The 55,917-nt window shown below is 62.7% G+C and carries 53 protein-coding genes and 1 pseudogene (1 of these 54 running past the window's edge); 33 read left to right on the top strand and 21 right to left on the bottom strand.

Features of this window, described 5'->3' with window-relative positions; genetic code table 11:
- Both ACSSVC_RS31550 and ACSSVC_RS31545 read right to left on the bottom strand, forming a co-directional pair.
- A protein-coding gene (locus ACSSVC_RS31550; protein ID WP_346635691.1) for a discoidin domain-containing protein crosses the window boundary here: on the bottom strand, positions 1-1,987 show its 5' portion. 1,160 nt of this gene lie to the left of the window's left edge; the window shows 1,987 of its 3,147 coding nt (coding positions 1-1,987); the start codon lies at positions 1,985-1,987; its stop codon lies beyond the left edge, outside the window.
- 411 nt (positions 1,988-2,398) lie between these two features.
- Positions 2,399-2,857, bottom strand: coding sequence for a hypothetical protein (locus ACSSVC_RS31545; RefSeq protein ID WP_404937727.1), 459 nt, complete (start codon positions 2,855-2,857; stop codon positions 2,399-2,401).
- A 218-nt stretch (positions 2,858-3,075) separates the two neighbouring features.
- Between ACSSVC_RS31545 and rhlE1 the strand changes: the two genes are divergently transcribed.
- Positions 3,076-4,404 (top strand): RNA helicase RhlE1, encoded by a 1,329-nt coding sequence (gene rhlE1, locus ACSSVC_RS31540; protein ID WP_492611860.1) that lies wholly within the window; start codon positions 3,076-3,078, stop codon positions 4,402-4,404.
- A gap of 78 nt (positions 4,405-4,482) precedes the next feature.
- Here rhlE1 and ACSSVC_RS31535 read toward each other — a convergent pair whose 3' ends face one another.
- The 4 genes and pseudogenes from ACSSVC_RS31535 to ACSSVC_RS31520 form a co-directional block, all read right to left on the bottom strand.
- Positions 4,483-5,715, bottom strand: coding sequence for a TIGR03862 family flavoprotein (locus ACSSVC_RS31535; RefSeq protein WP_346635932.1), 1,233 nt, complete (start codon positions 5,713-5,715; stop codon positions 4,483-4,485).
- A 98-nt stretch (positions 5,716-5,813) separates the two neighbouring features.
- Positions 5,814-6,827 (bottom strand): UDP-glucose 4-epimerase GalE, encoded by a 1,014-nt coding sequence (galE, locus tag ACSSVC_RS31530; RefSeq protein WP_404937726.1) that lies wholly within the window; start codon positions 6,825-6,827, stop codon positions 5,814-5,816.
- Between the two features lie 76 nt (positions 6,828-6,903).
- Positions 6,904-7,208: pseudogene (locus ACSSVC_RS31525) on the bottom strand (hypothetical protein); the annotation flags it as partial.
- A 306-nt stretch (positions 7,209-7,514) separates the two neighbouring features.
- Positions 7,515-8,435 (bottom strand): histone deacetylase family protein, encoded by a 921-nt coding sequence (locus ACSSVC_RS31520; protein ID WP_346635934.1) that lies wholly within the window; start codon positions 8,433-8,435, stop codon positions 7,515-7,517.
- 75 nt (positions 8,436-8,510) lie between these two features.
- Between ACSSVC_RS31520 and ACSSVC_RS31515 the strand changes: the two genes are divergently transcribed.
- The 3 genes from ACSSVC_RS31515 to ACSSVC_RS31505 all read left to right on the top strand — a co-directional run bounded on the left by ACSSVC_RS31515 (position 8,511) and on the right by ACSSVC_RS31505 (position 10,643).
- Entirely contained in the window at positions 8,511-9,080 is a 570-nt protein-coding gene (locus ACSSVC_RS31515) for a GNAT family N-acetyltransferase (RefSeq protein WP_346635935.1), read from the top strand.
- 103 nt (positions 9,081-9,183) lie between these two features.
- Positions 9,184-10,053, top strand: coding sequence for an acyl-CoA thioesterase II (gene tesB / locus ACSSVC_RS31510; RefSeq protein ID WP_492611859.1), 870 nt, complete (start codon positions 9,184-9,186; stop codon positions 10,051-10,053).
- On the top strand, positions 10,050-10,643 hold the full coding sequence (locus ACSSVC_RS31505; RefSeq protein ID WP_346635936.1) for an HAD family hydrolase: 594 nt from the start codon (positions 10,050-10,052) through the stop codon (positions 10,641-10,643). Before tesB ends, ACSSVC_RS31505 begins: the two co-directional genes overlap by 4 nt.
- Positions 10,644-10,667: 24 nt before the next feature.
- Here ACSSVC_RS31505 and ACSSVC_RS31500 read toward each other — a convergent pair whose 3' ends face one another.
- Both ACSSVC_RS31500 and ypfJ read right to left on the bottom strand, forming a co-directional pair.
- Positions 10,668-11,639: an alpha/beta hydrolase gene (locus ACSSVC_RS31500; RefSeq protein WP_492611858.1), complete on the bottom strand. Its 972-nt coding sequence runs from the start codon at positions 11,637-11,639 to the stop codon at positions 10,668-10,670.
- On the bottom strand, positions 11,640-12,533 hold the full coding sequence (gene ypfJ, locus ACSSVC_RS31495) for a KPN_02809 family neutral zinc metallopeptidase (protein ID WP_346635938.1): 894 nt from the start codon (positions 12,531-12,533) through the stop codon (positions 11,640-11,642).
- Between the two features lie 139 nt (positions 12,534-12,672).
- Here ypfJ and pcaQ point away from each other — a divergent pair, with 139 nt between their 5' ends.
- The 3 genes from pcaQ (at position 12,673) to pcaG (ending at position 15,041) form a co-directional block, all read left to right on the top strand.
- Complete coding sequence (gene pcaQ, locus ACSSVC_RS31490) at positions 12,673-13,602, top strand: pca operon transcription factor PcaQ (protein ID WP_346635939.1); 930 nt, start codon at positions 12,673-12,675, stop codon at positions 13,600-13,602.
- A 103-nt stretch (positions 13,603-13,705) separates the two neighbouring features.
- On the top strand, positions 13,706-14,425 hold the full coding sequence (pcaH, locus tag ACSSVC_RS31485) for a protocatechuate 3,4-dioxygenase subunit beta (protein ID WP_404937725.1): 720 nt from the start codon (positions 13,706-13,708) through the stop codon (positions 14,423-14,425).
- A gap of 10 nt (positions 14,426-14,435) precedes the next feature.
- Positions 14,436-15,041, top strand: coding sequence for a protocatechuate 3,4-dioxygenase subunit alpha (gene pcaG / locus ACSSVC_RS31480; RefSeq protein WP_346635941.1), 606 nt, complete (start codon positions 14,436-14,438; stop codon positions 15,039-15,041).
- 56 nt (positions 15,042-15,097) lie between these two features.
- Here the strand turns inward: pcaG and ACSSVC_RS31475 are convergent, their stop codons facing one another.
- The gene (locus ACSSVC_RS31475) at positions 15,098-15,946 is read right to left on the bottom strand and encodes an aldo/keto reductase (RefSeq protein ID WP_346635942.1); all 849 of its coding nucleotides are present in this window, start codon (positions 15,944-15,946) and stop codon (positions 15,098-15,100) included.
- 305 nt (positions 15,947-16,251) lie between these two features.
- Here ACSSVC_RS31475 and ACSSVC_RS31470 point away from each other — a divergent pair, with 305 nt between their 5' ends.
- The 4 genes from ACSSVC_RS31470 (at position 16,252) to ACSSVC_RS31455 (ending at position 20,081) form a co-directional block, all read left to right on the top strand.
- Entirely contained in the window at positions 16,252-17,028 is a 777-nt protein-coding gene (locus tag ACSSVC_RS31470) for an IclR family transcriptional regulator (protein ID WP_492611857.1), read from the top strand.
- A gap of 196 nt (positions 17,029-17,224) precedes the next feature.
- On the top strand, positions 17,225-18,277 hold the full coding sequence (locus tag ACSSVC_RS31465) for a Gfo/Idh/MocA family protein (RefSeq protein ID WP_346635944.1): 1,053 nt from the start codon (positions 17,225-17,227) through the stop codon (positions 18,275-18,277).
- Between the two features lie 7 nt (positions 18,278-18,284).
- Positions 18,285-19,100 carry a sugar phosphate isomerase/epimerase family protein gene (locus tag ACSSVC_RS31460; protein WP_346635945.1) on the top strand — a complete coding sequence of 272 codons (816 nt, stop codon included), beginning with the start codon at positions 18,285-18,287 and terminating at the stop codon, positions 19,098-19,100.
- A gap of 102 nt (positions 19,101-19,202) precedes the next feature.
- Positions 19,203-20,081, top strand: a complete 879-nt coding sequence (locus ACSSVC_RS31455) for a DMT family transporter (protein ID WP_346635946.1) — start codon at positions 19,203-19,205, stop codon at positions 20,079-20,081.
- A 6-nt stretch (positions 20,082-20,087) separates the two neighbouring features.
- On the opposite strand, the gene ACSSVC_RS31450 is transcribed toward ACSSVC_RS31455, so the two are convergent.
- Together ACSSVC_RS31450 and ACSSVC_RS31445 are read right to left on the bottom strand one after the other, a co-directional pair.
- Positions 20,088-21,710, bottom strand: coding sequence for a methyl-accepting chemotaxis protein (locus ACSSVC_RS31450; protein WP_346635947.1), 1,623 nt, complete (start codon positions 21,708-21,710; stop codon positions 20,088-20,090).
- Between the two features lie 89 nt (positions 21,711-21,799).
- On the bottom strand, positions 21,800-23,134 hold the full coding sequence (locus ACSSVC_RS31445; protein WP_102882294.1) for an MFS transporter: 1,335 nt from the start codon (positions 23,132-23,134) through the stop codon (positions 21,800-21,802).
- A 527-nt stretch (positions 23,135-23,661) separates the two neighbouring features.
- Between ACSSVC_RS31445 and quiC the strand changes: the two genes are divergently transcribed.
- The 3 genes from quiC (at position 23,662) to ACSSVC_RS31430 (ending at position 26,675) form a co-directional block, all read left to right on the top strand.
- Complete coding sequence (gene quiC, locus ACSSVC_RS31440) at positions 23,662-25,572, top strand: 3-dehydroshikimate dehydratase QuiC (RefSeq protein WP_346635948.1); 1,911 nt, start codon at positions 23,662-23,664, stop codon at positions 25,570-25,572.
- A gap of 104 nt (positions 25,573-25,676) precedes the next feature.
- A complete protein-coding gene (locus tag ACSSVC_RS31435; RefSeq protein ID WP_346635949.1) occupies positions 25,677-26,354 on the top strand; it encodes a TetR/AcrR family transcriptional regulator in 678 nt (225 codons plus the stop codon).
- 96 nt (positions 26,355-26,450) lie between these two features.
- The gene (locus ACSSVC_RS31430) at positions 26,451-26,675 is read left to right on the top strand and encodes a hypothetical protein (protein WP_123724434.1); all 225 of its coding nucleotides are present in this window, start codon (positions 26,451-26,453) and stop codon (positions 26,673-26,675) included.
- Between the two features lie 51 nt (positions 26,676-26,726).
- On the opposite strand, the gene ACSSVC_RS31425 is transcribed toward ACSSVC_RS31430, so the two are convergent.
- Entirely contained in the window at positions 26,727-27,581 is an 855-nt protein-coding gene (locus ACSSVC_RS31425; RefSeq protein WP_492611856.1) for a shikimate dehydrogenase, read from the bottom strand.
- Positions 27,578-28,027: a type II 3-dehydroquinate dehydratase gene (gene aroQ, locus ACSSVC_RS31420; protein WP_346635951.1), complete on the bottom strand. Its 450-nt coding sequence runs from the start codon at positions 28,025-28,027 to the stop codon at positions 27,578-27,580. The genes ACSSVC_RS31425 and aroQ overlap by 4 nt, the downstream gene beginning before the upstream one ends.
- 341 nt (positions 28,028-28,368) lie before the next feature.
- Here aroQ and ACSSVC_RS31415 point away from each other — a divergent pair, with 341 nt between their 5' ends.
- The 9 genes from ACSSVC_RS31415 to ACSSVC_RS31375 all read left to right on the top strand — a co-directional run bounded on the left by ACSSVC_RS31415 (position 28,369) and on the right by ACSSVC_RS31375 (position 39,176).
- Positions 28,369-28,791: a DUF4160 domain-containing protein gene (locus ACSSVC_RS31415; RefSeq protein WP_346635952.1), complete on the top strand. Its 423-nt coding sequence runs from the start codon at positions 28,369-28,371 to the stop codon at positions 28,789-28,791.
- Entirely contained in the window at positions 28,788-29,234 is a 447-nt protein-coding gene (locus ACSSVC_RS31410; protein ID WP_346635953.1) for a DUF2442 domain-containing protein, read from the top strand. The genes ACSSVC_RS31415 and ACSSVC_RS31410 overlap by 4 nt, the downstream gene beginning before the upstream one ends.
- Before the next feature lie 122 nt (positions 29,235-29,356).
- Entirely contained in the window at positions 29,357-29,878 is a 522-nt protein-coding gene (locus ACSSVC_RS31405; RefSeq protein WP_346635954.1) for an RNA polymerase sigma factor, read from the top strand.
- 63 nt (positions 29,879-29,941) lie between these two features.
- Positions 29,942-30,955, top strand: coding sequence for a FecR family protein (locus tag ACSSVC_RS31400; RefSeq protein WP_446440419.1), 1,014 nt, complete (start codon positions 29,942-29,944; stop codon positions 30,953-30,955).
- Positions 30,956-31,086: 131 nt separating this feature from the next.
- On the top strand, positions 31,087-33,792 hold the full coding sequence (locus tag ACSSVC_RS31395; protein ID WP_492611855.1) for a TonB-dependent receptor: 2,706 nt from the start codon (positions 31,087-31,089) through the stop codon (positions 33,790-33,792).
- Positions 33,793-33,875: 83 nt separating this feature from the next.
- The gene (locus ACSSVC_RS31390; protein WP_346635957.1) at positions 33,876-34,493 is read left to right on the top strand and encodes a heme acquisition protein HasA; all 618 of its coding nucleotides are present in this window, start codon (positions 33,876-33,878) and stop codon (positions 34,491-34,493) included.
- Positions 34,494-34,711: 218 nt separating this feature from the next.
- Positions 34,712-36,496: a type I secretion system permease/ATPase gene (locus ACSSVC_RS31385; RefSeq protein ID WP_492611854.1), complete on the top strand. Its 1,785-nt coding sequence runs from the start codon at positions 34,712-34,714 to the stop codon at positions 36,494-36,496.
- Positions 36,493-37,842 carry an HlyD family type I secretion periplasmic adaptor subunit gene (locus tag ACSSVC_RS31380; RefSeq protein WP_346635959.1) on the top strand — a complete coding sequence of 450 codons (1,350 nt, stop codon included), beginning with the start codon at positions 36,493-36,495 and terminating at the stop codon, positions 37,840-37,842. The genes ACSSVC_RS31385 and ACSSVC_RS31380 overlap by 4 nt, the downstream gene beginning before the upstream one ends.
- Complete coding sequence (locus tag ACSSVC_RS31375) at positions 37,839-39,176, top strand: TolC family outer membrane protein (RefSeq protein ID WP_346635960.1); 1,338 nt, start codon at positions 37,839-37,841, stop codon at positions 39,174-39,176. The genes ACSSVC_RS31380 and ACSSVC_RS31375 overlap by 4 nt, the downstream gene beginning before the upstream one ends.
- A gap of 173 nt (positions 39,177-39,349) precedes the next feature.
- Here the strand turns inward: ACSSVC_RS31375 and trmA are convergent, their stop codons facing one another.
- Together trmA and ACSSVC_RS31365 are read right to left on the bottom strand one after the other, a co-directional pair.
- The gene (gene trmA, locus ACSSVC_RS31370) at positions 39,350-40,429 is read right to left on the bottom strand and encodes a tRNA (uridine(54)-C5)-methyltransferase TrmA (RefSeq protein ID WP_346635961.1); all 1,080 of its coding nucleotides are present in this window, start codon (positions 40,427-40,429) and stop codon (positions 39,350-39,352) included.
- Complete coding sequence (locus ACSSVC_RS31365) at positions 40,426-41,721, bottom strand: NCS2 family permease (protein WP_346635962.1); 1,296 nt, start codon at positions 41,719-41,721, stop codon at positions 40,426-40,428. Before ACSSVC_RS31365 ends, trmA begins: the two co-directional genes overlap by 4 nt.
- 207 nt (positions 41,722-41,928) lie before the next feature.
- Here ACSSVC_RS31365 and ACSSVC_RS31360 point away from each other — a divergent pair, with 207 nt between their 5' ends.
- Both ACSSVC_RS31360 and ACSSVC_RS31355 read left to right on the top strand, forming a co-directional pair.
- Positions 41,929-42,378, top strand: coding sequence for a DUF4879 domain-containing protein (locus ACSSVC_RS31360; protein ID WP_346635963.1), 450 nt, complete (start codon positions 41,929-41,931; stop codon positions 42,376-42,378).
- A gap of 62 nt (positions 42,379-42,440) precedes the next feature.
- Complete coding sequence (locus tag ACSSVC_RS31355) at positions 42,441-42,992, top strand: DJ-1 family glyoxalase III (RefSeq protein WP_346635964.1); 552 nt, start codon at positions 42,441-42,443, stop codon at positions 42,990-42,992.
- A 3-nt stretch (positions 42,993-42,995) separates the two neighbouring features.
- Here ACSSVC_RS31355 and ACSSVC_RS31350 read toward each other — a convergent pair whose 3' ends face one another.
- The 3 genes from ACSSVC_RS31350 to ACSSVC_RS31340 form a co-directional block, all read right to left on the bottom strand.
- A complete protein-coding gene (locus tag ACSSVC_RS31350) occupies positions 42,996-43,286 on the bottom strand; it encodes a HigA family addiction module antitoxin (protein WP_016966170.1) in 291 nt (96 codons plus the stop codon).
- Between the two features lie 15 nt (positions 43,287-43,301).
- The gene (locus ACSSVC_RS31345) at positions 43,302-43,580 is read right to left on the bottom strand and encodes a type II toxin-antitoxin system RelE/ParE family toxin (RefSeq protein WP_404937712.1); all 279 of its coding nucleotides are present in this window, start codon (positions 43,578-43,580) and stop codon (positions 43,302-43,304) included.
- A gap of 97 nt (positions 43,581-43,677) precedes the next feature.
- The gene (locus tag ACSSVC_RS31340; protein WP_492611853.1) at positions 43,678-44,916 is read right to left on the bottom strand and encodes an MFS transporter; all 1,239 of its coding nucleotides are present in this window, start codon (positions 44,914-44,916) and stop codon (positions 43,678-43,680) included.
- A gap of 474 nt (positions 44,917-45,390) precedes the next feature.
- On the opposite strand from ACSSVC_RS31340, the gene ACSSVC_RS31335 reads away from it, so the two are divergent.
- The 3 genes from ACSSVC_RS31335 (at position 45,391) to ACSSVC_RS31325 (ending at position 48,121) form a co-directional block, all read left to right on the top strand.
- Positions 45,391-46,830, top strand: coding sequence for a cytochrome ubiquinol oxidase subunit I (locus ACSSVC_RS31335; protein WP_346635967.1), 1,440 nt, complete (start codon positions 45,391-45,393; stop codon positions 46,828-46,830).
- Positions 46,831-46,833: 3 nt separating this feature from the next.
- Entirely contained in the window at positions 46,834-47,841 is a 1,008-nt protein-coding gene (gene cydB / locus ACSSVC_RS31330) for a cytochrome d ubiquinol oxidase subunit II (RefSeq protein ID WP_346635968.1), read from the top strand.
- A 112-nt stretch (positions 47,842-47,953) separates the two neighbouring features.
- Positions 47,954-48,121: a DUF2474 domain-containing protein gene (locus ACSSVC_RS31325; RefSeq protein ID WP_011063586.1), complete on the top strand. Its 168-nt coding sequence runs from the start codon at positions 47,954-47,956 to the stop codon at positions 48,119-48,121.
- Positions 48,122-48,186: 65 nt separating this feature from the next.
- Here ACSSVC_RS31325 and ACSSVC_RS31320 read toward each other — a convergent pair whose 3' ends face one another.
- Positions 48,187-49,311, bottom strand: a complete 1,125-nt coding sequence (locus tag ACSSVC_RS31320) for a methyltransferase (RefSeq protein WP_492611852.1) — start codon at positions 49,309-49,311, stop codon at positions 48,187-48,189.
- A 224-nt stretch (positions 49,312-49,535) separates the two neighbouring features.
- Between ACSSVC_RS31320 and ACSSVC_RS31315 the strand changes: the two genes are divergently transcribed.
- On the top strand, positions 49,536-50,312 hold the full coding sequence (locus tag ACSSVC_RS31315; RefSeq protein WP_346635970.1) for a ferredoxin--NADP reductase: 777 nt from the start codon (positions 49,536-49,538) through the stop codon (positions 50,310-50,312).
- 48 nt (positions 50,313-50,360) lie between these two features.
- Here ACSSVC_RS31315 and mscL read toward each other — a convergent pair whose 3' ends face one another.
- Positions 50,361-50,774: a large-conductance mechanosensitive channel protein MscL gene (mscL, locus tag ACSSVC_RS31310; RefSeq protein WP_253127875.1), complete on the bottom strand. Its 414-nt coding sequence runs from the start codon at positions 50,772-50,774 to the stop codon at positions 50,361-50,363.
- A 287-nt stretch (positions 50,775-51,061) separates the two neighbouring features.
- Here mscL and katB point away from each other — a divergent pair, with 287 nt between their 5' ends.
- The 4 genes from katB to ACSSVC_RS31290 all read left to right on the top strand — a co-directional run bounded on the left by katB (position 51,062) and on the right by ACSSVC_RS31290 (position 55,433).
- Entirely contained in the window at positions 51,062-52,603 is a 1,542-nt protein-coding gene (gene katB / locus ACSSVC_RS31305) for a catalase KatB (protein WP_492611851.1), read from the top strand.
- 115 nt (positions 52,604-52,718) lie between these two features.
- Complete coding sequence (locus ACSSVC_RS31300; RefSeq protein ID WP_346635972.1) at positions 52,719-53,258, top strand: ankyrin repeat domain-containing protein; 540 nt, start codon at positions 52,719-52,721, stop codon at positions 53,256-53,258.
- Between the two features lie 45 nt (positions 53,259-53,303).
- Positions 53,304-54,671: a DNA repair protein RadA gene (radA, locus tag ACSSVC_RS31295; RefSeq protein ID WP_025129215.1), complete on the top strand. Its 1,368-nt coding sequence runs from the start codon at positions 53,304-53,306 to the stop codon at positions 54,669-54,671.
- A gap of 33 nt (positions 54,672-54,704) precedes the next feature.
- Positions 54,705-55,433, top strand: coding sequence for a hypothetical protein (locus tag ACSSVC_RS31290; protein ID WP_430962752.1), 729 nt, complete (start codon positions 54,705-54,707; stop codon positions 55,431-55,433).
- 16 nt (positions 55,434-55,449) lie between these two features.
- On the opposite strand, the gene ACSSVC_RS31285 is transcribed toward ACSSVC_RS31290, so the two are convergent.
- Complete coding sequence (locus ACSSVC_RS31285) at positions 55,450-55,818, bottom strand: PilZ domain-containing protein (RefSeq protein WP_346635975.1); 369 nt, start codon at positions 55,816-55,818, stop codon at positions 55,450-55,452.
- Positions 55,819-55,917 lie beyond the last annotated feature (99 nt).

Genomic DNA, 55,917 nt, shown 5'->3' with positions numbered 1-55,917 from the left:
GATCGCTGGACTCTGAAGCATCCAGCACGATCGTGTCTCCGGCATTGGCTTCGGCCTTGCCGCTGATCACCGGCACTGGGGCTTTACCCGGATCCAAAGACTTCAGGGACGCTGCCTTGACTTGGTTGTCGGCACTGAACTCGCCATCGGCGAGCAAGCTCCAGACGCCGCTTGGACTGTTGCTGCCATACACCTGGTAGCCCTTGATGTTACCGGCCTGGCCGCCATCCTGGCGGGGCAGGTAATGCAGTTGCGAGAAGCGGCTGTCCGCGCCCAGGTCAATGACGATCTCATGGGGGTAACGCGCACCGGCGGCGGAGTTCCAGTAGGACTTGGGGTTGCCGTCGATGGCGTGAGCCCCGGAGCCGGCCACGGCACTGCTGGTGGACAGGACACGCCAACTGCTGCGTGGCAGTGATTGGCCCTTGGCATCGGCCAGCAGCAATTCGGCCACGCTGGCGCCGTCCTTGCCGTCCACCGCGGAGGTGGCCACCAGCTTCAGGTAGCGAGCCTGGACGCTTTCATTCCGGTTGGCGTAGCTGAATCCATCGAGCACCAGATCGGAGACGGCCTTGCTCTTGTTGCCACGCACGGCCAGGTACCAACGGCCGGCTTGCGGGTTGTTCACCCCCAGCGATGGCCCGGCACTTTCCAGGGAGCGATAGTCGTAATCGCTGAGGCTTGGTTGGGCGCCGCGCTTGATCAGCAACTGGGTGGCCGCGGGGTGTTCGGTACGCTCACCGCTGGTGATCATGAACACCAGGCGCTCTGTACCGGGGGCCACGTCAATGGGGAGGTAGCGCCATTGATTCTTGTCCAGGTTGATCCGCTCTTCGAGGACCCGGCTTGCTTGCTCCTCGGCCAGGGGCACCACGGCGGGGGCGAAAGCGGACATTCTTGCCGCGTTTTCACGCCACACCCGAGCCATGTTGGCGGTGCGTGCATCCCCTATCGGTACTCCGCGGATGTCTTTCACGTCGGGGTTGGAGAAGTAGCCGATGTTGTTGCCACACATGATGCTGCCGACCGAGCCGTTGTTATGACCGAACTTGTAGCTGGAACCATCGGAGCAGTGGTGGCCGCCGGCGTTGTGACCGATTTCATGACGGAAGACTGCGGCCGAGCCAATGTAGTTGAGGGTGTAGCGGCCACCGACATAACCCCAGCCCGCGGCGGTGTCCTCGCCGGGGGTGCCTTTGACGAATGCCGCCACCATGTCAGGGCTGTATTGCTTCATGCCTTCAGCGAACAGGGTGCTCACCTTGCCCAGGGTACCGGTGCTGGCAGAGGCGGTAATCGGATAGTCACCGGGGATCACCTGGGTGCCCACCAGGCGCAGGCGCACGCCCTGGACCAGGGACTGTTTCAGTGCGCGGTTGACGGCGGCGATCTGGCCCACGGCATAGGCTTCGTGGTCGCCGATGTAGTCGGCCGCTACCTGGGAGAAACCGGCCAGCACGTCGATGACGGTTTCGCCCTGGGCGTTGCGGTTGAGTTGCAGGCTGCGCTGGCCACTGAGTGTTTCCAGCACCTGGGAGGACTCGACGACATCGCTTTCCACGTAGTCGATGCTGTTCCGTGTCTGCGCCGGATTGGCCTCAAGACGGATCATCGACTGTTCACCATTGGCGTTGCCGCGAATGATCGCGCCAACGTCGGGCAGCAGGGCGATAAAGCTGCCGTCGTCACGGGCAACCAGGGTCATCTCCCCGGGTGCGCTCAGCGAACGGGCGCGGCCTTCCAACTGACCGGTCATGACCTTGAGGTCCTTGAACGTCTCGTTCTGCTGCGGGATCAGGCTGCGGATGCGCATCCCGGTTTCCTGCAACAGCAGGTCGGTCCCGGCTTCGACAGCACTGCGCTGCATCGGATTGGCGGTCAGCGCCTGGAGATTGATGAAGTGACCGCTGATGACTTGCTCGCCAAGCGGCTGTGCAGGTGTGGCAGGTGCTTGTGCAGCAAGGGCCAAGCCACTCAGTGGCAACATTACGGCAGTCCCGAGACTGGCGACCCAAAGACGGGTGGCACGGGACAGGGCGTTTAATCTGAAGCTCGACATAACCATTCCTGGAAAGTCACAGCGCGGCGCAAAACCTGGCGAACAGGACCGCTAAAGCGTCCGCGCTGATGATGTGGATAAGGAGTTGTGCCGGCGGTCGGCATCATAGGCAGGGGAACCGTCGCCGTATATCGAGAGGGAGGCTTTTAGTACCGGTCCTAGGGAGTTTGCCGGCCCTGGGGCAAGGCCCGTTGCGCAATGGTTGTTGGCCCAATGTTGGGGGCTGTTGGGGGGCAGAGGAGAAGGACCGGCGAGTCGGCCACAACGGCCCAGGGAGCAGCGCGGTCGCAATAAACAACGCCGGGCAATGCCCGGCGTTATGGTTTCAGTATCAAAGACTCACTCGAACCCGATCAGCAGCACCAGTGTGAAGACCACTGCTGCCATGGCCAGGCAAAACAGCAGGCTGATTCCTGCCACTCGCCATAGCGAAACAAAGCGCCCGTTGCTGGCCTTGTGTTCCACCACCTGCGGACCAAAGAGTTGGCGTGCGTAGGCATTCATCCCGTAGATCGGCGGCAGGATGAAGACCACGGCGGGAATGCTCTCCGGAAGGAAAAAGCCTGCCAGGCTCATGGCGATGAAGAGGCCGATGCCCATGGCCCAGACTTTGTTCACTTCACTTTCGCGCCCCAGTGCCTTGAGGTTCTGGCTGATGAAATAGGCGCCCGCCACCGAGGTGCCGATAAAGGTGCTCAGACCAATGGCGGCGATGCTGTAGAGGCTCAGGTTCTGATCGGCTGGCTTGTTGGCGAGAAGTTCGGCAGTGGGGGCTTGGAAAGGGTTTTGGTTATCCATGCGAGGTGGGGCTCCTGAGGGGTAAAACAAAGGGAACAGGTAGGTGCCAGGTGGGCTGTCCCGTCGTTCTGTCTGGCAACCCGTGGCAATCAGTGCGGCGAGGATACACTCACCGGGGCGTGCTGCGCAGGCCTGGGACGGCTCAGGAGCATGTCCCGGAATTAGGGTAAACTGCCGCCCATTGCCTCTCTGTGCTGACTTTTTCCTACGGTACCCCCATGACATTCGCCACTCTTGGCCTGATCGAACCCTTGCTGCGCGCCCTTGAAACCCTCGGCTACCAGACCCCGACCCCGGTGCAGGCGCAAGCCATTCCGGCGGTGTTGGCCGGTCGTGACCTGATGGCCGCTGCTCAGACCGGCACGGGCAAGACCGCCGGTTTCGCCTTGCCGCTGCTGCAGTTGCTGACCATGGAAGGGCCGAAGGTGGACAGCAACTCGGTGCGCGCGCTGATCCTGGTGCCGACCCGGGAGCTGGCCGAGCAGGTCCACGAAAGCGTGCGCCAGTACGCCGAGCACCTGCCGCTGCGCACCTATGCGGTGTACGGCGGGGTCAGCATCAACCCGCAGATGATGAAGCTGCGCAAAGGCGTGGACTTGCTGGTGGCCACCCCGGGGCGTCTGCTGGACCTGTTCCGCCAGAACGCGGTGAAGTTCAGCCAGTTGCAGACCCTGGTGCTGGATGAGGCCGACCGTATGCTTGACCTGGGCTTCTCCGAAGAGCTCAAGAGCATCTATGCCGCGCTGCCGAAGAAGCGCCAGACCCTGCTGTTCTCCGCCACTTTCTCCGACGCCATCCGTGAGTTGGCCGGGCAAATGCTCAACGACCCGCTGAGCATCGAAGTCAGCCCGCGCAACGTGGCCGCCAATACGGTCAAGCAGTGGGTGGTGCCGGTGGACAAGAAGCGCAAGCCGGAGTTGTTCAGTCACCTGCTGCGCAAGAACCGCTGGAAGCAGGTGCTGGTGTTTGCCAAGACCCGCAACGGTGTGGACGCCCTGGTGGAAAAACTCCAGGGCCAGGGCGTGAATGCCGACGGTATCCATGGCGACAAACCCCAGGCCACGCGCCAACGCGCCCTGGACCGTTTCAAGGCCAGCGAGATCCAGATCCTGGTGGCTACCGATGTAGCGGCCCGAGGCCTGGACATCGAAGATCTGCCGCTGGTGGTCAACTTCGACCTGCCGATCGTGGCCGAGGACTATATCCACCGCATTGGTCGCACCGGGCGTGCCGGTTCTACCGGTGAGGCGATTTCCCTGGTGTGTGCCGACGAGGTCAACCTGCTGTCGGCGATCGAGATGCTGACTCGCCAGACCTTGAAACGTCATGAAGAACAGGATTTCGAGCCCGAGCACCGGGTGCCGGAAACCGACGCCAGTGGTCAGGTGGTGAAGAAGCCGAAGAAGCCCAAGAAACCGAAAACTTCTGGCGGCAAGCGCAACCTGGGCAAGTGGGTAGACAGTGGTGAAGTGGCCGAAGCGCCGGCGGTGAAACCTGTACGCAAGGTCCCGGCGTTCAACACTGGGCCGCGCAAGCGCAAGCCTTGATCTGAATTGCGCTGATCTCTTCGCCGGCAAGCCGGCTCCTGCAACCCCCCGTAGGAGCCGGCTTGCCGGCGAAGCTGTTTACGGCCTGTGCTGCAGCCACTCCAGCATTCCCAGCCCGGCCCGACGGCCGCTGGCAAAGCAGGCGGTCAGCAGGTAACCACCGGTGGGCGCCTCCCAGTCGAGCATCTCCCCGGCGCAGAACACTCCAGGCAATGGCTCCAGCATCAGCCGCTCATCCAGCGCTTCGAAGACTACGCCGCCGGCGCTACTGATGGCCTCGTCCAATGGGCGGGTCTTCACCAGCGTCAAGGGCAGTGCCTTGATTGCTGCCGCCAGGAGCGCTGGCTCATTGAACGCCTCGGCGGGTGTCAGCTCCCGTAGCAACGCCGCTTTCACGCCTTCGATCCCCAGTTGGCTCTGCAAGTGCTTGGCCATGGAGCGCGAACCGCGAGGCTTGGTCAGGGCAGTCTGGATCTTGTCCAGGGGCTTGCCCGGTAGCAGATCGATATGAAGGGTTGCCCGGCCGCCTTGATTGATCGCTTCGCGAATCGATGCCGACAGCGCATAGATCAGGCTGCCCTCGATGCCGCTGGCGGTGATCACGCATTCCCCCAGGCGTGGGCGGTCGTCATTGAGGCCGATGGCGACGTTCTTCAACGGGGCGCCGGCGAATTTGCCGCGCAGCAACTCGCTCCAGGCACTGACCTCAAAACCGCAATTGCTTGGTTGCAACGGCGCAACCTGCACACCACGCTGCTCCAGCAGGGGTAGCCACGCACCATCGGAACCCAGTCGCGACCAACTGCCACCGCCCAATGCTAGGAGGACGGCGTCCGCCTTTACCGCGCTTTCGCCTTCGGGGTGCTGGATGCGCAGGCTGCCGTCAGCATTCCAGCCCAGCCAGCGGTGCCGGGTGTGGATAACCACCCCGGCGTCGCGCAGGCGCTTGAGCCAGGCGCGCAGCAGCGGCGCGGCTTTCATGTCGGTGGGGAACACCCGTCCCGAGCTGCCGACAAAGGTTTCGATGCCTAGGCCATGAATCCACTGGCACAGTGCTTCGGCGCCGAACTCCCGCAGCAGCGGGGCGACGTGTGGCGCCCGTTCGGCGTAGCGGGAGAGAAAGGCCGGATAGGCTTCGGAGTGGGTGATGTTCATGCCACCCACCCCGGCCAGGAGGAATTTTCGGCCCACCGATGGCATGCCGTCGTACAGGTCGACCCGAACTCCGGCCTGGCTCAGTACCTCGGCGGCCATCAGGCCGGCGGGACCGCCACCGATAATCGCGACGTGGGAAGTAGGGGAGGGGGACATCAAAAAACCTAGAAAATGGTAGGGGTGGTTATTGTAAGCAAGGCTCGGGAACAGCACCTATTGGATGAGTTGCCGGCCAGTGCAGTCTTCATTTAAAACTACCGGTACCCATCTGGGTTATTCGACTGCCAACGCCAGGTATCCTCCATCATCTCCTTCAACCCGAGTTCTGCCTTCCAGCCCAGATCGTGAAGTGCCTTGGACGGGTCTGACCAGCATTGCGCAATGTCGCCCTGGCGACGTGGGGAGAGAGTGTGGGGAATGCTGCAGCCAGAGGCGTCCTCGAATGCCCGGATCATCTCCAGTACCGAGTAACCCACCCCCGTTCCGAGGTTCCAGGCATTTATACCGCTGTGCTGGCAAATGTAGTCCACGGCCGCTACGTGCCCTTTGGCAAGATCAACTACATGAATGTAGTCGCGAACGCCGGTGCCATCGGGGGTCGGATAGTCGTTGCCATAGATGGAAAGTTTTTCGAGTTTTCCCACTGCGACACGGCTTATGTAGGGCAATAGATTTTCCGGCAGGCCGTTGGGGTCTTCGCCCAGCAGTCCACTCTGATGTGCACCCACCGGATTGAAGTAGCGCAGCAGGGCAACTGACCAGCGTGGATCGGCAGTTGCCATATCCTGCAGCATCTTCTCTACCATTAACTTGGAGGTGCCATAGGGGTTGGTAGGTGTTCCCAGTGGGCAGCTCTCGACAATCGGCATCTGCACCGGGTCGCCGTACACTGTGGCGGAGGAGCTGAACACCAGACGGTAGACGCCTGCGGTGGCCATGGCCTGGCACAAGGTGATGCTGCCACTCACGTTGTTCTGATAGTAGGACAAGGGTTGTTTTACGCTCTCTCCGACGGCTTTCAGGCCAGCGAAGTGCAATACCACATCAATCTCGTACTGGGTAAAAATACGGTCAAGGACGGCGCGGTCGCAAACATCACCTTGCACAAATACAGGGGTGCTGCCGGTTATTTGTTGCACGCGCTCTAGTGAGCGCATGGAACTATTGCACAGGTTATCCAGAACCACCGCCTCGTGGCCTGCCTGAAGCAATTCCAGCAATGTGTGTGAACCGATATACCCTGCACCGCCAGTGATTAAGAACCGCATAGTAATGAGCCTGTTTCAAGTGAGTGCTGACAGTCCGGCCGCAATATTATCTGGATCTGATGGTGGATTTTTAAAAATAGTTATCGGCGATCAAATGCGGTTGGAGTTGCCTGGGTGTTTCTCGATTGATCTTCTTGAGAAACTCCAGTCACTGCTGATGCCGATGTTTATATCCAATACTCCTGGTCGAATGCCCCTGAAGTTAGTTCAGGGCCATCAACAGCGTGGCGGTGCCATGACGCACATAATCGTGCGACCGCATCATGCTTCGGCAGCTCCATCGAGGTTTACCGGTGCGCAGTTGAGTGACTTGCGCAAGGACGCGACGCGCAGCTTCAAAGGGCAGAAAAGGTTTACGGCTCCACCTGGCTTATCGAGCAAGTCGTTATCTGGCAACGAGTGTGGGCGTCGAAAAACGCCAGGGAGGTGTGTCGCCACCCTGATCAAAAAACAGACACCGCTCTGCAAGCCTTGCAGCGCAAGGGATCTAGCGCCTTTCACTCAGGTTATCCACAGGCAGCTCCACAGGTATTGGGGGTAAGCGATCCACAACAACATGACCGTCTGGTGACATTGATCAAAAAACAGACGATAGCCTTGAGGCCGCGTGGAGCAAGGGCTGTAGAGGCTTTCTCCCAGGTTATCCACAAGCGGCTCCACAGCGGATGTGGGTAAGGGCGCAAGGGCTCAGTAGCAGCCTGACGACTCCCAGACTCGTTGTGCGCTGTGGTGGAGGATGCCGTGGCGACGGGCCAGGGCCTGACGATCCTTGCTGTAGCCACCGCCGATCACGCCGACCACGGGGATATCCCGGCCCAGGCAATGGCGCATGACCCGCTCGTCACGCTCGGCCAGGCCGGCATCGGTGAGCTTGAGGTAGCCCAGGGCATCGTCCTGGTGCACGTCGACCCCGGCGTCGTAGAGCACCAGATCAGGCTGATACAGGGGCAGCAGGTAGTTGAGGGTATCGTCCACCACGTTGAGGTAGTCGGCGTCGCCCATGCCCATGGGCAGCGGGATGTCCCAGTCGCTCTGGGCCTTGCGTGCGGGGAAGTTCTTTTCACAGTGCAACGAGACGGTCACCGCATCGCAAGTATGTTGCAGGATCCGTGCGGTGCCATCGCCCTGATGCACATCACAGTCGAAGATCAATACCCGTCCCACGCGCCCGCTTTCCAGCAGGTAATGGCTGATCACCGCCAGGTCGTTGAAGATGCAGAACCCCGCCGGATAGTCGTAGTGGGCGTGGTGGGTGCCGCCCGCCAGATGGCACGCCAGGCCATGCTTCAGTGCCTGTTCGGCGGCCAGCAAGGAGCCGCCGACGGCGCGTACCGTGCGCCGGGCCAGGGCTTCGCTCCAGGGCAGCCCGAGGCGCCGCTGGTCTTCCCGGGACAACTCGCCACTCATGTAGCGTTCGATATAGCCAGGATCGTGGGCCAGGGCCAGGACCTCCGCGGGGCACAGTTGTGGGCGCAGCAGGTCGGCGTCCCGGGTCAGGCCACTGTCCACCAGGTGATCGCGCAGCAGGCGGAACTTGTCCATGGGGAAGCGGTGCTCCGCCGGGAACTCGGGGCTGTAATCGTCGTGATAGATCAGTGGCAATGACATGGCATTTTCTTAGAGGAACCCGTGAAGGATCCTACCAGCGATGTAGACTTGCACCCATGAAAACGGAGGGCACCGATGGAGCCGATATTGCAACTCGAGAGCGCGCGCCTGTTGCTGCGCCAATGGCGCGACGACGATTTGCCGGCATTTGCGGCAATGTGTGCCGATCCACAGGTGATGCGCTACTTTCCCGCGCCCTTGAGTCGTCTGGAAAGTGCCGCGCTGATCGGGCGGATACGCGGGCATTTTGCCGAGCACGGCTTCGGGGTCTGGGCCCTGGAGCGTAAGGACACTGGTGCGTTCATCGGTTTTACCGGCCTGGGCGTCGTCGGTTTCGAGGCGTCGTTCACCCCGGCAGTGGAAATCGCCTGGCGCCTGGCTCGCGAGCACTGGGGCCTGGGTTATGCCAGCGAGGCGGCCTGGACTGCCTTGCGTTGCGGCTTCGACCGCCTGGCCCTGGACGAGGTAGTGGCCTTTACCACCCGGGCCAATCTGCCGTCGCAGAAGGTCATGCAAGCCATTGGCATGCATCACGCTGTCGAGGACGACTTCGAACATCCGAACCTCGCCGGCGATCACCCGCTGCGCGAGCATGTGCTGTACCGCATTACCCGCGAACAATGGCTGGAAACCTTGCATGGATAGCAGGCGCGCACGTTTAGAATGTGCCGATGAGATACCTGGCCCCAATTGATATCACCGCCGCAGCCGAGATTGCGCGGTGTTGCCCTGTGTGAGGAGAGTCTGAATGAGTCATGTGCTGGATGATCTGGTCGATCTGTTGACCCTGGAAGCCATTGAAGAAAACCTGTTTCGCGGTCGCAGCCAGGACCTCGGTTTTCGCCAACTGTTTGGCGGCCAGGTGCTTGGCCAGTCGTTGTCCGCAGCCAGCCAGACAGTCGAGGAGGCGCGCCACGTGCACTCCATGCACGGTTATTTCCTGCGTCCGGGGGACGCCGCCTTGCCAGTGGTCTACCAGGTGGATCGGGTGCGTGATGGCGGCAGTTTCAGCACCCGTCGGGTGACGGCGATTCAGAAGGGCAACCCGATCTTCACCTGCAGTGCTTCCTTCCAGTACGACGAAGAAGGCTTCGAGCACCAGAACAGCATGCCCCAGGTGATCGGTCCGGAGAACCTGCCGTCGGAACTGGAAATCACCACCCAGCGTGCGCACCTGATTCCCGAGCATATGCGCGAGAAACTGCTGTGCCCCAAGCCCATCGAAGTGCGCCCGGTAACCGAGAAGGACCCCTACAACCCGCAGCCCATGGACCCGGTGAAGTACGTCTGGTTTCGCGCCGACGGCGCCCTGGCGGACAGCCCGGCGCTGCACAAGTACCTGCTGGCCTACGCCTCGGACTTCGGCCTGCTGACCACCTCGATGCTGCCCCACGGCAAGTCGGTATGGCAGAAGGACATGCAGGTGGCCAGCCTCGATCACGCCCTGTGGTTCCATGCCGACCTGCGGGCCGACGACTGGCTGCTGTACGCCATGGACAGCCCCTGGGCCGGTAACTCCCGTGGTTTCTCCCGGGGCAGCGTGTTCAACCGTGCCGGTCAACTGGTAGCCTCGGTGACTCAGGAAGGGTTGATCCGTCATCGCAAGGATTGGGCATGAGTCTTTCAGACATAGAACATTGGGTGTTCGACATGGACGGCACCCTGACCATCGCCGTGCATGATTTCGCGGCGATCCGCCAGGCGCTGTCGATTCCTCCGGAGGACGACATCCTTACTCACCTGGCGGCCTTGCCGGCGGCTGAATCCGCGGCCAAGCACGCCTGGCTGCTGGAGCACGAGCGCGACCTGGCCCTGGGTTCGCGCCCGGCGCCGGGTGCGGTGGAACTGGTGCGGGAATTGGCCGGGCGCGGTTATCGCCTGGGCATCCTCACGCGCAATGCCCGGGAGCTGGCTCACGTGACCCTGGAGGCCATCGGCTTGGCGGACTGCTTTGCCGAGGCGGATGTGCTGGGGCGCGACGAGGCCCCGCCCAAACCCCATCCCGGTGGTTTGCTGAAACTGGCCGAGGCCTGGGATGTGGCGCCGCAGCGCATGGTCATGGTCGGTGATTACCGCTTCGACCTGGACTGTGGGCGGGCAGCGGGGACGCGCACGGTGCTGGTGAACCTGCCGGACAACCCCTGGCCGGAGCTGACCGACTGGCATGCGCGCGATTGCGCACAGTTGCGCGAGCTGCTGTCGGCCTGAGGGCCTTCACCGGCAAGCCGGCTCCTACTGGAACAGCGCCGCCTGCCCCGCGGGCGAGGTGAACATCCGGTCGCCGTCATGCCCGACCCCGGGCACTTCCACCAGCCGTTGTGGCAAGCCTTGTGGATGACGCCGCATCAGGTAGTCGAAGTAGTTGTGCCCGCGAATCAGCCGGTGGGCACCCTGGGTCTCGGCCGCGCAGCTCTTGTCCAGGGCCGGGTGGTTGGGGTCTATGTCCTGCTGGCCCAGCAGGTAGGTGATGTTGCGCTGCACATAGCCCTGTTCCAGCTGCGCCGCAGATTTGCCGAGCGCATAGGCCGGCAGGTGCTGCAGGCCGTATTTCCAGTCATTGAAACCTGGGCAACTGGCCGGCTCGAAAGCCACCGGGCGCGTTGCATCGAAGTAGGCGTAGGACGACGGATTGGCGATCACGTAGCGCAGGGCGATCCCGGCTTTTTTCAGCTCCGGATGGTTGCCGGTGGTCAGGGCATAGCGTTGCACCACTTGGGCGCCGCCGGAGTGGCCGGCAATCACTACTTTCTTGAGTGCAGGAAAGAACTGGCGGTCCTGCAGACGCTGGAGGATGGCATCCAGCACCGCATAGGAGCTGATGGCAACGGGACCGGTAGCGGGCTCGCCGGCCATCCAGTCATTACCTTTCCAGCGCAGTAGCACGTCCGGTAGCTGATGGCGGGCGATATCGCTCTGGTTGAGAAACTGGGGGGCGATCACTAGGGTTGCGGCGCTTTGCCCGGCCTGTCCTGCCGCACTTTCGCCGCTCTTCAGGTAAGTCTGGGCATTGCGCAGCCGACCGTGAACGATGATCAGCGCGCGCTGTACGCCGGGCAGTGGCTGACGCCAATCCAGGCTCAGACCCAGGGCCAGTTGCCCGCCCTCCAGGGGCAGGCGTTCAGGGCTGATGACCTTGACCCCGTGTTCCGCGGCCTGGGCGCACAGGCAGCCCAGGCACAGCAAAGTCGCCAGCAGTCGGCCCATCTACAGGCTCTTGGCGGCGAAGGTGTCGCACTGGCCAACCTGGCCCTGGTTGAAGCCGGTCTTGAACCAGCGCACCCGTTGCGCCGAAGTGCCGTGGGTGAAGGAGTCCGGTACGACCCGGCCCTGGCCCTGTTGCTGCAGACGGTCATCACCAATGGCATTGGCGGCGTTCAGTGCTTCTTCCACATCACCGGGCTCCAGCCAGTTCAGGCGCTTCTGCGCATGGTAGGCCCAGACTCCGGCCAGACAGTCGGCCTGCAGTTCCTGGCGCACCAGAAGACCGCCATCACCTTCCATTTGCCGGCCTTGCTGACGTGCGGCCTGCATTTTCGCCGAGACCCCCAGCAGGGTCTGGACGTGGTGCCCGACTTCGTGGGCAATCACGTAGGCCTGGGCGAAGTCGCCGGCAGCGGAAAAGCGCTGGGCCATCTCGCGGAAGAAGTCCATGTCCAAGTACACCTGCTGATCGGCAGGGCAATAGAAAGGGCCGCTGGCAGAGGTGGCGGCGCCGCAGGCGGAGTTGACCCGGCCACGGAACAGAATCAGCTTGGGCGCCTGATACTGGCGGCCGGCCTGCTGGAAGATCTGGCCCCAGGTGTCTTCGGTGTCGCCAAGGATGGCGCGGACGAACTCCGCCTGCTCGTCATTGGCCGGTGGATTCTTGCGCGCCTGGGTGGTGGCCGGGGCCGACGTCTGGCCGCTCTGGCCCACCAGCTGGCCGAGGATCTGCAACGGGTCCTGGCCGGTGGCCCAGCCGATACCGACGATCAGGATGATCGCCGTCAGGCTCAGCCCCTTGCCACCGCCAAAACGCAGGCCGCCACCGCCGCCGCCACTGCTGTCATCTCGCGCATCCACGACGTTGTCGCTACGCCGGCCTTTTTTCCAAAGCATGGGGGAGTCCTCGTTTTTTCTGCTGGTCAGTGTTGCTGCTGGCTTGAACCGGCGCCAGTCCGGTCGTCAGGGATTTTTGCGCACGCTACCATGGCCCGACTGCGGATCTCTCCGCTCCAGGCGCATTCGGGGCTCCCTATTGAACATCGATACCCGCATCAAATTCCGTCACTTGGTGTGTTTTCTTGAAATGGCCCGCCAAGGCAGCCTGGCTCGGGCCGCCGACGTACTGTCGGTGAGCCAGCCGGCAATGTCGAAAACCCTCAAGGAACTGGAGGAACTGCTGGAAACCCGGCTGTTTGTCAGGAGCAAGGCCGGGCTCAGCCTGACCGAAGCCGGGCGAGCCTTCCTGCGTTATGCCGGGCCTTCGGTGCAGGCCCTGCGCGAAGGCGTCAGCAGTTTGCGCGGCGGCGAATACGCTGCCGGGCTGGTGCGTATCGGCGTGTTGTCCACCGTGGAAAGCCTGCTGTTGCCGGAGGTGATGCGGCGCCTGCACCAGCGGCATTCGGCATTGACGGTCAGCGTGGTGACCGGGCCCAGCGCCTACCTGCTCTCGCAGTTGCGGGTCGGCGATCTGGACCTGGTGGTGGGGCGCATGACCGAGAGCCCAGAGATCCAGGGCCTGAGCTTCGAGCACCTGTACAGCGAATCCATGACCCTGGTGGCCCGTCCCGAGCATCCACTGGCGACCGGGCCCCTGGACCGCGACGCGGTCAGCGCCTATCCGCTGGTACTGCCTCTGGGCGGCACCAGTATCCGCAAGCACGCCGACAGCCTGTTCATTCAGTGTGGTATCGCCCAGTCGCAACAACGCCTGGAAACCCTGTCGGTGGCCCTGAGCCGGCGCTACACCCTGTCCAGCGATGCACTGTGGATCGCGCCGCTGGATGCGGTGCGCCTGGATCTGGCCAATGGCGAGTTGCAGGAGCTGGACCTGGGCCTGCGCGAGCCGGGCGGTTCGGTAGGGATCTCCAGTAATGCCAGCCTGCCGCTGTCTCTGGCGGCGCAGTGGGCGGTGGAGGTGCTCAGAGAAGTGGGGCTGGCCTATCGCGAGGGCAGTTATCCATAACTATTTGGTTATGGTTGAGTGGTGGCTTTTCAATTTTCCACCCTCCTGATTTGTTTGAAACTGCGTCGGCTGCGCTCCATAAATCAAACAACAGGAGATCGACATGTCTGATGCAGACAGCAGTCGCTTCGTGATTCGCGACCGTAATTGGCACCCCAAGGCCCTGACCCCCGACTACAAGACCTCCGTCGCCCGCTCGCCGCGCCAGGCACTGGTGAGCATTCCACAATCGGCCAGTGAAACCAGCGGCCCGGACTTTTCCCACCTGCGCACCGGGCGTTTCGATAACGACCTTTTGCTCAACTTCAACCACGGCGGCTTGCCGGTAGGTGAGCGGATCATCGTTTCCGGGCGAGTCTGCGATCAATACGGCAAGCCGATCCCCCACACCCTGGTGGAGATGTGGCAGGCCAACGCCGGTGGTCGCTACCGGCACAAGAACGACCGCTACCTGGCGCCCCTGGACCCGAACTTCGGCGGCGTCGGCCGAGCCCTCACCGACCGTGACGGCTACTACAGCTTCCGCACCATCAAGCCGGGGCCTTACCCATGGCGCAACGGTCCCAACGACTGGCGCCCGGCGCATATCCACTTCTCCATCAGCGGCCCGTCGATTGCCACTCGGCTGATCACCCAGCTGTACTTTGAAGGCGATCCGTTGATTCCGCTGTGCCCGATCGTCAAGTCCATTGCCAACCCGGAGGCGGTGCAGAGCCTGATCGCGCGCTTGGACATGGGCAGTGCCAATCCCATGGATTGCCTGGCCTACCGCTTCGACATCGTGCTGCGCGGCCAGCGCAAGACCCACTTCGAGAACTGCTGAGGAGCCTGCCATGCCTGTTCAATTGCTGCCTGAAACCCCCTCGCAAACGGCCGGCCCCTATGTGCATATCGGCCTGGCCCTGGCGGCGGCGGGAAACCCCACCCGTCCCGAGGAGATCTGGAACCAGATGGCCAAGCCCGATGCACCGGGCGAGCAGATCCTGTTGATCGGCCACGTCTACGATGGCAATGGCCACCTGGTGCGCGATTCCTTCCTGGAGTTCTGGCAGGCCGATTCTGCCGGGGTCTACGACCCGGTGTTCGATACGGAAAAACCCTTCAACTGCTTTGGCCGCACCGCCACCACCTTCGATGCCGGGGAGTGGACCCTCAATACCGTCAAGCCCGGGGTGGTGAACAACGCCGCCGGCGTGCCCATGGCGCCGCACATCAACCTGTCGCTGTTTGCCCGGGGGATCAATATCCACCTGCATACCCGGCTGTACTTCGCCGACGAGCCGGAGGCCAACGCCCAGTGTCCGGTGTTGAACCTGATTGAGCAGCCGCAACGTCGGGAAACCCTGCTGGCCCATCCTTGCGAGGTGAATGGCCAGCGCGCCTATCGCTTCGACATTCGCATCCAGGGTGAAGGCGAGACGGTGTTCTTCGACTTCTGAAAAAAGCCTGAGGCCATGCATGGCATCCGTTGTGGGTCACGCATGGCCGCGCTGGGTCAATGATCGAAATGATCCCAGACCGGGGCGAAGTCCGGGCTGACCTGACGCTGATCCTTGGGCAGGCCGGCGATCAGCGCCCGGTCTTCGTCGTCCAGTTGCAACCTGAGGGACTCCAGGTTGGCCAATTGGTTGGCCCGACTGCTGGCTTTGGGAATGGCCGCGACATTGTCCTGATCCAGCAACCACTTGAGCGCCACCTGGGTCGGTAGCACGCCGTGCTTGGCGGCGATCTGCCGGATCTCGGCCACCTCGGACACCTTGTTGCGTGCCAGCGGCGTATAGGCGGTCAGCACCATGTCGCGACTGCGGGCATAGTCCAGCAGGCCGCTTTGCCCCAGCAGCACGTGGTATTCCACCTGGATCGCCGACAGCGGTGCGCCCAGCCCTTCGATCACCCGACGCAGCAGCGCCAGGGGGAAATTGGCCACGCCAATGTGCTTCACCAGTCCCTGTTCCTTGAACGACACCAGGGTTTCGATGCTGCGTTCCAGTTCCCAGTCGCTGGTGGGCCAGTGGATATGAAACAGGTCCACATAGTCGCAACGCAGGGCTTTGAGGCTGCGCTCCAGGGAGTGGCGCATGGCGTCGGGGCGCAGTTGATCCCACCAGACCTTGGTGGTGACGTGGATCTGCTCCCGGGGCACCCCAGTGTTGATCAGGGCCTGGCCCACGGCGTCTTCGTTGTTGTAGGCCTGGGCGGTATCGATGTGCCGGTAACCCAGGTCCAGGGCCTGTTCCACGGCGCGGGTGCATTCGTCATCGAGCATCGGCCAAGTGCCGAGGCCAAGCTTGGGCATGTGCAGGCCGCTGTGGGGCAGGACTGGGCAATCTACGGAGTGAGGCATGGGCAATCTCCCTGTGGATAAAAGAACTCGCCGCGGCGGTGGGGGTTGAAGAGGGTCGCTGGGGTTTGGACAGCGCAGCGGCTCAGAAAATGCCCGGCGAATCGAGTGTGGAGGCCCGTCGCGGCCATTGTGTTTATGGAAAGTGATTCCAAAAAATATACGAGCTCGGCTAACCTGCGCACAAGGCGTTGTGCCGGGTGCAAAGCCCGCTTTCGTCGATTCCGGGCGGTAATCGAACCACGCCCTGCAGTTCCCCAACCGGCCCGTTGTCACTAGAATCGGCCAAATTTTGTCGGGACCCGACCATGGCTGGCAGTCAAATCGAACGCGTCTTCAGCGTTCTCGAACGTCTTACCGGTGATCCCCGCGGCCTGCCGTTGCAGAGCCTGGCGGAGCAGCTGGAGATCCCCAAAAGTGCAACCCATCGCCTGTTGGCTGAGCTGATTCGCCTGGGCTATGTACGGCAGAACCCGGACAACCTGCGCTACCAGCTGTCCACCCGGTTGGTGGCCATGGGCTTTCGTTACCTGTCGGCCAGCGGCGCGGACATCGTCCAGCCGGTACTCGATCGCCTGGCCCAGGAGTCCGGCGAGCTGGTACGCCTGGGGGTGATCGAAGGCGAGCGCCAGACCTGGATCGCCAAGTCCCAAGGCGCCCGTTCCGGGCTGCGTTACGACCCGGACATGGGCCGCGAGGCGCCGCTGTTCTACACCGCTTCCGGGCATGCCTGGTTGGCCACTCTGAGTGACGCCGAGGCGTTGTCCCTGGTGGAACGCCAGAGTGTGGAGGCCCCGGCGGACCTGGGGCCCAATGCACCGCGCTCGAACATCGAGTTGCTGGAGCGCCTGCGTCTGGCCCGCGAGCAGGGCTACGCCTGGGTCGAGGAAAGCTCGGCGGTAGGCACCTCGGCGATTGCCGCAGTGGTGCGCCATCCCATCGATGGCCGGGTCGTGGGCGTGCTCAGCGTCGCCGGCCCCAGCGCGCGCCTGCCCCTGGCGCGGCTGCATGAACTGGCGCCATTGCTGCTGCAATTTGCCCAAGAGCTGTCGGCCGCCAGCCAGGCTTCCGAACTGTTCAACTGACGCCACGCGCTCTGCCCGTAGCCGTTGCTTGCCCTGACGGCTACGGACGGAGCATGAAGGCGCAGGGTTTGCGCGAATCCTTACAAAGCTGTTCGGTAATCGGACAGTATTTTTTATCGCTCTTGTGTGAAATTGGAACTGAGTTCTAAATAATTGAATGTCAGCGTCCTGATAACAATCACAAGAGGATTCGCCATTGAACCCGCCACTGCGCATTGCCCTGATCGGCGTCGGCAATATGGGGCAGCAGCACTATCAACATCTCAAGACTCTGGCCGAGGCCAGTCTGTGCGCCGTGGCCGATCCCGGGCCCCAGGCGCAAGTCATCGCCGGGCAATGGCAGGTGCCGCATTTCAGCGATCACCGGACCTTGCTCAAGGAAGTACGCCCGGATGCCGTGATCGTCGCCAACCCCAATAACCTTCATGTCAGTACTGCCCTGGATTGTCTGGCGGCGGGTGTCCCGGTGCTGCTGGAAAAACCCGTGGGCGTGCATCTGGATGAAGTGCGCGAGCTGGTGGCGGCGTCGCGCACTAGCGGCGTGCCGGTGCTGGTGGGGCACCATCGACGACACAACCCGCTGATCGCCCGTGCCCATGAACTGGTACATAGCGGCGCCCTGGGCCGGCTGACCACAGTCACCGCGCTCTGGCAGTTGCACAAGCCCGAGAGTTACTTCGATGTGCCCTGGCGCCGAGAGCCCGGCGCCGGCATGTTGCTGACCAACCTGATTCACGACCTCGATCTGCTGCGTCACCTGTGCGGAGAAGTGCAGCAGGTGCAGGCCATCACCAGCAATCACGTGCGTGGCTACGCCAATGAGGATTGTGCGGCGGTGCTACTGCAATTCGACAATGGCGCCCTGGGCAGCCTCACCGGGTCCGATGCGGTGGCCGCACCCTGGAGCTGGGAGCTGGATTCCGGGGAGAACCCGGTGTATCCGCGCCAGGCCGATCAGCCTTGTTACCTGCTGGCCGGCACTCAGGGGGCCTTGAGCATTCCCCAGCTCAAGCGCTGGCACTACGCCGAGGCGGGCGCCGGTTGGCACCAGCCCTTGTTGATGCAGCAGGAAAGCTTCGTGCCGGATGAGGCGCTGCGCTTGCAACTGCAGCATTTCGTCAAGGTCGCCCGGGGCGAAGTCGCGCCCCTGGTCAGCGCCGCCGATGCTGCGCGAACCCTGGCCCTGATCGAAGCGATTCGCCAGGCCGCCGCCACGGGTCGCGCCTGCACCCCAACCCCCATTGAGTGAACGACTGATGAGTGAGCGGATTTTTTCCCTGGCCAGCCTGACCGTGCTGGAGCTGTCTCCGCCCGAGATGGTGGAAGTGGCGGCCCGTGCCGGCTACAGCCATGTGGGCTTGCGGCTGGTGCCGGCGACCCCGGAGGAACATCATTTCCCGCTGGTGGCCGATGCCGGCTTGCGCCGGCAAACCCGGGATCGCCTGCGCGATACCGGCGTTCGGGTGCTGGATGTGGAGATCTTGCGGCTCAAGCCGCAGACCCGGATCAGCGACTTCGAGGCGGTGCTGGCGGTGGGCGCCGAGTTTGCCGCCAGCGAATTACTGGTGGCGGGCAATGATCCCGATGAGGCGCGCATGACCGACAACTTTGCCGCCTTGTGCGATCTGGCGCAGCAGTACGGACTGCATCCCCATCTGGAGTTCATGCCCTGGACCGATGCGCGCAACCTGGAACAGGCGGTGCGGGTGGTGGAAAACGCCGGCTGTGACAATGGCTGTGTGCTGGTGGATGCCTTCCACTTCGATCGCTCGGGATCGCGCCTGGAGGACCTGGCCAAGGTTGATCCGGCGCGCCTGCGTTATGCACAGTTGTGCGATGTCGCCGGGCCCTGTCCTGCCGATATGCAAGAGATCCTGCGCCAGGCCCGTAACGAGCGGCGCTTTCCGGGGGAGGGCGATTGTGATCTGGCGGGGCTGCTCAGGTGCCTGCCGGAGAACCTGCCCCTGAGTCTGGAAATTCCCACGGTGCAGTTGCTGGAGCAGGGTGTGAGTGCCTTGCAGCGAGCGCAGATGGCACTGGATAGAACCCGGGAGTTGCTGGCTCGGATCTGAAGCGGCGCTGGCCTTTTCGCCGGCAAGCCGGCTCCTACAAATATCCGCTGGGAGCCGGCTTGCCGGCGAAGCTGTGTCTTCAATCACCCCCAAGGAATGCCCATGACTCTCAGCACGCCCCTTTCCGGGACCAATCACCCCTTCAAGGGCATCCTGCTGATCGTCTTGGCGACCTTTCTGTTCGCCAGCCACGATGCCCTGTCCAAATACCTCTCGGGGTTCTTCCCAGTGATCATGGTGGTCTGGGCCCGTTACCTGATCCATACCTTGCTGATGGCCGGGATCTTCCTGCCGCAATCGGGCTTGCGCGTGCTGCGCAGCAAGCGCCCGCTACTGCAGTTGGCCCGGGCCTTGTGCCTGTTGAGCACCAGCCTGCTGTTCACCTCGGCGCTGCTGTTCATCCCCCTGGCCGAGGCCACGGCGGTCAACTTCCTGGCGCCGGTGCTGGTCACCGCGTTGTCGGTGCCCTTGCTGGGCGAGCAGGTGACGCGCGGCCAATGGCTGGCGGTGATCTGCGGTTTCATCGGGGTGCTGATCATCGTGCATCCGGGGGGCGAGCTTTTCACGCCGGCGGTGTTGCTGCCGTTCTGCTCGGCGCTGTTCTTCTGTTTCTATCAACTGTTGACCCGCAAGCTCGCCGAACATGACAGCCCCACCACTAGCAACTTCTTCGCCGGGCTGTGCAACACCCTGGTAATGAGCGCGCTGGTGCCGTTCTTCTGGCAGACCCCGGGCTTGGTCCATGGCCTGTTGATGCTGGCGCTGGGGGCTTGCGGCATGAGTGCCCACCTGTTCCTGACCCAGGCCTTTCGCCATGCGGCGCCGGCCCTGTTGGCGCCCTTTGGTTACTGCCAGATCGTCTTTGCCGGGCTGCTGGGCTGGCTGCTGTTCGGCCATACGCCGCCGCTGATCACCCAGTTGGGCATCGCCGTGATCTGCTTCAGCGGACTGGCGGCGGCCTGGCAGCAGCGCCGCCGCTGAGACGACTCAGAAACGGAAGCGCACCACCAGGTTCTGCAGCCCCGCCGCCAAGTGCGACAGCTCCTGGCTGGTGGCGTTGGTGCGGGTGGCGGCGTCGGCGCTTTCCAGGGACAGGTCGCGGATGTTCAGCAGGTTGCGGTCCACTTCCCGGGCTACCTGGGCCTGTTCTTCCGAGGCACTGGCGATCACCAGGTTGCGCTCGTGGATCTGCTCCATGGCCCGGGTGATTTGCCCCAGGGCCAGCCCGGCCTGTTCGGCGATGGACAGGGTCTGGGCTACCCGCTGACTGTTGCCGTGCATGGACTGCACCACGCTGTCGGTGTCGCCCTGGACCCGGCCGATCATCTGTTCGATTTCCTGGGTCGACTGCTGGGTGCGATGGGCCAGGGCCCGCACTTCATCGGCCACCACGGCAAAACCACGGCCGGCTTCCCCAGCCCGCGCGGCCTCGATGGCGGCGTTCAGGGCCAGCAGGTTGGTCTGTTCGGCAATGGCGCGGATCACGTCCAGCACCTTGCCGATTTCCCGTGACTGCTCGGCCAGGGTCTGCACTTGCTGCAGAGCGGTGCCGACATCGCTGCTCATGGCCTGGATCGAATCCAGGGTCTCGATCACCCGGGTCTGCCCCTGGGTGGCCTGGGCGGTGGACTGGCGGGTGGTGTCGGAGGTAGACACCGCGTTGCGCGCCACTTCCTCGACGGCCACGGTCATCTCGTTGACGGCTGTGGCTGCTTGCTCGATTTCGTTGTGTTGCTGCTGCAGGCGGCTGGAGTCCTGATGGGTGCTCTGGCTCATCTGTTGCGCGGCAGCGGCCAGTTGGGTCGAGGTGCTGCTGATCAGTTGCAGGGTTTCACGCAGGCTGGCTTGCATGCTGGCCAGGGCCTTGAGCAGGCGCGCGGTTTCATCGCTGCCCTCGCTGTGGATCGGCCGGCTGAGATCGCCGGCGGCCACTTGCTCGGCCACGCCCACGGCTTGGCGGATGGGCACGACGATGCTGCGAATCAACAGCCAGGCCAGGCACAGGGTCAGCAGGGCGACGGCCAGCAGGGCGCCGATCACCGTGACTTTGACCTGGGTGTACAGCGCGTCGGCATGCTGCGCCGACTGGCTGACTTCCTCGGCAGTCAGGTTCATCAGTTCGGCGAACTGATCGCCGGTCTGGGTCGAGTAATCCTGGATCTTGCCGTTGAGCAGGGCGGTCATCTCGGCGCTGCGGTTGTCCTGGGACAGGGCTTCATACTGGGCCAGGGCCTGTTGGTAGCTCTTTACCGTGGCGAGGAATGTCTCGTATTGCACCCGGTTGTGATCGCCCACCAGCGGCGCGAACTTGGCCAGGGCCTGGTCGAGCCAGGCTTGCACTTGGTGCAGGCGAGCGATGGTGCTTTCCAGCACTTTCGGTTCACGGTTGAGGGCCATGCGCAGGCTCAGCACGCGGATGCTCAACACATAGTCGCGCACTTCCCCCAGGTAGCGGGTGCTGGGCAGGGAAATGTTTTCGGTGTGCTGGCCGGTGGCGCGGACCTCGGCCACTTGCTTGAGGGCGAACAGCCCCTGCAGCAGAACCAGCAGGGCAATCACGCCGAAGCTGATCACGGCGCGTTTGGCGATGCTCAGGTTACCCAGCGTCATGGGACGATCTCCGAGTGTGGAAAAACAAAAGAGGGGAGGGGAACAGATAAAAAAACGCAGGCCCGGAGCGGGCCTGCGTGAAAGGAGCATCAGTCTTCTACGTGCGGAATCTTGCGGGGGGCCATGAAGTACATCCAGGTCAGGGCGATGAAGTACATGGCCGGGATCAGGGTGAACAACAGGGTGTAGTTGTTGTTGGTGACGGTGAGTATGTGGCCGACGATCTGGGTCATGAACATGCCGCCGATGGCCGCGCACATCCCGCCAAAGCCGAACACGGTGCTCATCATGTGCTTGGGCGTGTAGTCCATCACCAGGCTCCAGATGTTGGCGGTCCAGGCCTGGTGGGCACCGATCCCCAGGGAGATGGCGAACACGGCCAGCCACAGGTTGGCGGTGCCGGCGGCCATGATCACGCCGATGATGCAGCAGGCGAACAGGAACATCGACAGCAGCCGCGCCTTGATCGGGTTCATGCCACGTCCGATCAGGAACGAGGAGAGGATGCCGCCACCGACGCTGCCGAAGTCGGCGGTCAGGTAGATGATGATCAGCGGGATGCCCATCTGGGTGACGTTGATCCCCAGGTTGTACTGCTGGTTGAGGAACGGTGGCAGCCAGTACAGGTAGAACCAGAACACCGGCGCGGTCAGCGAGTAGGCCAGGGCGAAGGCCCAGGTGCCGCGCATGCGCAGGATGCGGCTGAAGGGCACGCGGGTCGGCTCGGGCTCCACCTGTTGCTGGATGTAGGCCAGCTCCGAGGCTTTGACGCTGGGGTGATCTTCCGGGTTGAAGTACTTCAGGCCCCAGAACAGCAGCCACACACCGCCCAGTGCCGCCATGCACAGGAACGCCGCTTGCCAGCCCCAGGCGTGAAGGATCAAGGGCAGCAGCATGGGGGTGAACATCGCGCCGACGTTGGTCCCGGCGTTGAAGATGCCGGTGGCCACCGCGCGTTCGCCGGCCGGGAACCACAGGCGCGTGGTCTTCACGCAGGCCGGGTAGTTGGCGGCTTCAGTGAGCCCGAGAATGAAGCGGCAAACCATGAAGCCTGCCGCCGAAGTGGCCAGGCCATGGGCGCCGGTAGCCAGGCTCCACAGCAGCACGGCGAAGAAGAACACCCGTTTCACGCCGACTCGGTCGATCAGTCGCCCTTGCAGCACGAAGCCCACGGCATAACCGACCTGGAACCAGAAGTTGATGTTGGCGTAGTCCATCGCCGTCCAGTTCATTTCCTTGGCCAGGATCGGCTGCATCACGCCCAGTGCGGCGCGATCGATGTAGTTCAAGGTGGTGGCGAAGAACACCAGGGCAAGCATGCCCCAGCGGGTCTTGCCGACGGCCATGGCGCCGCGGATCTTGTCGCCGATGCCGCCGGCAACGCTGAGGCTCGGGGCGATGCGAGAGCTTTGGGAAGGAATCATGTAGGCCATCCGTTCAGTGACTGACGAGCCAGGGCTCGTTGGAACTCAAGGGCGCGTGATCAATCGTCAGCGAAGGCATGAGCGCCTGGGACTGGGTGATTGATCGGCTGGTTAGGTTCGTCGTGCCGTTGATGCCGGGCCGGCGAACACTACAGGTACGACGATCCGCTCAGGGTTGTAGCGGGTCGTGATCCAGGGTGCCGATTGAGGCCGTTCCAGGCGCGAGCCAAAGGGATGTGCAGCAGTGCGGGGCGTTGAGTGCAAGCATGAGGATGTACCCGATTTTTGAAATTTTTATGGTGTGTTCTGGGTCTGGGTGATTGAAGCCACGGTTTTTTGGGGCGGCTCAATGTGCTGTCGATGGTGCGCAGTGGCTGAAAAATCGTCAATTCGCCAAGCGGCTTTGTGTTCGATAATCGAACACAAAACTAACTGGTTCGTACACTTTAAATCACGCTGTGGAATAATCCGCAACATCGAATAAAAGGCTCGGGCGCAACCGGCCGTCATTCCCCGGGAGTTGAATCATGCAGCGTTCCATTGCCACCGTTTCCTTGAGCGGTACCCTGCCGGAAAAACTCGAAGCCATTGCCGCCGCCGGATTCGATGGGGTGGAGATTTTCGAGAACGACCTCCTCTACTACGACGGCAGCCCCCGGGAAATTAGACAGATGTGCGCCGACCTGGGGATTGCCATCACCCTGTTTCAGCCATTCCGGGACTTCGAGGGCTGCCGCCGCGAACGCCTGTCGCGCAACCTGGAACGTGCCGAGCGCAAGTTCGACCTGATGCAGGAACTGGGTACCGACCTGGTGCTGGTGTGCAGCAATGCCCAGGCGGACAGCCTGGGAGACCGGCAGATCCTCATCGACGATTTGCACCTGTTGGCCGAACGGGCTGCAGTACGCGGTTTGCGCATCGGCTATGAAGCCCTGGCCTGGGGCCGCCACGTGAACACTTATCAACAGGTCTGGGACATCGTGCGTAGCGCCGATCACCCAAGCCTCGGGGTGTTGCTGGACAGCTTCCATACCCTGTCGCTCAAGGGCGACCCGGCGGCGATTGCCGAGATTCCGGGGGACAAGATCTTCTTCGTGCAGATGGCCGACGCGCCGATCCTGGCCATGGATGTGCTGGAGTGGAGCCGGCATTTCCGCTGCTTCCCGGGCCAGGGCGAATTCGACCTGCCGGGCTTTTTGGCACCGATCATCAAGAGCGGCTACACCGGGCCGCTGTCCCTGGAAATCTTCAACGACGGCTTTCGCGCCGCTCCGCCGCGGGCCAATGCCGCTGACGGCCTACGCTCCTTGCTGTACCTGGAGGAGAAGACCCGCGAGCGCCTGCTGCAGGAGGCGCAGCCGGTGGCCAACCTCGACATCCTGTTTGCCCCGCCGGCGGTGGAAGCCTATGGCGGCACCGAATTCCTCGAGTTCGCCGTGGACGAAGCCCTGGGAGCCAAGCTGGGTAGCTGGCTGGAGCGCCTGGGGTTTGCCAAGGCCGGCCAGCACCGTTCCAAAAGTGTCAGCCTGATGCGCCAGGGGGATATCAACCTGATCCTCAACTCCGAGCCTTATTCCTTTGCCCACAGCTTCTTCGAGGCCCACGGCCCGTCGGTGTGCGCCACGGCCATCCGGGTCAAGGACAGCGCCAAGGCCCTGGAGCGGGCGGTGGCCTACAAGGGCCAGCCTTATCGCGGGCTTGTAGGCCCCAACGAGTTGGAACTGGCGGCGGTGCGTGAACCCGACGGTAGCCTGATCTATCTGGTGGACCAGCAGCAGGGCGGCCAGCACCTGTACGACACCGACTTCAACATGCGTGACGATGTGCAGGCCAAGGGTGGCCTCAAGCGGATCGACCACATGGCCATGGCCCTGCCGGCGGACAGCCTCGACAGTTGGGCGCTGTTCTACAAGAGCCTGCTGGACTTCGAGGCCGATGATGAGGTGGTGCTGCCCGATCCCTATGGCCTGGTGAAAAGCCGCGCCTTGCGCAGTCGTTGCAGTTCGATCCGCTTGCCGCTGAACATCTCGGAGAACCGCAACACTGCGATCTCCCATGCACTGTCCAGCTATCGTGGCTCGGGGGTGCATCACATCGCCTTCGACTGCGACGACATCTTCGCCGAGGTCAGTCGCGCCAAAGAGGCCGGGGTGCCGCTGCTGGATATCCCCCTCAACTACTACGACGACCTGGCGGCGCGTTTTGATTTCGATGATGAGTTCCTCAGCGAGCTGGCGTACTACAACGTTTTGTATGACCGCGACGTCCAGGGCGGCGAGCTGTTTCACGTCTACACCGAACCGTTCGAAGGGCGGTTCTTCTTCGAGATCATTCAGCGCAAGAACGGCTACGCCGGCTATGGTGCGGCCAACGTCGCGGTGCGCCTGGCGGCCATGGCCAAGTCGCGCAGTGGCGCGGTGCGTCAGGCCAAGTTGTAGCGGATTGGTAACCGGAGGCGGCAATCCACCGCCTCTGTACTTTCTTTCGCGACAGGACGCGGCCCATAATCGCCCGCGTGTGCAGTGATGGCCGTGAGCCCAGAATGACAATGACCAGTGAACGCTCGATTGCGCCCGATGAGCCAACTCTCGAACCGCGCAAGAGTCGCAAGAACAACCCGGAAAAGACCCGCGAGAACATCCTTCAAGAAGCCATTGTCGAGTTCGTCCAGCAGGGACTTTCCGGTGCGCGGGTGGATGCGATCGCCGAGCGCATCCATACCTCCAAGCGCATGATCTATTACTACTTCGGCAGCAAGGAGCAGCTGTACGTCGAAGTCCTGGAAAAACTCTACGGCGATATCCGCAGCACCGAGAGCCGCCTGCATCTTGCCGAGCTGGCGCCGCGGGAAGCGATTCGCCGGTTGGTGGAGTTCACCTTCGATCACCACGACCGCAATGTCGATTTCGTGCGCATCGTCAGCATCGAGAATATCCACAAGGCCGAGTACGTGAAGCAGTCCGGCGTGATTAAGGCGATGAACAACACCATCCTCCATGCCCTGGGCGAGATCCTTGAGCGTGGTGCACGTGAAGGTGTGTTCCGTAGCGGTCTGGACCCGCTGGATGTGCATTTGCTGATCAGCTCGTTCTGCTTCTATCGGGTGTCGAACCGCCACACCTTTGGCGAGATCTTCCAGATCGATCTGCCGGACGAAAGCATCAAGCAGCGGCACCGGGAAATGATCTGCGAGTCGGTGCTGCGCTACTTGCAAGCCTGACCCCCACTGTCGTAGGAGCTGGCTTGCCAGCGAAAGCGCCCGTAAGATCGCCACCAACCCCGTTCCTGATCCACCCCACACGACAAGGAAAGCACCATGGGTAACCCCGTCCCAACGCTTAAAATCATTCTGATTCTGATGATCGTCGTCGACACATTCTGGTTCGGTGAGCGCCTGCTGTCCCTGACCGGGTTCAGCGTATTCGACTGGTTGCCGAGCTCGGTGATCAATCTGGTGGGCATCCTTGGCAGCCTGCTGATGATCCTCTTCAACGTGCTGCTGATTGGCTTGCTCTCACGCTTGCAGCTCAAGTCCGAATAAACGCAGTGCCTGTAGCCGCTGCCAGGGCGAGCGGCTACAGGCACTGGCGCGTCAGCCATTCATGTTCTGGAAATGCGCCAGCATGCGTTGCGGGTCGGCGCTGCGTCCGCTGAACAGCTCGAACGCCTTGACCGCCTGGAACACGGCCATGGTGCCGCCATCCAGGGTCCGGCAACCCAGGGCACGGGCATTGCGCAGTAGCTCGGTTTCCAGCGGGAAGTAGACGATTTCGGCCACCCACAGATCCGCTCGCAGCAGTTCCACTGGCACCGGCATGCCTGGCAACTTCGCCATGCCCATGGGCGTGGTGTTGACCAGGCCGTCGGCGCTCGCCAGGGTGCTGGACAGGTCGCCTCCGGCCTTGGCCCGAGCGGCGCCGAAATGCTGGTTGAGGTTGTCCGCCAGGCTTTGCGCCCGCTGCTGCTCCACATCGAAAATACTCAGTTGTTCCACGCCTTCGCTGAGCAGGGCGTGGGCCACTGCCGCTCCGGCGCCGCCTGCCCCCATCTGCACCACGTGCCGCCTGGCCACACCTTGCAGGCCGCGCCGGAATCCTTCGGCAAACCCCAGGCAGTCGGTGTTGTGGCCGACCCGCTTGCCGTCCTTGAGTACTACCGTGTTGACCGCGCCAATGCCGCGAGCCTCGGGGGACAGTTCGTCCAGCAGCGGCAGAATGCTCTGCTTGCAGGGAAAGGTGATGTTCAGGCCGGTGAAGTTCATCCGCTCGGCGGCCTTGAGCAGATCGGGCAGGGCGCTGCTGTCGAGTCCCAGTTGATCCAGGTCGATCAGTCGATAGAGGTAGCGCAGGTTCTGCGCGTCGCCTTCGTGTTCATGCAGGGCCGGGGTGCGCGAAGCCTGGATGCCGGCGCCAATCAGCCCGGCCAGAACGCCAGTGTGGATGGTCATGCGCCTTGCTCCTTGAACCGCAGGCTGAAGTGTTGAAGGGCCAGGCGATAGCCGTGGCTGCCAAAGCCGCACATCACCGCCAGGGCAATACCCGAGACAAAGGAGTGATGGCGGAACGGTTCGCGGGCATGGACGTTGGACAGATGCACTTCGATCACCGGCAGTTCACTGGCCACCAGCGCATCGCGGATCGCCACCGACGTGTGGGTCCAGGCGGCGGGGTTGATCACGATGCCGGAGCAACGGCCGCGGGCGGCGTGAATCCAATCCAGCAATTCGCCTTCGTGGTTGGTCTGGCGAAACTCCACGGCCAGGCCGAGTTCCTCGGCGGCACGGCCGCACAAGGCAGAGACATCAGCCAGGGTTTCGTGGCCATAAGTGGCGGGTTCACGGGTGCCGAGCAGGTTCAGGTTCGGGCCGTTAAGCACCAGAACGATAGGACGCATGGGGGTAGATCTCCGTTGTTATTGTCAGCCTCGGGAGAGGGTACGAGGCACTGGGGAGTTAAATTGTACTAACTGGTTAATTTGGTCAATTGATGGCCGAGAGGGGAGGCCGGGAAGGGTGATTAAGTGTTCGATAATCGAACGCTGTTATTGGCGATGGCCGTGGCGAGGCTTTGCCCGGCAATAAATGCTGACGACTTTGCGGCCGCCCGGACGCCTTCCTGGCCTTCACCGTGACTAACCTCAAGTAGGTCAACTCACTGCTGCCCTTTCAGGCCGGTGGTCGGATTAATTATGGAAACACGAGTCTTTGGACTCAATAACCTAACGGATGGGTTAACATGAAAGTGTTCGTTTACAAGGGCTATGCGGTCGTCGTCATGTTGCGTGACGAACATTGCCCACCTCATGTGCATGTGGATGGTGGTCGTTGGAGTGCCCGTTTTCGATTCAGCTTCTGGCACAACGGCGTCGAGCTCTGGGATGTTGTCCCCCATGGTCGCCGTCCAGCCCTGGCAGTTCTTGGGGGACTGCGCCAGGCCTTGAAGCAACGGGTGCATCTGGCCCGGCGTATCTGGTGGAGCAAGTTGCATACCTTGTGCCTTGAGCATCAGTTGTGGGATTGGCAAGCGAATGCTGTGGTTGAACGTTCAAGCACCGGCTGCACGGTTTACCTGATTGAGTCGGCGCACTACGAGGAACAACGAAACCTGACTCGCCTGACCCTGCTGGGCGCGGCGCAAGGAGTGGAGATCGAACTATGAAAGTCGTCAAGGCAGCGGTGCCCGTCGATGTGCCCTTGACCCAGGCGTTGCTGGATCAAGCAATCGAACGCGGTGAGGCTCGTCATGAAGCGGGTTTGCAAGTCAGCACCTTGAGCTATGGGACCGGCTGCCTGTGCCTGGGCTTTGCCGATGGCAGCTCGATTCATTTGCCTGTGGAAAACTATCCGGAGCTGGCGGCGCTGAGCGACACCCAATTGCAGCAACTGCAGTTGGGCTTTTCCGCCACGGCGGTGTGCCATGAAGCCGTGGATCTGCAACTGTCGATTATCGGACTGCTGTCCGCCAGCAAGCCGCTGATGAAACTGGCGACCCAGTTGGTCACGTCCCGTAACGGTCGGCAAAGCAGCGCGGCCAAGGCTCGGGCGGCACGCCTGAACGGCAAGAAGGGCGGCCGGCCGCGCAAGGTCGAGGTGCCAGCCTAGGTCCTGGAGAGCGGCTCGCAACTGCCGTAACCGTTCGCTAATGAATACTGATATCAATTGAAAATCATTCTCGACTGACCGTAAGATGCCCGGCAATTTCCTTCATGTTCCAGGGAGTCGGTTTGTCGGACGTGGATCTCAAGGGACTGTTTCTCAAGCATGCCGCGACCTTGCGTGGGTACCTGGCGCGCAAGGTACGGGACCCGCAGTTGGCCGCAGATCTGGTGCAGGAGAGTTTTCTGCGGCTGGCCGAGCAAACGCGCGGTGAGCGAATCGACAACTCCCAGGGCTATCTCTACCGCACGGCGAACAACCTGCTGATCGACCATGTACGTCAGGAGGCGCGGCGCAAGACCGAGACCGTGCCCCATGAAGTGCTGGCCGACATCGAGGATGAGTCGGCCGGGTTGGAGGCTCAGGCGATGGCGCAACAACAGCGCAAGGCACTGAAACAGGCGATCATGGAACTGCCTGCGCGCACCCAGGAAATCTTTCGCCTGAACCGTATCGAAGGCATGACCCACGCCGAGGTGGCCCGGCACCTGAATATCTCCGACAGCTCGGTGCAAAAGCACCTGTCCCGGGCGCTGGCGTACGTGATGCAACGTCTGCAGGCTACCGACGGTCGGCCGGTCGACGAGTGAGTTACGGTAAAAGTCGGGGTCAGACGTCACTGCTTATATATAACGAGAAATCGAGATTCACACGTGAATAGCCAGGGTCCGCAAGAGCGCAGTATCACCGAGGCCGCCGCCGACTGGGCGGTGCGTTTGCAGGCGGGAACGCTGAACCCCGCCGAGCAGGCAGCACTTGCCCAGTGGCAGGCCGCCGACCCACGCCACCCCCAAGCCCTGGCGTTTGCCCGGCAGACCTGGGATGCCCTGGGAGAGCTGCGCCTGGACCCCGAGCTGGCGGCCACGGCCCCGCCACGGCGCCGGACGGGGCGACCCGTGCCTGCACTGCAGCGCCCGCGGCGTCGACGCGGACTGGTGCGGGCAGCCAGTGCGGCCATGCTGGTTCTGGCGGTTTTTCTGGGCTGGCTGCAAGGGCCGCAGGCACTGCTGTACCTGCAGGCCGACTACCTGACCGGCAAGGGCGAGGTGCGCACCGTGCAACTGGCCGATGGCAGCAAAGTGGAACTGGACTCGGGCAGCGCCATTCGCCTGGATTACAGCGGCGACAAGCGTCAGATCCAATTGCTGGCCGGCTCCGCGGTGTTTGATGTGGCGCCCATGGTCGGTGAGGAGAAGCGACCTTTTATCGTGCAGAGTGCCGGCGGCCAGACCCGAGCCCTGGGCACTCGTTTTGTGGTCGGGCGCGAGAGCGATCAACAAGCCTGGGTCGGTGTGTTGCAGCACAGTGTCGCGGTGAGCCTGGATGCCCCAGCGCAGCGTGGCACTTCCGAGCGGGTTGTGCAGGAGGGGCAGAGTGCACGCTATGACCCGCAGTCGGGGGTGGTGGCACTCGATGGGCTTGACCTGCAGCGGGCCACCAGTTGGCGGCGCGGAGTCCTGGTGTTCGACCGCCAGCCCCTGGGCGTGGTGGTGGAGCGCCTTAATCGCTATCGACCCGGGCGGGTGGTGCTGACTGACAGTGCCCTGGCCCAGCGTCAGGTCAGCGGCGTATTCCGCCTGGACATGCTCGACGCGGCCCTGGTCACCCTGACTCAGGAGTTGCAGGTGCGCCGTTTCGACCTGGCCGGCGTCAGCCTGATTTATTGAGGCCTGCGGGCCTTTTTTCCCCTTCGGTGAAAAATAATTGAAAAAACCTTACTGAGTTTTCCTGCCTGGCACGTCTAGCTAATTGAGATGCATTCGCATGCACAAAAGTAGCCAGCGCAGGAATACGGAACATGAGGGTAGGCAGTCGCACTGGAATTCACGCCGCAAGTCGTTTGGCCCTGGTCATTCACTTGGGCGTAGCAGGGCTGTTGGCGGGAGCCGGTTTGCTGCACGCGGCAGAGCCTGTGGGCACAGCCCCGCAGAGTGCTCAGCAGCAACGCGAACTGGATTTCGATATCCCTGCCCAGGCCCTCGGCAGTGCAGTGCTGGCTTTTGCCGAGCAGGCCGGAGTGCAGGTACTGTTCGACAGCCTGCGTCTGCATGGCTTGCACAGCTCACCGCTCAAGGGCCGCTACAGCGCCGAGGAAGGACTGGCGCGGCTGCTGGGCAATGCGCCAGTGGAATACCGCTTTACCGGCGAGCGCCAGGTGACCTTGAGCCGGGTGGAAACCGGTCGTGATGGCGCCCTGGCCTTGGCCCCCACCACGATTTCCGGCGGCCTCGAAGGCCGCCAGAGCGATTGGGTATACAACGCGCCGCGCTCGGTGAGCGTGGTCGGTCGCGAGCAGCTTGATCGCAATCCACCACGGCACGCAGCCGAGATGCTGGAGGAAACTTCCGGCGTGTATTCGGCGGTCAGCCAGCAGGACCCGGGCGTGTCGGTGAACATCCGCGGCATCCAGGACTATGGTCGGGTCAACATGTCGGTGGACGGCATGCGCCAGAACTATCAGCAGAGCGGCCACCAGCAGCGCAACGGAACGCTCTATGTCGATCCCGAGCTGCTCTCCGAAGTGGTGGTGGAGAAGGGCGCCACCTCGACCATGGGCGGGGCCGGAGTGATTGGCGGGGTCGCCAACTTTCGCACCATCGAGGCCCGCGACCTGCTCAAGCCTGGCCAGGAGATTGGCGGTCGAATTCGCCTGACCACCGGCTTGGGCGGCCGCAGCAACGGCACTCACTTCATCGGCAGCTCCGCCTTCGCCATCGGTACCGAAGTCTGGGACATGCTGCTGGCCGCCAGTGAACGGCATCTGGGGGACTACAAACCGGGGACCAAGGGCGGCATCGGCGAATTGCGCACCGGCAGTTGGATGGACCCGTCGATCAATGATCGGGTGAAGAATTCCAAGGTGGCCTATTCCGCTTCGGTGATGCGCTCGCGCCTGGTCAAGCTGGGGCTCAACCTGCCCCAGGACCAGCGTCTGCAACTGAGCTACCTGACCACTGAGGTGTCCTACGACGACGCCAACATGATGAACGTCGAGAACAAGGAGCAGCTCTGGGAAAAGCTCGGCAGCAGCGATGTGCATTCGCAGAACTTCGGCCTCGACTACAGCTACACCCCGGACAACCCGTTGATCGACTTCAAGGCCAAGCTCTACTACGTCGACAACAGCAATGACCAGAGCACCCTGACGCGCCGCAGCAGCCCTGGCTACTCGATCACCTACCAGACCGATACCTATGGCGCCCAAGCGCAGAACACTTCGACCTTTGCCCTGGGCGAGCTGTCCACGCTGAAGGCCAATTACGGCCTGGAGTTCTTCTACGACAAGGTTCGTCCCGACTCCAGCCAGCCGGTCCCCAAGGGCTCGGCGGTCAGCGCCTCGCCTGCGGCGAGCATGACCCCCGAGGGCGATCGAGCCCTGGGCAGCTTGTTCACGCGGCTGGATTTCGACTACGACGGTTGGCTGAATCTCAATGCCGGCTTGCGTTACGACCGCTACCGCCTGCGGGGCGAAACCGGAATCAACACCCGCACCTTCGTGATCGGCAAGACGCCCCAGCAGGTCTCGGTGCCGGTGGCCTATGACATCGATAACCAGGAAGGGCGCTTCTCGCCGACCTTCGGCCTGTCGGTCAAGCCCGGCGTCGAGTGGTTGCAGCTGTTCGCCAGCTATGGGAAGGGCTGGCGGCCACCGGCGGTGACCGAAACCATGATCACCGGTCGCCCCCATGGCGGAGGCTCGGAGAGCACGTTCCCCAATCCTTTTCTCAAGCCGGAGCGCTCCACCACCTGGGAAGCGGGATTCAACATCTTCAAGGAAAACCTCTGGTTCAACGATGACCGCCTGGGGGTCAAGGTGGCCTATTTCGATACCCGGGTCGATGACTTCATCTATATGGCCATGGGGGTACAGCCTCCTGGCTACGGCTCGCCCGGCATCGGTAACAGCGCCTACGTCAACGACCTCAGCAGCACCCGTTTCAAGGGCGTCGAGTACCAGCTCGACTATGACGCCGGTCGCGCCTACGGCCAGTTGAATTACACCCACATGATCGGCGACAACGATTTCTGCATGAAGACCGCCTGGTTGGGAGGAGTGACCCAGCCGGTGAAGAACGGCACGGGGCGTGGCGCGATCGTCACCGGCATGCGTCCCGATGATGCGGCCAACAATGCCAGCCGCTGTAATGCCGCGATCCTCGGCTCGGCCGAACACATGCCCATGGACCGCGGCACCCTGACCCTGGGCGCGCGCTTTTTCGAACGCAAACTGGATATCGGTGCCAGGGCCCGCTACAGCGCCGGCTACTCGATCGCCGGCTCGGCGACCGGGACCGTGAGCCAAACGGGCGTCTACCCCGCCGACTGGAAGCCCTACACCGTCTATGACCTGTATGGCAGCTACCGCGCCACTGAAGAACTGACCCTGCGCCTGGCCATGGAAAACGTCACCGACCGCGCCTATCTGGTGCCCCTCGGGGATGTCCTGGCCTTCACCCTCGGCCGTGGCCGCACCTTGCAGGGCACCGTGGAATATCAGTTCTGACCGCTTTTGCCCACTGAAGGGCAAAACCGCAGCAGGCACTGGCGTGCTGTGGACATGACCCACCTAATGTATTGGAGTTTTGCATGAGCATTTCGATCTCTTACAGCGCTACCTACGGCGGTAACACTGTTGCGCAATACCTGACTGACTGGTCGGCCTACTTCGGCGATGTCAACCACCGCCCAGGCCAAGTGGTTGATGGCACCAATACCGGTGGTTTCAACCCGGGTCCGTTCGACGGCACCCAGTACGCCATCAAGAGCACCGCCAGCGACGCGGCCTTCGTGGCCGACGGCAACCTGCACTACACCCTGTTCAGCAACCCGAGCCATACCCTGTGGGGCTCGCTGGACAGCGTTTCCCTGGGCGACACCCTCGCCGGTGGTTCGGGCACCAACTACAACCTGGTCACTCAGGAAGTCAGCTTCACCAACCTGGGCCTCAACAGCCTGAAAGATGAAGGCCGTGCAGGTGAAGTGCACAAGGTGGTCTACGGCCTGATGAGCGGCGACAGCTCGGCACTGGCCGGCGAGATCGATGCCCTGCTCAAGGCGATCGACCCAAGCCTGTCGGTGAACTCCACTTTCGACGACCTGGCCGCCGCCGGTGTTGCCCACGTCACCCCAGCGGCCGCCGCTGCAGCCGATGTCGGCCTGGTGGGTGTGCAGGATGTGGCCCAGGACTGGGCACTGGCCGCCTGAGTGCCGGCTTGAGGCATAAAAAAGCGAATGCAGGATCGCTCCTCCATTCGCTGGCTTGACTCACCTCCGTCGCCCGAGTTTTCGAAGGCCAGGGCGGCGGCGGTGGCAAATTCTGGGGAGCGCCGTGGTGCCTGTCAACGCACGGGGCGCGCCTCTTGTCGTTCCGCTCTGCCTGAGCGGAAGACCCTGTATCCCTAAACTCTCCACAGGACACCTTGATGAGCAGGCCGAATCCACTTGCCGCTTCCGAGACGCTGGCGGCCCTGACGGCCTACAAGGGCGGCTTTTTCAACATTGGCCTGTTCTCGGCGGTGATCAATCTGCTGATGCTGGCCCCGGCCCTGTACATGCTGCAGGTCTACGACCGAGTGCTGGCCTCGGGCAATCAGATGACCCTGTTGATGCTGACGCTGATGATCCTCGGCCTGTTCGGTCTGATGGGGGCGTTGGAGTGGGTCCGCAGCCAGGTGGTGATCCACCTCGGCACCCAGATGGACATGCGCCTGAACCAGCGGGTGTATGACGCCGCCTTCGAGGCCCAGCTCAAGGGAAGCCCCCAGGCCGCCGGCCAGGCCTTGAATGACCTGACCGCGCTGCGCCAGTTCGCCACCGGCAATGCCTTGTTCGCGTTCTTCGATGCGCCCTGGTTCCCGGTCTACCTGCTGGTGATCTTCCTCTTTCACCCCTGGCTCGGCCTGCTGGCCCTGGCCGGTGCGGTGTTGCTGGTGGCGCTGGCCTGGATCAACCAGCATATCTGCCAGGCGCCGCTGGCCCAGGCTAGCCAGTTGTCGATCATCACCAGCCAGCAGGCCACAGCCAACCTGCGCAACGCCGACGCCATCGAAGCCATGGGTATGCTCGGCGCCCTGCGCGAGCGCTGGTTCGTCGGCCACCAGGGCTTTCTTGCCCAGCAGAACCTGGCCAGTGAAAAGACCGCCACCATCAGCGCCTGGTCCAAGGGCGTGCGCATGGCCTTGCAGTCCCTGGTGCTGGGCCTGGGCGCGTGGCTGGCGGTGCAGGGGCAGATCACTCCGGGGATGATGATCGCAGGCTCGATCCTGATGGGCCGGGTGCTCAGCCCCATCGACCAACTGATCGCGGTCTGGAAGCAATGGAGCTCGGCGCGTCTGGCCTACGAGCGCCTGTCGCAGCTGCTGCAGGCCAACCCGCCACGGCCGGCGCGCATGAGCCTGCCGACGCCCAAGGGCAAGTTGAGTGTCGAGCAGTTGAGTGCCTGTGCCCCCGGCAGCCGGCGCCCGGCCCTGAGCAACCTCGGTTTCACCCTGGAGGCCGGCCAGGTCCTGGGGGTGATCGGCCCTTCTGGTTGCGGCAAGTCGACTTTGGCCCGGCTGTTGGTCGGTGCCTGGACGCCCCTGACGGGTAAGGTGCGCCTGGATGGCGCGGACCTGGCCCAGTGGGACAAGCAGCAATTGGGTCCGCATATCGGTTACCTGCCCCAGGACATCCAGCTGTTCGCCGGCAGCATTGCCGAGAACATCGCGCGTTTCGGCTCGCTAGACACGGATCAGGTTCTGCAGGCCGCGCAGATGGCCGGGGTGCATGAGCTGATCCTGCAACTGCCCCAGGGGTATGACACGCGCCTGGGTGAGGGCGGTGCCGGCCTGTCCGGTGGGCAGCGCCAGCGCATTGGCCTGGCGCGCGCGTTGTACGGCCTGCCGGCGCTGATCGTACTCGACGAACCCAATTCCAACCTCGATGAAGCCGGCGAACAGGCGCTGTTGCAGGCTATCAGCCAACTCAAGCAACGGCAGCGGACCCTGGTGCTGATCACCCACAAGCCCAACGTGCTGACCCTGACCGACCAACTGATGATCCTGCGCGAGGGCCAACTGCAAGCCTTCGGCCCTACGGCGCGGGTGCTGGAGGCGAACCAGAAGGCCAAGGCTGCGCCGCCACCCGCGGTCCCGGTAAGCAATCCGGTAACCAGCCTGAATATGAATTACCGCCTGGGCGTGGCCGGCGGCGAAGGGAAAAAAGCATGAAGGCGAGTGTATCCACAGGCTCGGTTGCGCCGGTCGCTGGTCCAGCCGCCAGCAATGTACTGTCCCTGGACGACCGGAAGTATTCACGGCTCGGCTGGCTCCTGGTGCTGGGAGGCTTTGCCGGGTTCATCGGCTGGGCCGCCCTGGCGCCGCTGGACAAGGGCGTGGCGGTGTCGGGCAAGGTCATGGTCTCGGGCCATCGCAAGACGGTGCAGCACCAGAGCGGCGGTATCGTCGAGCGGATCGAGGTCAAGGAGGGCGACCGGGTCAGTGCCGGGCAGGTGCTGTTACGGCTCAACGAGACCCCCCTGCGCACCCAGATGCAGTCCTTGCGCAGCCAGTACCTGGGTTCCCTGGCCAGCGAAGCACGGCTCAATGCCGAGCGCGATGGTGCCAGCGATATCGTCTTCGATCCACAGCTCCAGGCCCTGGCGGGAGAGCCGGAAGTGGCTGCCAGCCTGGCCCTGCAACGGCAGTTATTCAGCAGCCGACGTCAGGCCCTGAGCATGGAGCAACAGGGGATTGCCGAAACCATTGCCGGGTCCGAAGCGCAGTTGCGCGGCACCCGGGATTCCCAGGCCAGCAAGCTGGCGCAGCGCAAAGCCTTGAACGAACAGTTGCAGGGGCTGCGGGAGCTGGCCCGGGACGGCTACATCCCACGCAATCGCCTGCTGGACAGTGAGCGCTTGTACGCGCAGATCGACGGCTCGATCGCCGAGGACTTCGGCCGCATCGGCCAGTTGCAGCGGCAGATCCTCGAACTGCGACTGCGCATCCGCCAGTCCACGGAGGACTTTCAGAAGGACCTGCGCAGCCAGTTGGCCGATACCCGGATTCGCACTGAAGACCTGCGCAATCGCCTGGCCTCCGCCGAATTCGAACTGGCCAACAGCCAGGTGCGCGCCCCGGCTGCGGGGGTGGTGGTGGGCCTGGAGGTGTACACCGAGGGCGGGGTGATCAAGCCGGGCCAGCCGCTGATGGACATCGTGCCCCAGGACGAACCCCTGCTGGTGGAGGCGCGGGTGCCGGTGCAACTGGTGGACAAGGTGCACCCGGGGCTGGCGGTGGAGTTGATGTTCTCGGCCTTTAACCAGAGCACCACGCCGAGGGTGCCGGGGGAGGTGACCCTGGTGTCCGCCGACCGGCAAGTGGATGAGCGCACCGAGGAGCCTTACTACACCCTGCGGGCCACGGTCAGCGCCCAGGGCATGCAGCAGTTGCAGGGCTTGCAGATACGTCCGGGGATGCCGGTGGAAGCCTTCGTCCGTACCGGCGAGCGTTCGATGCTCAATTACCTGTTCAAGCCCCTGCTGGACCGGACTCACATGGCGTTGGTGGAAGAATGAGTCGAGTCTGGTGGTACCTGCCTGTGTTGTGCCTGTTGTGCAGCCCTTCGGTTCAGGCCCTGGGTTTGCTCGATGCCTACGATCTGGCCTTGCGTAACGACCCGACTTTCCAGGCCGCGATCAAGGAGCGCGATGCCGGGGAAGAGAACCGTGTGATTGGTCGTGCCGGGCTGCTGCCGAACCTGTCCTGGAACTACAACAATTCGCGCAACCAGTCCGAAGTGACCCAAGAGACGGTCCGCGGTGATGTCACCAATGACCGGGACTACCGCAGCTACGCCTCGACCCTGACCCTGCAACAGCCGTTGCTCGACTACGAAGCCTATGCGCGCTACCGCCAAGGTTCGGCCCAGGCGCTGTTCGCCGATGAACGCTTTCGCGGCAAGAGCCAGGAACTGGCGGTGCGCTTGCTCGGTGCCTACAGCCAGGCGCTGCTGGCCCAGGAGCGCATCGAGCTGAGCCGGGCGCAGAAGCGTGCCTACGCCGAACGCTTGCAGCTCAACGAACGCTTGCTCAAAGGCGGCGAGGGCACCCGTACCGATGTGCTGGAGACCCAGGCGCGGCTGAGCCTGGCCCTGGCGCAGGAGATCGAGGCCCAGGACCAGCAGGATGCGGCCCTGCGCGAACTGCAAGCCATCGTTGGCGAGCCCTTGCAGATCGACGAGCTGGACCCGCTGACCCGGCAGTTCGAGATCCAGCCGCTGCTGCCCAACCGCTTCGACAGCTGGCGCGACCTGGCCATGGCCAACAACCCGGAGCTGGCGTCCCAGCAGCAAGCGCTGCGGGTGGCGGAGTATGAAGTGGAGCGCAAGCGCGCCGGGCACCTGCCCAAGGTGAGTTTGTACGCCAGCAGCCGCCAGACCAGCTCTGATTCGGAGAGCTCCTACAACCAGAAGTACGACACCAACACCGTGGGTATCCAGGTCAGCCTGCCGCTGTTTGCCGGTGGTTCGGTATCGGCCTCGACCCGCCAGGCGGCCAGTCAGCTGTCCCAGGCGCAGTTCGAACTGGACGCCAAGACCGCCACTACCCTCAACGAGCTGCGCAAGCAGTTCAACCTCAACACCAGTGCAGCGGCCAAGGTTCGCGCCTATGAAATGGCCGTCAGCTCGGCCGAGGCCCTGGTGACCGCGACCCAGAAAAGTGTGCATGGCGGCGAGCGGGTCAACCTCGACGTCCTGGATGCCGAACAACAGCTATTCACCGCCCGTCGCGACTTGGCGGATGCCCGGCATGCCTACCTGCTGGCGCGGATTCAGCTCAAGTATTACGCCGGCCTGCTCAATGAACAGGACCTTCAGCAACTGGCCGACTACTTCCGCCCCGTCGGCTGAAACCCCGCTGTCCACACCAAAATCCACCCTCGTAGGAGCTGGCTTGCCAGCGAAGGTGCCGGCCGGATTGGTGCCAGTCTCAAGGGTCTCTTCGCCGGCGAGCCGGCTCCTACAGGGGGATGCAGAATGCCAACAGCCGTCACGAGGACGGCTGTTGGCGGGAGCGGGGTGTATCAGCGGCGGGTCAGCAGGACCCCGGATTCCATATGGTGGGTCCAGGGGAACTGGTCGAATAAAGCACAACGGGTGATGCGGTGGGTGTCGTGCAACTGGGCGATGTTGGCCGCCAGGGTTTCCGGGTTGCAGGAGATGTACAGGATGTTGTCGAAGCGCCGGGTCAGTTCGCAGGTGTCCGGGTCCATGCCGGCCCGGGGCGGGTCGACGAACACGCTGCCGAACTCGTAGCTCTTCAGATCCACGCCCTGCAGGCGGCGGAACGGGCGCACGTCGTTCAGGGCTTCAGTCAGTTCCTCAGCGGACAGACGCACCAGGGTGACGTTATCCACAGCGTTTTCGCTGAGGTTGCTCAAGGCGGCGTTGACCGAGGTCTTGCTGATCTCGGTGGCCAGCACCTTGCGCACTCGGGTGGCCAAGGGCAGGGTGAAGTTGCCGTTGCCGCAGTACAGTTCCAGCAGGTCGTCCTGGCGTTCGCCCAGGGCTTCATAGGCCCAGTTGAGCATCTTCTGGTTCACCGTGCCGTTGGGCTGGGTGAAGGCGCCTTCGGGTTGGCGGTAGCTGAAGGTACGCCCGCCGACTTCGAGCTTTTCCACCACATAGTCCTGGCCGATGACTTCGCGCTTGCCCTTGGAGCGACCGATCACGCTGACCTTGAGGTCGGCGGCCAATTGGCTCGCCGCCTTGTGCCAGTGCTCGTCCAGGGGACGGTGGTAGCACAGGGTGATCATCGCGTCGCCCGCCAGGGTGGTGAGGAACTCCACCTGGAACAGCTTGTGGCTCAGGGGCGCGCTGGCTTGCCAGGCGGCCTTGAGCTGGGGCATCAACTGGTTGATGCGCTGGCTGGCGATGGGGAACTCTTCAATGAGGATCGGCGTGCGCTTGTCGTCCTGGGAGAACATCGCGTAATGGCGTTCACCGGCTTCGCGCCACAGGCGGAACTCCGCCCGCAGACGGAAGTTCTGCAGGGGGGAGTCGAAGACCTGGGGCTCGGGGGCAGCGAAAGGCGCCAGCAGGTCACGCAGGCGCGTGACCTTGTCGTTCAATTGGGTGCTGTAGCTTGCGGCGTCAAAAGTCATGCGGCGAACCAACCCAGCTTGATCACGAACAATATCGACAGGATCACCAGCGGTGCGTTCAGCTCACGAGCGCGGCCCGACAGCAGCTTGATCGCGGTCCAGGCAATGAAGCCGAAGGCGATGCCGTTGGCGATCGAATAGGTGAACGGCATGGCCAGGGCAGTGACCACCACTGGAGCGGCGACGGTGATGTCGTCCCAGTCGATTTCCGCCAGGCCCGAGGTCATCAGCACGGCCACGAACAGCAGTGCAGGCGCGGTGGCGAACGGTGGCACGCTGGCCGCCAGCGGCGAGAAGAACAGTGCCAGCAGGAACAGGATCGCCACCACGATGGCGGTCAGGCCCGTGCGGCCACCGGCGCTCACGCCCGCAGCGGATTCGATGTAGCTGGTGGTGGTCGAGGTGCCCAGCAGGGAGCCGGCCATGGCGGCGGTGCTGTCAGCGATCAGCGCGCGGCCCATTTTCGGCATGTGGCCGTCCTTGCCCATCAGGCCGGCGCGCTTGGCGACGCCGATCAGGGTGCCGGAGTTGTCGAACAGATCAACGAACAGGAAGGCGAAGATCACGCTCACCAGACCAATGTCCAGGGCGCCCTTGATGTCCAGTTGCAGGAAAGTCGGGGCCAGGGACGGTGGCATCGAGGTCACGCCGGCGAACGGGGTGAAGCCCATGATGATCGAGGCAATGGTCACTGCGAGGATGCCGATCAGCACCGCACCGCGCACTTTCAGCGCTTCCAGGGCGACGATCAGAGCAAAGCCCAGGGTGGCGAGGATCGGCGCCGGTTTTTTCAGATCACCCAGGCCGACCATGGTGGCCTGGTTGCTGACCACGATGCCGGCGTTGTGCAGGGCGATCAGCGCCAGGAACAGGCCGATACCGGCAGCAATCGCCGAGCGCAGCGGCAGGGGGATGCTGTTGATGATCCATTCGCGGATCTTGAAGATCGACAGCAGGAAGAACAGCACCGCCGAAATGAACACCGCACCCAGCGCCACTTGCCAGGTATGGCCCATGTGCAGGACCACGGTGTAGGTGAAGAAGGCGTTCAGGCCCATGCCCGGTGCCAGGGCGATCGGGTAGTTGGCGATCAGGCCCATGACCGTGGAGCCGATGGCGGCAGCCAGACAGGTGGCGACGAACACTGCGCCCTTGTCCATGCCCGTCTCGCCGAGAATGCTCGGGTTGACGAAAAGAATGTAGGCCATGGCCAGGAAGGTGGTAACGCCCGCAAGAATCTCGGTGCGCACGTTGGTGTTGTGTGCCTTGAGTTGAAACAGCCTTTCCAGCATGTCTGCTCCCCGTGGCGCCGCCGGGCGCCGTGAATGTATCGACTCCAACAGCAAAGCACAGACTTTATAAGGTGCCTGCGGATTTGCTCTGGGTCGGAAAAAGCCGCGCATCATACCAGCAGCGTGGGCCAATGGCTGCGATCGTCGGCGATGTTTTGCCCCGCTGGCAAGTAGCGCATACTGCGCCCTGCTTTTAAGGGGGGATTTATGCGCAGCACAGTGAAAATGACAGCATTGACGTTGCTGGGGGCAGCGGCCTGCTGGCTGGCGGCTCCGGCCCTGGCGCGTTCGGCGCCGCCGTTGAGTCAGGTGGAAATTCTCAAGGTGCTGTCGCCGTCCTGCGGGCTGGAAGATGTCTCCGATGGGCGTGAACGCACCCAGTGCGACCACAACGGCCCGAACATCAAGGTCTACGTGCTGGAGATCGGCTACGGCCGCGAGCCCCATGTGAACCTGGACGGTTTCGAGGTCGACGGCACTCGCTCACCGGTGTGCGAGGACGGCTCCGCCTATGTGCCCTGCGGCAACTCGGGAATCACCGTCGGCTACATCTATGTGTTCGATCTGGCGGGCAAACAGGAAGGCACCTTCAGTTTCAGCAACACCTCACTCAACGCACCGGGCAATACCCTGAGCGCGCAGATCTACATCAAGTAGCTTCGAACGGCGTTCGGTAAAGCTGACTAAGCTCTAAAGACCTTCCTTGTGGAGTCATCCCCATGACCTTCAGAGCCTTGGTCACCCTTGCCGAAGGCATCGATGACCTGCAGAGCGTGACCCTGATCGACGTATTGCGCCGCGCTGAAGTCGAAGTGCTGGCCGCCAGCGTCGAAGGCCGGCGCATGCTGACTTGCGCACGCGGCACCCGGCTGACCGCCGACGCCATGCTGGTGGATGTACTGGCCCAGAGCTTCGACCTGATCGTGCTGCCCGGCGGCGCGGTGGGGGCTCAGCATCTGGCGGGTCATCAACCTCTGATGCAGTTGGTCAAGGATCAGGCCGCGGCTGGGCGCTTGTTTGCCGGCATTGCCGAAGCTCCAGCCCTGGCCCTGCAGGCCTTCGGGGTGCTGCGCCAAAGGCGCATGACCTGCCTGCCCAGCGCCAGCCATCAACTGTTGGGCTGCAACTTTGTCGACCAGCCAGTAGTGGTGGATGGCAATTGCATCACGGCTCAAAGCTCAGGGGCCGCATTGGCGTTTGCCCTGACCCTGGTGGAGGCCCTGTGCGGCCGCGGCAAGCGTGCCCAGGTGGCTGGAGAGTTGCTGGTTTAGGGATCAGCCGACATGGGCCGCGATAGGCTCGATCACTGGTTGCAGTTCCTGCTCGGTGTGCCAGATGTCGTAATCGGCCTGCACCGCCAGCCAGACCTTGGCCTTGCCGATTCCGGCGCGTTCCAGGCGGACCGCCAGTTCCGCGCGGATCGGTGCATGACCGTTCAACACCTTGGACAGGTGCGGGCGGGCATAGCCGATATGCCGGGCCAGCTCCGTCACGCTGATGCCCAGTTCGGGCAAGACATCCAGGCGCAGGGTGTCACCGGGGTGGGGCGGGTTGTGGATGGGCATGATCCTGCCTCCTGTTCAGTGGTAGTCCAGATAATCCACCAGCTCGATATCCGAACCTACGAAACGAAAGATCACTCGCCAGTTGCCGGACACCATCAGGGACCAATAGCCGTGCAGGTCGCCCTTGAGCGGGTGCAGCCGCCAGCCCGGCAGGTTGAGGTCTGCCGGTTCGCTGGCGTGATCCATGAACGACAGCTGGCGGGCCAGCCGTCGTGCATGCTCAGCCCGTATTCCACGAGTCGATCCGGTTTCATAGAAGGCGCGTAGGCCTTTGTGCTGAAAGGACTTGATCATGGGGGACGAGTGTAAGGCGATACCTTACACTCTTCGTAGCGGTTTTGTATTGCAGAGAATGATCAACAACCTGTTACAGGGCCACCCTGGCGCGGATTCAGGCCTTGGCCTCTTCCACTCGCTCGATCATCCGGTCGCGCTTGGCCAGGGTCGGGAACAGCTTGATCCAGACTCCGGTCACCAGCAGCGTGCCGACCCCGCCCAGCACCACCGCCGGCACCGTGCCGAACCAGTGGGCGGTGACTCCGGATTCGAATTCCCCCAGCTGATTCGAGGCGCCGATGAACAGGCCGTTCACCGCGCTGACCCGGCCGCGCATTTCGTCCGGGGTCTCCAGTTGCACGAAGGACGCGCGGATCACCATGCTGATCATGTCCGCCGCCCCCAGTACCACCAGTACCGCCAGGGAAAACCAGAACGAGGTCGAGAGGCCGAAGGCGATAGTAGCCACGCCGAATACTCCGACGGCGGTGAACATCACCCGCCCGACCCCGCGCTCGACGCTAAAGCGCGCCAGCCAAAGCGACATCAGCAAAGCGCCCACCGCCGGTGCCGAGCGCAAGAGTCCCAGGCCCCAGGGGCCGGTGAGCAGAATGTCCTTGGCGAATACCGGCAGCAGTGCGGTGGCGCCCCCCAGCAGCACGGCGAACAGGTCCAGGGAAATGGCGCCGAGAATGTCCGGGCGGCTGCGGATGAAGCGAATCCCCGCCAGCAGCGAGTCCAGGGTGGCCTTGCCCTTGTTCAGTGGCGTCTGCCGGGCCGGCAGGTTGAGCATCAGCAGGCAGGCGATCACATAGAGGATCACGGTCGGGCCATAGACCCAGACGCTGCCGAAGGCGTACAGCAACCCGCCCAGGGCTGGCGCGACGATGGTTGCCGACTGTTGCGCCGATTGTGCGGCGGCCACCGCCCGGGGAAACAGGGCGCTGGGCACGATGCTCGGCAGCAGCGCCTGGGTGGTGGGCATCTCGAACGAGCGAGCGCCACCCAGGAGGAAGGCCAGGATGAAGATCATTTCCCGGGTCACGTTGTCAGTCAGGCTGCCGATGGCCAGGGCCAGGGCGATCAAGGCCTGCAGCGACTGGCAGATGGCTGCGACGCGGCGCCGGTCGTAACGGTCGGCCACATGCCCGGTGTGCAACATGAACAGCACCCGTGGAGCAAACTCCACCAGGCCTACCAGGCCCAGGTCGAGCACATTGCCGGTCAGTTGGTAGAGGTTCCAGCCGATGGCCACGGTGAGCATCTGGAAACCGCTGGCGGTGAAGATCCGGGCCAGCCAGAACGCGATGAACGGACGGTGGTGGCGGAGCAGCAGAGGGTCTTGGCTGGGCATCGGGCGGTCAATCTGAGCGGGGAGTGAAACGAGATTATCACCAAGATGTAACCAATGGTTGCGGCTGCCGGGAAATTCGTTAGCTGCGCATCTATCCCGGTTTTCCACTGTTTTTTTACACGGAGCCTCACAACAGCCGCCATGGCCGGTTGCGATAGGTTGCGCAGGGCGGCGGTGATAGTCCGCATTGCCGCGAACTCCCGGGAAAACCCCGGCCTTGAGAGGGTGAGGCAAGCTGCCACGCGGCAAATAACCACAGAGTTGCGCAGCAAATTTAGGACTACTCTTTCAACGTTGCTTGATCCAGATCAAAACCTTTTTTGCAAAGGCTGATGTGGCGGCCAAAGGGCCAGACTCCCTGCGTAGCGATGGTTTAAAAAAGAACGAATCCGAATTCGCCGCACTCCATATCCGTGGGGGCAGTGGGTGCAGGCCTCTGGCCGGCAGCCGGTATTACCTGATAGAGGAAAGCTTATGTTCGGTTTAGAGGCTCTTGATCTCGCCCGAATTCAGTTCGCGTTCACCATCTCGTTCCACATCCTGTTCCCGGCGATCACCATCGGCCTGGCGAGCTACCTGGCGGTACTCGAAGGCCTCTGGCTGAAGACCCGCGACGATACCTACCGCGATCTCTACCACTTCTGGTCGAAGATCTTTGCCGTCAACTTCGGCATGGGCGTGGTCTCCGGCCTGGTGATGGCTTACCAGTTCGGCACCAACTGGAGCCGTTTCTCGGATTTTGCCGGCTCTGTCACCGGCCCCTTGCTCACCTATGAAGTGCTCACGGCCTTCTTCCTGGAGGCCGGTTTCCTCGGGGTGATGCTGTTCGGCTGGAACAAGGTCGGGCGCAAGCTGCACTTCTTTTCCACGGTGATGGTGGCCATCGGCACACTGATCTCGACCTTCTGGATCCTCTCGTCCAACAGCTGGATGCAGACGCCCCAGGGCTATGAAATCGTCAATGGCCAGGTGATCCCGGTGGATTGGCTGGCGGTGATCTTCAATCCGTCGTTCCCCTACCGCCTGGCGCACATGGCCGTAGCCGCGTTCGTCGCCACGGCGTTCTTCGTCGGCTCGTCGGCAGCCTGGCACTTGCTGCGGGGACGGGACAACCCGGCCATTCGTCGCATGCTTTCCATGGCCATGTGGATGGCCCTGATCGTAGCGCCGGTGCAGGCGGTGATCGGTGACTTCCACGGGCTCAACACCCTCAAGCACCAGCCGGCGAAAATCGCCGCCATCGAAGGTCACTGGGAGAATGTCGGTAACGAGCCGACTCCGCTGATCCTCTTCGGCTGGCCGGACATGAAGGCTGAGAAAACCCGGTTCGCGGTGGAAATCCCCTACCTGGGCAGCCTGATCCTCACCCACTCCCTGGACAAGCAGGTACCGGCGCTCAAGGAGTTCCCGCCTGAGGATCGGCCCAACTCGACCATCGTCTTCTGGTCGTTCCGGATCATGGTCGGCCTGGGCATGCTGATGATCTTCACCGGTCTGTGGAGCGTCTGGCTGCGCAAACGTGACACCCTCTACACCTCGCGCCCGTTCCTTTACCTGGCGTTGTGGATGGGCCCATCCGGGCTGATCGCGATCCTGGCAGGCTGGTTCACCACCGAGATCGGTCGCCAGCCGTGGGTGGTCTACGGCCTGATGCGCACGGCGGACGCCTCTTCCGGGCACAGCTTCGTGCAGATGAGCATCACCCTGGCGTTGTTCGTGGTGGTGTACTTCTCGCTGTTCGGCGTGGGTATCGGCTACATGATGCGCCTGGTGCGCAAAGGCCCGGTCACCAATGAAGGTGCCGAAACCAGCCACGGTGGTCCCGGGCAGCAACGCACCCCGGCCCGTCCGCTGTCCGCAGCCGACGATGAGCACGACGCCGACCACGGCACCCGCCTGAACAAGGGGAACTGAGTCATGGGTATCGATCTTCCGCTGCTCTGGGCCGTGATTATTATCTTCGGCATCATGATGTACGTGGTCATGGACGGCTTCGACCTGGGGATCGGGATTCTCTTCCCGTTCATCAAGGACGACCGCGACCGTGACGTAATGATGAACACCGTCGCCCCGGTTTGGGACGGCAATGAGACCTGGCTGGTGCTGGGGGGCGCGGCCTTGTTCGGTGCCTTTCCGCTGGCTTACTCGGTGGTGCTCTCGGCGCTATACCTGCCGCTGATCCTGATGCTGGTGGGGCTGATCTTCCGTGGCGTGGCCTTCGAGTTCCGCTTCAAGGCCAAGGAAGACAAGCGCCACATCTGGGACAAGGCCTTCATTGGCGGTTCCGTGGCGGCAACCTTCTTCCAGGGCGTGGCGCTGGGGGCCTTCATTGACGGTTTGCCGGTGGTCAATCGGCAGTTTGCCGGCGGTTCACTGGACTGGCTGACGCCTTTCACCCTGTTCTGCGGCCTGGCGTTGGTGGTGGCCTATGCCTTGCTCGGCTGCACCTGGCTGATCATGAAGACCGAAGGCAAGCTGCAGCAGCAGATGCATGACATTGCTCGGCCCCTGGCCTATGTGGTGCTGGCGGTGATTGGCATCGTCAGTATCTGGACGCCCTTGGCCCATGCCGAGATCGCCGCTCGCTGGTTCACCCTGCCGAACCTGTTCTGGTTCCTGCCGGTGCCGATCCTGGTGCTGGTGACCATGTACGGCCTGCTGCGCGCCGTGGCCCGCAACGCCCACTACACACCGTTCCTGCTGACCCTGGTGCTGATCTTCCTCGGCTACAGCGGTCTAGGCATCAGCCTGTGGCCGAACATCGTGCCGCCGTCGATCTCCATCTGGGACGCCGCGGCGCCGCCACAAAGCCAGGGCTTCATGCTGGTGGGCACGCTGTTCATCATTCCGTTCATCCTGGGCTACACCTTCTGGAGCTACTACGTGTTCCGCGGCAAGGTCACCCACGAAGACGGTTACCACTAGGTAGGAGCCGGCTGGCCGGCGAACAGGCCCTTGAGCCATGTGCCCGGCTGGCTGGCGCTTTCGCTGGCCAGCCAGCTCCTACGAAGGTTTGGGTTAAGCAGGAGTTGCAGTTATGAGCGGTAAACACTCTTTGCAGGAAATCGAACAGGCGGAAAAGAAGCCGCTGTGGCAGCGCCTGGGTTGGCTGGTCATGATCTGGGGCGGCAGTGTCCTGGCCCTGTTCGTGGTCGCCAGCCTGATGCGCATGTTCATGAATGCCGCAGGCCTGACCACCCACTGATCATCCCATCCCGTGCCTTGCGGCACGGTTTCAACCCTCCGCCAGCGGAGGGTTTTTTTTGCCTGTTATTTACGTGCCTTGAGGATCACGAACTTGGGCGTCGCCGCCACTTGCTCGACGCCGCGGAACAGCCGCGCCAGCTTGCTGTGATAACCCAGGTGGCGGTTGCCGACGATATACAGGGCGCCGCCCACTACCAGAGCTTCCCGGGCCTGTTGGAACATGCGCCAGGCAAGGAAGTCGCCCACCACCTGCTGCTGGTGGAAGGGCGGGTTGCACAGCACCACGTCCAGGGACTGTGGCGCTTGCTCAGCCAGGCCGTCGCCGGCACGCATTTGGGCCTCACGCTCACCGAGCACGGCCTGCCAGTTTTCCCGGGCCGATTGCACCGCCATGAAAGATTCGTCCACCAGGGTGTAGTGGGCTTGCGGGTTGTCCAGGGCGCTGGCGATGGCCAGCACGCCGTTACCGCAGCCGAGGTCCGCGACCCGGGCGCTGCCCAGGTTCTGTGGCAGGTGCGGGAGGAAGGCGCGGGTGCCGATGTCCAGGCCTTCGCGGCAGAACACGTTGGCATGGTTGAGCAGCTCGATGGCCGGCTGTTCCAGGCGATAGCGGGTCGGGTAGGGCGACTGGGCCGGCTGTTTGGCTTCTGCAGTGGCCATCAGCAAGCGGGCCTTTTTCACGGCCAGGGATGCCTGCACCGGGCCGATGTAGCGCTCCAGCAAGTCACCGGCGGCGCGGGGCAGGTGCTTGACCATGGCCGCCGCCACCACCTGGGCGCCGGGGGCCAGTTGCCCTTGCAGACGGATCAATTGTTCCTCCAGCAGGGCCAGGGTCTTGGGTACGCGGATCAGCACCTGGTCGAACGGTCCGCTCAAGGTCTCGCTGGCCGGTACTACACGCAGGGCATCGAAGGGCAGGCCGTTGCGTGCCAGGTTCTTTTCCAGGGCCAGGGCGCCCAGGTACGAATCGCCGCTGCTGCTGACCTGGACCTTGCCCAGCAGGCTCGCAGCCAGGGCACCGAAGCTGTCGTTGAGGATCAGTACCCGGGTGTCACTGCTCGGCTGCTGCTCGGCCAGGTGATTGAGCAGGTACTCGTCCGCCGCGTCGAAAGCTTGCAGCGGCTCGTTCTGCTGTTCGGGCTGGCGGATCAGGTCGAGCTGGGCGAAGGGGCTTGCGAGCAGGGGCATGGGCGGACTCTAGGTAATCGGTGAATGTCCTGTCGCTGGGGAACATGGAGCGGACAGGAACCCTTGAACAGCCGCGGGGCGGGCCGCAGGAGGGCGATTCAAAATGGGGGTAAATGGTACGTTTTTTTGCCGGCGATTGCCCGCGATCTATGCCATTACAAACCGCCGGTGTTTCTGCGCCGCGCTTTGCGGGACACTAGAGCATCGCTTTTGTGGAGTCCCTCATGACTGCCAGTGAAGAAAAGTACAGCCGCCAGACCCTGCTGGACGTCCAGCCGCTGACCCCGAGCCTGTTCACCTTGCGCACCACTCGGGATGCGGGTTTCCGCTTTCGGGCCGGGCAGTTTGCCCGCCTTGGCGTGACCAAGGCCGATGGCAGCACGGTGTGGCGCGCCTATTCCATGGTGTCGTCGCCGTTCGACGAGTTTCTCGAATTCTTTTCCATTGTGGTGCCCGGTGGCGAGTTCACCAGCGAGCTGAGCCGCCTGGAAGTGGGGGACAGCCTGCTGGTGGATCGTCAGGCGTTCGGTTACCTGACCCTGGATCGTTTCGTCGACGGTCGCGACCTCTGGCTGTTATCCACAGGCACCGGGATCGCGCCGTTCCTGTCGATCCTCCAGGACTTCGAAGTGTGGGAGAAATTCGAGCGCATCATCCTGGTCTACAGCGTGCGCGAGGCCAGGGAGCTGGCTTATCAGCAACTGCTTGCCGAGTTGCCGCAACGTGAGTACCTGGCGGAGTTCGCCCATAAGTTGCAGTTCATCAGCACCGTGACCCGCGAGCAGCACCCGGGCAGCCTCAACGGGCGTATCACCCACCTGATCGAGAACGGTGAGCTGGAACGCGCCGCGGGTGTGGAACTGACCCCCGAGCACTCTCGGGTGATGCTCTGCGGCAACCCGCAGATGATCGATGACACCCGGGCCCTGCTCAAGCAACGAGGCATGAACCTGAGCCTGAGTCGACGGCCGGGGCAGGTGGCGGTGGAGAACTACTGGTAACCAAAACGGCGCCTCGAGGGCGCCGTCTTTGTGTTACTGAAGCCTTTTTCAGGGCTTGTTGTTCTGTGCCTTGAGCAGATCGCGGATCTCCCCCAGCAGCTCTTCTTCCTTGGTTGGTACCGGTGGCAGGGTAGGGGCCACGGCTTCTTCGCGTTTCAGGCGGTTGATCACCTTGACGCCCATGAAGATGGCGAAAGCGATGATGATGAAGTCGATGATGCTCTGGATGAACTTGCCATAGGCCAGAACCACCGCGGGTGTGTCCCCCGCAGCCGCTTTCAGGGTGACCGCCAGGTCCCCGAAGTTCACCCCTCCGACCAATACGCCGATGGGTGGCATGACCACGTCACCCACAAAGGAAGAGACGATCTTGCCGAACGCGGCGCCGATGATGATACCCACGGCCATATCGACCACATTACCTTTGACCGCGAAGGCCTTGAATTCACTTAGCACGCCCATAGGTTATTCCCTGTTGCAGATGAGGTTGGTTACGGCAGTGTAATTCAGCAAAAAGCATTTTGCCGAAACAACTTTTTACAGCTTGCGGGGTTATCGACCGATAAAGAGGCAAATAGTTTATTCAAAGTGCCATCAAATCGCGCGCGATATACCCCGCATCTGACGAGATAACCAGAACATTCTGTCAATCGACGGGTTATGGCCTTTCTATTTATCTTTCAAATGTTTAGTCACTAGCCTCTAGCAGGCGCACCGAGATGCGCCTTATATAACTAGAGGAATTCAACATGACCGCTTCTCTTGGCCTTGGGAGTTTTTCCCAGCGATGCGTACTGGGCGTGCTTGCCGCCAGTATGCTTTCCCTTTCCGTACAGGCTGCCACGCTGACCCGCGACAATGGCGCGGCAGTGGGCGATAACCAGAACTCACAAACGGCAGGTGCTACCGGAGCGGTGTTGCTGCAAGACGTGCAACTGATCCAGAAGCTCCAGCGTTTTGACCGTGAGCGCATTCCAGAGCGCGTGGTACACGCCCGCGGCACCGGTGCCCACGGTACGTTCACTATCACCGACAATCTCAGCGACCTGACCCGTGCCAAGGTGTTTGCCGCCGGCGAAGTGACCCCGGTATTCGTGCGCTTCTCGGCCGTGGTGCATGGCAACCACTCCCCAGAAACCTTGCGCGATCCCCGGGGTTTCGCCACCAAGTTCTATACCGCAGACGGAAACTGGGACCTGGTAGGCAACAACTTCCCAACCTTTTTCATTCGTGACGCCATCAAGTTCCCGGATATGGTGCACGCGTTCAAACCTGACCCGCGCACCAACCTTGACGATGATTCGCGGCGTTTCGACTTCTTCTCCCATGTTCCCGAAGCCACTCGTACTTTGACCGAGTTGTATTCCAACTCCGGTACTCCGGCCAGTTACCGGGAAATGGACGGTAACGGCGTACACGCCTACAAGTTGATCAACGCCAAGGGTGAAGTGCACTACGTGAAGTTCCACTGGAAGAGTCTGCAAGGCCTGAAGAATCTCGATCCGAAACAAGTGGTCGAGGTACAAGGGCGTGATTACAGCCATATGACCAACGACTTGGTAACCCACATTAATAAAGGGGATTTTCCCAAGTGGGACTTGTATGTCCAGGTATTGAAACCCGAAGACTTGGCCAAGTTTGATTTCGATCCCCTGGACGCCACCAAGATCTGGCCCGATGTACCCGAGCGCAAAGTGGGACAAATGGTGTTGAACCGTAATCCGGCCAACGTTTTCCAGGAGACCGAGCAGGTGGCCATGGCCCCGGCCAATCTGGTACCGGGGATCGAACCGTCGGAAGACCGCCTGCTGCAAGGCCGGGTGTTCTCCTACGCCGATACCCAGATGTACCGCATCGGCGCCAACGCCCTGCAACTGCCGATCAACGCACCGAAGAATCCGGTGAACAACGGCAACCAGGACGGCGCGATGAACCTGGGGCACAGCAGCACCGGGGTCAACTATCAGCCGAGCCGCTTGATGCCTCGTGAAGAACCACAGACTGCTCGTTACAGTCACATGGCACTCTCGGGTAGCACCCAGCAGGCGAAGATCCAGCGTGAGCAGAACTTCAAGCAGGCCGGTGATCTGTACCGCTCCTTCAGCAAGAAAGAGCGCCAGGACCTGATCGACAGCTTCGGCGGCTCCTTGGCCACCACCGATGACGAGAGCAAGCACATCATGCTGTCGTTCCTTTATAAGGCCGACCCTGAATACGGCACCGGCGTGACCAAAGTGGCCAAGGGCGACCTGGCCCGGGTCAAGGCCCTGGCGGCCAAACTGAGCGACTGATGCTTCACGCCTTGTAGGAGCTGGCTTGCCAGCGAACGGAACACCACACAGTACGGGGTAGTCCTTCGCCGGCAAGCCGGCTCCTGCGCTTCTCAGGTAAAAAAGGAGGTGTGTCATGCGCCTGTTCATTTCGCTGCTGACCCTGGCCTGGACCCTGGCTGCCCATGCGCAGCCAACCGACCCGGTGGCGGTCAAGGTCCAGCTGGAAAACTACTATTTCGACGCCGCCCGCCGGGGCGATGTGGAGATGCTCAACACCTTTATCGAGGCCGGTTATTCCCTAGATACCCAGGATGAAAAGGGTTACACGGCACTGATTCTGGCCGCCTATCACGGCCAGTATCCGGCAGTGGAGCGCCTGCTGGCCGCCGGTGCCAACGCCTGTACCCAGGACAAACGCGGTAACACGGCGTTGATGGGGGCAATCTTCAAGGGCGAGGTGCAGATCGCCCGACGCCTGCTGGCGACCGATTGCAGCCCCGATCAGCGTAATGGCGCAGGGCAGACCGCGGCCATGTACGCCGGATTGTTCAAGCGGGTCGAGTTGTTGGACGCCTTGGCCGCCAAGGGCGCCGACCTGAATGCCGAAGACCCGCTGGGCAATAGCGCCACGCGTCTGGCCAGCGGGCAGATACGCACCACGGCGCCGCGCTGATCGGCTCCAGCTGAGCTATCATCGCGGTTTTTGCCGGGGGTTCAGATGGCCAAGGCCAAGCGCATGTACGGCTGCACCGAGTGCGGCTCCACCTTTCCCAAATGGGCCGGGCAATGCGGCGAGTGCGGGGCCTGGAACACTCTGACCGAGACCATGATCGAAAGCGGCGGCGCCGCGGCGCCTGCCGGGCGTACCGGCTGGGCCGGGCAGCAGGCGCAGATCAAGACCCTGGCGGAAGTTAGTGTCGAGGAAATCCCGCGTTTCTCCACCGCGTCCGGCGAACTCGACCGGGTGCTGGGCGGTGGCCTGGTGGACGGTTCGGTGGTGCTGATCGGCGGTGATCCGGGAATCGGCAAGTCGACCATCCTGCTGCAGACCCTGTGCAACATCGCCACGCGCATGCCGGCGCTGTACGTCACCGGTGAGGAATCCCAGCAGCAGGTGGCGATGCGCGCCCGGCGCCTGGGCCTGCCCCAGGATCAGTTGCGGGTGATGACCGAGACCTGCATTGAAACCATCATCGCCACCGCTCGGGTGGAAAAACCCAAGGTCATGGTGATCGACTCGATCCAGACCATCTTCACCGAACAGCTGCAATCGGCTCCGGGCGGTGTGTCCCAGGTGCGCGAGAGCGCTGCCTTGCTGGTGCGTTACGCCAAGCAGAGCGGCACGGCGATCTTCCTGGTGGGCCACGTGACCAAGGAAGGCGCCCTGGCCGGACCGCGGGTGCTGGAGCACATGGTGGACACCGTGCTGTATTTCGAGGGCGAGTCCGACGGTCGCCTGCGGTTGTTGCGGGCGGTGAAGAACCGTTTTGGTGCGGTCAACGAGCTGGGTGTGTTCGGCATGACCGACCGTGGTCTGAAGGAGGTGTCCAACCCTTCGGCGATTTTCCTCACTCGGGCTCAAGAAGAAGTGCCCGGCAGCGTGGTAATGGCGACCTGGGAGGGGACCCGGCCGATGCTGGTGGAAGTCCAGGCGCTGGTGGATGACAGCCACCTGGCCAATCCGCGTCGGGTCACCCTGGGTCTGGATCAGAACCGCCTGGCCATGCTGCTGGCAGTGCTGCACCGCCACGGCGGGATTCCGACCCATGACCAGGATGTGTTCCTCAACGTGGTGGGCGGGGTCAAGGTGCTGGAAACCGCCTCCGACCTGGCGTTGATGGCGGCGGTGATGTCGAGTTTGCGCAACCGTCCGCTGCCCCATGACTTGCTGGTGTTCGGTGAAGTGGGCCTGTCCGGTGAAGTGCGTCCGGTGCCCAGCGGCCAGGAGCGCTTGAAAGAGGCAGCCAAGCACGGCTTCAAACGGGCCATCGTGCCCAAGGGCAATGCGCCGAAAGAGTCGCCGCCGGGCTTGAAGATCATTGCCGTGACCCGCCTGGAACAGGCGTTGGATGCGCTCTTCGAATAAACAGAGCTGGGCTCTCATGGAAGGAAGCAGGTAATGGGCATGACAAGGTTGAATGGCTGGTTGCTGGGCATCAGCCTGCTGTGTGGCAGCGGCTTTGCCGTGGCGCAGCAGAGCGAGGTGCCCGAGGGCTATCGTGTGGCCCAGCAGGTACTGGTGGGAGATGGCTCGCTTTTGGAGGTGCTGGAGGACGTGCGCATCACGCCGCAACTGCACGCCGACAGTTGGGGCAATGGCTTGGACGCCGACAGCTTTGCCCAATCCGAGGACGATCACCCGGCCGCTCCCCTGGGCGCTCAGGCGCGCCTGGTTTCCGACAGCGGCGAGGTGCTGGCGCAGAAGTCCCTGGGCTATCCCCTGGCTACGGTGGAAAAGGCGCCGCTCAACGGCCTGCCATCGCCGGCGTTTTTCCTCACCGTCGACCAGACCGCACCCATGGGCAGCTACAGCGGTCCGGCCACCGAAGTGCTGACGCCGGAGCAGAGTCAGCTGGACCCGGTGCTCTACCTGGGTGAAGGAGGGGAAAGACAGCCGCTGGTGTTTGCCCAGACTGGCAAGGCGGCGTGGCAGATCGTGCCGTCCCGTGAAGGGGGCACCGAAAGCATCCAGCAGGTGTCATCGGCGTCGTCGATGGAGAACGAAGAGTTCATCACCACCTATCGCACCTTCCGTTATGTCGACGGCCAATGGACAGTCGCCTCACGGCAGCAAGCGGGTTACTGGGACATGGAAAGCGATTTTCCCGAACCCGCGCTGTTTCCCTGAATACCGGTGTCGCTGATCAAATATTGATCAGTGCGCCCAGTTCCCGCTCCAACTCCTCGGGGTCTCCCAGGTTCAGCTCGATCAACCTCCTGAGGTGTTCGATGGACTCCAGGCCGATGTGCAGGCAGACGAAGCCCAACTGACCGTGATGGTCGTGGGCCAGCTGCACATCCATACGCACGTCGGCATCGAGGCCGAGGTGAATATCGGCTTCGAAGGGGCGATTGGGATCTCCAATCCAGGGATCGGGGCGTTCGATCAACAGTCCCTTGAGAGACAGGTCCAGCAGCCGCACCGGCCAGCGGTGAGTGCCCTGGCTCAGTTCGGTCGTGGCATCGAAGGCGATGCGTTTGAAGCGTCGGCGTTCGGCGTGTTGCTCGCTCATGGGCTGGCCCTCTGCGTGGTGCACTGACTATAGACCCCGGTTTATCACTGTCGCTACCACAGCCATCGGACCTCAAAAAACACGGATTGCCACCTTGCT

The organism is Pseudomonas sp. E1BtOHC1, from assembly GCF_058744285.1.
This window is presented reverse-complemented; position numbering and strand designations above follow the sequence as displayed.

Coding starts and splice junctions, on each gene's coding strand:
- ACSSVC_RS31545 (WP_404937727.1), bottom strand. CDS start 2,857: ATGGATAACCAAAACCCTTTCCAAGCCCCCACTGCCGAACTTCTCGCC.
- rhlE1 (WP_492611860.1), top strand. CDS start 3,076: ATGACATTCGCCACTCTTGGCCTGATCGAACCCTTGCTGCGCGCCCTT.
- ACSSVC_RS31535 (WP_346635932.1), bottom strand. CDS start 5,715: ATGTCCCCCTCCCCTACTTCCCACGTCGCGATTATCGGTGGCGGTCCC.
- galE (WP_404937726.1), bottom strand. CDS start 6,827: ATGCGGTTCTTAATCACTGGCGGTGCAGGGTATATCGGTTCACACACA.
- ACSSVC_RS31520 (WP_346635934.1), bottom strand. CDS start 8,435: ATGTCATTGCCACTGATCTATCACGACGATTACAGCCCCGAGTTCCCG.
- ACSSVC_RS31515 (WP_346635935.1), top strand. CDS start 8,511: ATGGAGCCGATATTGCAACTCGAGAGCGCGCGCCTGTTGCTGCGCCAA.
- tesB (WP_492611859.1), top strand. CDS start 9,184: ATGAGTCATGTGCTGGATGATCTGGTCGATCTGTTGACCCTGGAAGCC.
- ACSSVC_RS31505 (WP_346635936.1), top strand. CDS start 10,050: ATGAGTCTTTCAGACATAGAACATTGGGTGTTCGACATGGACGGCACC.
- ACSSVC_RS31500 (WP_492611858.1), bottom strand. CDS start 11,639: ATGGGCCGACTGCTGGCGACTTTGCTGTGCCTGGGCTGCCTGTGCGCC.
- ypfJ (WP_346635938.1), bottom strand. CDS start 12,533: ATGCTTTGGAAAAAAGGCCGGCGTAGCGACAACGTCGTGGATGCGCGA.
- pcaH (WP_404937725.1), top strand. CDS start 13,706: ATGTCTGATGCAGACAGCAGTCGCTTCGTGATTCGCGACCGTAATTGG.
- pcaG (WP_346635941.1), top strand. CDS start 14,436: ATGCCTGTTCAATTGCTGCCTGAAACCCCCTCGCAAACGGCCGGCCCC.
- ACSSVC_RS31475 (WP_346635942.1), bottom strand. CDS start 15,946: ATGCCTCACTCCGTAGATTGCCCAGTCCTGCCCCACAGCGGCCTGCAC.
- ACSSVC_RS31470 (WP_492611857.1), top strand. CDS start 16,252: ATGGCTGGCAGTCAAATCGAACGCGTCTTCAGCGTTCTCGAACGTCTT.
- ACSSVC_RS31460 (WP_346635945.1), top strand. CDS start 18,285: ATGAGTGAGCGGATTTTTTCCCTGGCCAGCCTGACCGTGCTGGAGCTG.
- ACSSVC_RS31455 (WP_346635946.1), top strand. CDS start 19,203: ATGACTCTCAGCACGCCCCTTTCCGGGACCAATCACCCCTTCAAGGGC.
- ACSSVC_RS31450 (WP_346635947.1), bottom strand. CDS start 21,710: ATGACGCTGGGTAACCTGAGCATCGCCAAACGCGCCGTGATCAGCTTC.
- ACSSVC_RS31445 (WP_102882294.1), bottom strand. CDS start 23,134: ATGATTCCTTCCCAAAGCTCTCGCATCGCCCCGAGCCTCAGCGTTGCC.
- quiC (WP_346635948.1), top strand. CDS start 23,662: ATGCAGCGTTCCATTGCCACCGTTTCCTTGAGCGGTACCCTGCCGGAA.
- ACSSVC_RS31435 (WP_346635949.1), top strand. CDS start 25,677: ATGACAATGACCAGTGAACGCTCGATTGCGCCCGATGAGCCAACTCTC.
- ACSSVC_RS31430 (WP_123724434.1), top strand. CDS start 26,451: ATGGGTAACCCCGTCCCAACGCTTAAAATCATTCTGATTCTGATGATC.
- ACSSVC_RS31425 (WP_492611856.1), bottom strand. CDS start 27,581: ATGACCATCCACACTGGCGTTCTGGCCGGGCTGATTGGCGCCGGCATC.
- aroQ (WP_346635951.1), bottom strand. CDS start 28,027: ATGCGTCCTATCGTTCTGGTGCTTAACGGCCCGAACCTGAACCTGCTC.
- ACSSVC_RS31415 (WP_346635952.1), top strand. CDS start 28,369: ATGAAAGTGTTCGTTTACAAGGGCTATGCGGTCGTCGTCATGTTGCGT.
- ACSSVC_RS31410 (WP_346635953.1), top strand. CDS start 28,788: ATGAAAGTCGTCAAGGCAGCGGTGCCCGTCGATGTGCCCTTGACCCAG.
- ACSSVC_RS31395 (WP_492611855.1), top strand. CDS start 31,087: ATGAGGGTAGGCAGTCGCACTGGAATTCACGCCGCAAGTCGTTTGGCC.
- ACSSVC_RS31390 (WP_346635957.1), top strand. CDS start 33,876: ATGAGCATTTCGATCTCTTACAGCGCTACCTACGGCGGTAACACTGTT.
- ACSSVC_RS31385 (WP_492611854.1), top strand. CDS start 34,712: ATGAGCAGGCCGAATCCACTTGCCGCTTCCGAGACGCTGGCGGCCCTG.
- ACSSVC_RS31380 (WP_346635959.1), top strand. CDS start 36,493: ATGAAGGCGAGTGTATCCACAGGCTCGGTTGCGCCGGTCGCTGGTCCA.
- ACSSVC_RS31375 (WP_346635960.1), top strand. CDS start 37,839: ATGAGTCGAGTCTGGTGGTACCTGCCTGTGTTGTGCCTGTTGTGCAGC.
- trmA (WP_346635961.1), bottom strand. CDS start 40,429: ATGACTTTTGACGCCGCAAGCTACAGCACCCAATTGAACGACAAGGTC.
- ACSSVC_RS31365 (WP_346635962.1), bottom strand. CDS start 41,721: ATGCTGGAAAGGCTGTTTCAACTCAAGGCACACAACACCAACGTGCGC.
- ACSSVC_RS31360 (WP_346635963.1), top strand. CDS start 41,929: ATGCGCAGCACAGTGAAAATGACAGCATTGACGTTGCTGGGGGCAGCG.
- ACSSVC_RS31355 (WP_346635964.1), top strand. CDS start 42,441: ATGACCTTCAGAGCCTTGGTCACCCTTGCCGAAGGCATCGATGACCTG.
- ACSSVC_RS31350 (WP_016966170.1), bottom strand. CDS start 43,286: ATGCCCATCCACAACCCGCCCCACCCCGGTGACACCCTGCGCCTGGAT.
- ACSSVC_RS31345 (WP_404937712.1), bottom strand. CDS start 43,580: ATGATCAAGTCCTTTCAGCACAAAGGCCTACGCGCCTTCTATGAAACC.
- ACSSVC_RS31340 (WP_492611853.1), bottom strand. CDS start 44,916: ATGCCCAGCCAAGACCCTCTGCTGCTCCGCCACCACCGTCCGTTCATC.
- ACSSVC_RS31335 (WP_346635967.1), top strand. CDS start 45,391: ATGTTCGGTTTAGAGGCTCTTGATCTCGCCCGAATTCAGTTCGCGTTC.
- cydB (WP_346635968.1), top strand. CDS start 46,834: ATGGGTATCGATCTTCCGCTGCTCTGGGCCGTGATTATTATCTTCGGC.
- ACSSVC_RS31325 (WP_011063586.1), top strand. CDS start 47,954: ATGAGCGGTAAACACTCTTTGCAGGAAATCGAACAGGCGGAAAAGAAG.
- ACSSVC_RS31320 (WP_492611852.1), bottom strand. CDS start 49,311: ATGCCCCTGCTCGCAAGCCCCTTCGCCCAGCTCGACCTGATCCGCCAG.
- ACSSVC_RS31315 (WP_346635970.1), top strand. CDS start 49,536: ATGACTGCCAGTGAAGAAAAGTACAGCCGCCAGACCCTGCTGGACGTC.
- mscL (WP_253127875.1), bottom strand. CDS start 50,774: ATGGGCGTGCTAAGTGAATTCAAGGCCTTCGCGGTCAAAGGTAATGTG.
- katB (WP_492611851.1), top strand. CDS start 51,062: ATGACCGCTTCTCTTGGCCTTGGGAGTTTTTCCCAGCGATGCGTACTG.
- ACSSVC_RS31300 (WP_346635972.1), top strand. CDS start 52,719: ATGCGCCTGTTCATTTCGCTGCTGACCCTGGCCTGGACCCTGGCTGCC.
- radA (WP_025129215.1), top strand. CDS start 53,304: ATGGCCAAGGCCAAGCGCATGTACGGCTGCACCGAGTGCGGCTCCACC.
- ACSSVC_RS31290 (WP_430962752.1), top strand. CDS start 54,705: ATGGGCATGACAAGGTTGAATGGCTGGTTGCTGGGCATCAGCCTGCTG.
- ACSSVC_RS31285 (WP_346635975.1), bottom strand. CDS start 55,818: ATGAGCGAGCAACACGCCGAACGCCGACGCTTCAAACGCATCGCCTTC.